The following is a 57671-nucleotide window of genomic DNA, read 5'->3' as shown; positions in this document are numbered from 1 at the left end:
CTGCCTTTGTTGCGCCGCACCTCACCCGAACGGATGATCCGATAGATGTGAGTCTTGGGAACACCCTTGAGCTCGCGGAACAGGTAGTTGTCCAGCCGTTGCCCGGCCGAATCTTCGTCCACAAGGAGATGTCGCACGGCCCCGGGACCGTCAGAAACTGGAGAATTCAAGGGAAAAACACCATCAGACCTGCGCCATCATCAGGGGCAGCCCCCTATAATGTGTCACGCCAGTCGCGCGTTGTAAGTGATTGATTTTCCTGAGTTTAAGGCAGTCACATCCAGCGACCCGGAACAGCAAGGCTGAAACCGGATGCGATTGGCGACCCGTGCCACCTGTGGCACCCGGCTCGAACCATCCTGCGCACGACGTCCCAGACGTCTCCTTGGCGGGAAACGATCCGGACGGAAGCCGCAGGAGAGCCGACAAAAGAGTAGCGAACCAGATTACGGAATACCCCAATCGGTCAGCCTTTCTTGCAACGCCACAGGCAGGCAGGTGCGGCTGACCGAGGACAAAGTGAAGACAGTGACCGAAACGGCAAGATCCATGTCAACGACATCCGTCATGCCCTGCCTGCTCACCCACATCCACGCGCCTACGCCCTGACCCGGCCGCAGGGCCTTGGCGCGCCACTGTGCGCACAACCCCTGCCGACAGACCGCCCGATGCAGTCGGGACATCACCGGGTCATCGGCTCTCCGGCAATTCCTCCCGTTCGCGTTCTTTCGCTGGCTCACGGCATCCTGGTGTGCGGCCTGTCCGCGCGCCTTGTCAGCGACAGTGAAAAGGAAACGCAACATGAAGCGCATGCTGATCAACGCCACGCAGGCCGAAGAGCGCCGCCTGGCGATCGTGGACGGGCAGAAACTGCTCGACTACGAAATCGAAATCGAAGGGCGCGAACAGCGCAAGGGCAACATCTACAAGGCCGTCGTCACCCGCGTCGAGCCCTCGCTCGAAGCCTGCTTCGTCGACTACGGCGAAGACCGCCACGGCTTCTTGCCGTTCAAGGAAATCTCCAAGCAGTACTTCCAGGGCAATGCCTCGCCCTCCCAGGCCCGCATCAACGACGTGATCAAGGAAGGCCAGGAACTGCTGGTCCAGGTCGAGAAGGAAGAACGCGGCAACAAGGGCGCAGCCCTCACCACCTTCGTGAGCCTGGCCGGCCGCTATGTGGTGCTGATGCCCAACAACCCGCGCGGCGGTGGCGTCAGCCGCCGCATCGAGGGCGAAGACCGCCAGGAACTCAAGCAGGCACTGGACCAGCTGGAGTATCCCAACGGCATGAGCATCATCGCCCGTACCGCCGGCATCGGCCGTGAGGCGGCCGAACTGCAGTGGGACCTGAACTACCTGCTCAAGCTGTGGAACGCCATCGACGGCGCGGCCAAGGGTGGCAAGGGCGCCTTCTTGATCTACCAGGAATCGAGCCTGGTGATCCGCGCGATCCGCGACTACTTCAACAGCGACATCGGCGAGATCCTGATCGACACCGACGACATCTACGAGCAGGCTCACCAGTTCATGAGCCACGTGATGCCCGAGCACGGTCACCGCGTCAAGCGCTACCGCGACGACGCGCCGCTGTTCAGCCGCTTCCAGATCGAGCACCAGATCGAGACCGCCTACAGCCGCATCGTGCAGCTGCCCAGCGGCGGCGCCATCGTGATCGACCAGACCGAAGCGCTGGTGGCGGTGGACGTGAACTCGGCGCGCGCCATCAAGGGCGGTGACATCGAGGAAACCGCGACCCGCACCAACCTGGAAGCCGCCGACGAGGTGGCGCGCCAGGCCCGCCTGCGCGACCTGGGTGGCCTGATCGTGATCGACTTCATCGACATGGAAGAGTCGAAGAACCGCCGCGAGGTCGAGAACCGCCTGCGCGACGCGCTGCGCCAGGACCGCGCCCGCGTGCAGTTCGGCTCCATCAGCAAGTTCGGCCTGCTCGAAATGAGCCGACAGCGCCTGAAGCCCACGCTCAGCGAAGGTTCGTCCATCCCCTGCCCGCGCTGCGGTGGCTCCGGCCACATCCGCGACACCGAAAGCTCGGCGCTGCAGATCCTGCGCGTGATCCAGGAGGAGTCGCTCAAGGACAGCACGGCCGCCGTACTGGTGCAGGTGCCTGTTGAAGTGGCCAGCTTCCTGCTCAACGAGAAGCGCACCGAGATCACCAAGATCGAACTCAAGCAGCGCATCAACGTGCTGTTGGTGCCCAACAAGTCGCTGGACACGCCGAACTACAAGCTCGAGCGTCTCAAGCACGACGATCCGCGCCTGGACAACCTCGACTCCAGCTACAAGCTGGCCGAGGAAGTGGACGATGTGGCCAGCTTCACGCGCCGCAGCCAGGAGCGCACCAACAAGCAGGAGCCGGTGATCAAGGGCGTGCTGCCCGACGGCCCGGCACCAGTGGCTGCGCCCAAGCCCGAGGTGGCTGCGCCCGCACCGGTGGTCGCGTCCCCTGCGGTGGTGGTCGAGCCCGCGCCAGCGCGTGCCGCCGCCCCTGCCGAAAAAGGCTTCTTTGGCTGGCTCAAGAGCCTGTTCGGCATGGCACCCGCTGCAGCACCAGTGACGCCTGCTCCGGCACCGGCCGCTGCTGAAGCGCCGAAGACCGATCGCGGCGAAGGCAAGTCGTCCAGGGACGGCCGCGGTCGTGGTGGCCGCAATGGCGAAGGTCGCGGTGACCGCGGCGAGCGCCAGGGCAACCGCCCGCCCCGCAGCGAAAACCGGGGAGAGCGCACCGAGATCCAGGGCCGCGGCAATGGTGAAGGCCGCCGTGGTGACCACCGCGCCGAGGGTCGCAGCGGCGAACCTCGGGGTGAACGCGCCGAGGGACAGGGTCGCAACGGTGGGCGCCGCGACAGCCGCCGAGACAACCGCCAGGACCAGGTCGCCGACAGCACCGCGCTGGAAGGACAGATCTCCACCACGCCGGCAGGTGAAGCACCCGAGGCCGCCGCCGAAGGCGCCCGCCGCGAACGCCGTGGTGGCCGTGGTGACAACCGCCGACGCCAGGGGCAGGAGCCCGGCGACAACGCATCACAAGGCGTGGTGGACACCGCGCTGCTCAACGCAGCCCCTGCAGACGCGATGACCTCGGAGCCGTCCGAGGCAGCGCCCTCCGAGGTGGTGGAAGACGATGCCGCCGCACCCCGCGCGCCGCGCGAGCGCCGCAGTCGCGACCGCTATGGCCGTGACCGCCGTGAGCGCGCGCCGCGTGACGGTGAAAACAGGGAAGAAGCCCCTGCAGGTGCGGAGCCTGCGGCCCCGGTGACTGCCGACGTGCAGGACGAGCAGCGCCCGGTGCGCAGCTACTTCACCCAGCCTGCCAGCGCAGCGCCGACACAGGTCGAGCCGGCACCCGTGGTGGCGGCCGAGCCGGTGGCGGTGATTCCCGATATCGTGGCCCCTGCCACCCCCGCACCTTCGGTCGCGGCGGCAACCGCCGGCATGCCCAAGGTCGTGCCGTACACGTTGTCGATGGACGACCTGCACCGCGTGGCACAGGCCAGCGGGCTCGAATGGGTCAATTCGGATGCAGCAAAGGTCGCCGAGATCCAGGCCGCCATCGCTGCCGAGCCCAAGCCGATCCATGTGCCCCGCGAACCCAGGCCGGTGGTGCTGGTCGATGAAGGCCCGCTGGTGCTGGTGGAGACCCGCAAGGACCTGCGCGATGTGAGCCTCCCGTTCGAGAATCGCTGATTCCGGACCCAGGTTCCCAGCAAACAAAAAGCCGACCCTTGGGTCGGCTTTTTCTTTGTGTCAGTGGCTGCAAGGCAGCGGGCAAACCAGCCCGCCAGCTTCAGTCGCCCAGCAGCGCCGCCCGCTTCCACGCGGCCTGGGCACCCGCCTGGTCCTGGCGCTCCTCCGCCAGCAACGCCAGGGCACACCACGTACGGCGCAGCAGGGCCGGCTCGTGCAGGCTGTGGCTGGCCTGGCCCAGCAACTGGGACGCCTTGCCCCAGAGCTGGCGCTGCCGGCAGGCCTGACCGGTGAGGTACTGCAGGTAGGCGTTGTTGGGCCACTGCCGCTGGCTCTGTTCGAGACGCGCCAGCCCCGTGGCGTCCAGCCGCATCAGCCCGGGTTCCATTGCCAGCGCCAGCTTGTGCTGCAAGCCCTCATCCAGTGCAGCAAATCCCTGCCAGACGGGTTCCAGCCAGCCACCGGTCAATTCGTGGGCCTGTGCTGCCATGTCTTCGTCAGGCGCCAGGGCCACCAGCCGATGGGCACGCTCCACTGCCGCCAGGATCAGCTCGGGCATGGCGCGCTCGGACGCATCCAGGCGCGACCACACGGATTGCAGCTGGGCTAGGTCGTGCGCCTCGCGCAGCGCATCCAGCGCCAGACCGCGCACGATGCTGCGCGAGGCCTCTGGCGAAAAGGCGCGGTGCTTGGCGAGCAGACGCGCTGTTTCCAGTGCCTCGGCGGTCGCTCCCCCCAGACGCGCCACCCGCAGCTTCAGGCGCAGCGTCTGGATGCGGCGAGACGCCCCCTGGGGAAGCTCGTCCAGGTGGCTGCGGGCCGCCTGAAGGTCTCGGTCCTCAACCGCCCAGCGGACCGCCCGCATCAGGGCACCCTCACGGGCCTCGGTCGACTCCTTGGCCAGTTTCGGATGCAGCGCCGCCTGCAGGTGCTCGTCGCGGGCGCTGCGGTTCTGCAGCGATTGAGCCGCTTCGGCCACCAGCAGGTGGGCCAGTTGCTGGAGTTGTCCACGCCGTGGCCACTGGGCCGCCGGGTGGCTGTTGAGCTGTTCCAGCGCCGCAAGCCCGGCCGCCTGCGCACGGACGAAGCGGCCAGCGATCTGGTTGGACAAGGCGTCCATCAGCGCGCCGACCGCCGCCCGCTCCATCTGCTGGCTGCGCCAGCGCTGCGCCTGACGGGGCAGCTCGCGGAACATGCTCAATGCCCGCAGGGCCAGGTACAGCAGCACGAAACCCGCTACCAGGCAGAACAGGACAAAGTTGAACGAGACATCGAACCGGTAGGGCGGCCAGAACAGGCTCACCATGGCCTGGTTCTGTCCGGTCAGCAGGGCCAGCGCCACCGCCAGTGCGGCCAGACCCAGCAACCAGAAGACATTGCGCATCGCACCCCGCTGGCGCCGCGGCCCGTTCATCAGCGTCCTCCCGCGGCCACCGCGAGCGCCGCCAGACTCTCTTCGGGCCGGGGCCATTCCGTGAGCACCAGTTCGGCGCGCAGCTGCGTCACTGCGGCCTGGGCCGCCGCGACGTCGGGAGCGGTGGTGTCGAAGTGACGAGCGAGTGCCGCATCGATGGTCTTGAGGTCGTCCTGCACCGCGTCCATCTGGCGGGCCAGCAGGCCCAGCCGCGCGTTGAGCAGCCGCAGCTTGAGGTTCTCCCGGAGGAAGAACGCCTGCTCCGGCGCCAGCAGCACCGCTTCGGGCCGGTCGATGCGGCTCACCCGCACCAGCTCCCGTCCGCTGCGGGTGGTTTCCTCCCACACGCGCGACCAGAAGCCGGACCAGGTCTGCACCGCGCGGTCCCAGCCGCCGGCCGCGGGCGCGGCAGGTTCGGCAGGGTTCGCGGATGCTGTCGAGGCGCTGCCGGAGCCAGACGCCTTGCGTGCCGCCGGTGAACGGGGGCCGACGTCGTTGGGCACCGGCCACTGGTCCACCCGTTGCACCAGCTCGTCCAGCCGCTGTACCAGCGAGGGCACATCGGCCACCGAGGTGCTGCGGATGCGCTGCACATCGCGCGCAATGGCGCGCTGGACCGGGTTCAGCCGCGGCTGCGCGGCACGGGCGATGCGCTCATCGGCCGACTGCAGGGCCGCGAGCAACGGCTGCACGCTGCCAGTGAGCTGAGACTGTTGCTGGGCCAGGCGCAGGGAGGACTCCAGATCCTGCACCAGGTTGTCGTCCCGGGACCGGGACAGCGCCAGCATCAGCTCTTCGAGCTGGGAGCGCTGCAGACTGACCTCGGACAGGCGGACCTCGGCCACCGCCAGACGCGCCTGCAGTTCCTTGACCTGGGCCTCGGCCTGCGCTGCCACCGTCCGTGTTTCCGACGACTGGGTTTCGCTGACCTGGGTGCGGCGCGCCAGTTCCTTCTGGGTGAAATCCACCTTCTGCCACAGCAGGCCGGCCATCATCAGCGTCAGCACTGCCAGCAGCAGCGCCAGCGCGCCCAGCCAGACCCCACCGCGCCGGGCAGGTGCAGGGGAGCCTGAGCCGGTGGTCACCACGGGAAGAACCGGGGTCGGCGCAGCGGGGGAAGGTTCGGGAGTGTCGTTGCTCATATCGGGCTCCGCACCGATTCTAGGGCGACCAACACATCGGGCAATGACGGGCGGCTGGTGTACACGTGTACAAAGCCCGTCGCCCGCGCCGCCGCCGCGATCCGTTCGTGGGTGCACAAGGCCCCGGCGCGGGACCAGTCGGCCGCTGGCATCGCCGTCCGCAGATGGGCCACAGCCTCTGAACTGCTGAAGAACCAGAGGGCATCCTGCTCTGCCAGGGCCCGGTCGGACGGGGTCCACCGGGGAGCATGCCGTTCGTAGGCGGCGCAGGCCTCAACCGCGGCCCCGCGCGCGCGGCACTGCTCCATCAGCCACTCGCGCCCACTGCCCTCGGTCCCACCCATGGGCACGCCGTCGGCCGAGGTGGACACGCCCCGCACCACCAGCAAACGTGCACCAGCCCTCGCCTGAGACGACACCACAGGCCACAGATGCTCGGAATCGAACTGCAGTGCATCGGCCGGTGGCTGGTCGATCCGCTCGGGCCCCAGGCCGAGACGCTGCAAGGCCACCGAGAGCGTTCGCGCCGTGCCCGGCCCCGGCGCCCAGAACCGTGTGCCTGTCCGATGCGCTCCGCCGTCCGGAAGCACACCGTCGAAAAAGTGCTGCACCGCCGCGGTGCTCACGAACATCAGGGCGTCCCAGTGGCTCCAGCGGGCCTGGACATCGCGCAGCCGCGCGAGGACCTGCGGATCGCGCGGCGCACCGATGTCGATCAGGGGCAGGCTGTGCGCCTCCCATCCCCGGGCCTGCAGCGCCGCCACCCATGCACCGGCTTCGCCGGCGGGCCGCGTCACGATCACCCGGGACCAGCGGGACGGCACGGCCGCGTGCCCGGCCAAGGCTCAGCCTCCCGCTGCGCGGGCACCACCGGCGCGCAGGGCCTGCGCCACCCGGTGACCCAGGGACTCCGCCTGTTCGAGCGTCTCGACGCGCGCCTGCTCCTGCACCCTCACCACCGCCAAGCGCCCCTCGGGATCGCCCCAGGCGGCGTCCAGGCGCAGGGTCTGCGGCGCCTCGGCGTCCCAGCGGGCATAGGCGGCCAGCGGCATCGAGCAGCTGCCGCCCATGGCGCGGGAAACCGTGCGTTCGGCCGCCACGCGCAACCAAGTGGGCATATGCACCAGCGGCGCAAGGGCCTGCATCAGATCGGTGCGGTCGCTGCGAATCTCGATGCCCAGCGCGCCCTGCCCGGCGGCGGGCAGCGACTGTTCGGGGTCGAAGATGCCGCGGATGCGCGAAGACAGGCCCAGACGCTTGAGACCAGCGGCCGCCAGCACAATGGCGTGGTACTGGCCTTCGTCGAGTTTGCGCAGGCGGGTGTCGAGGTTGCCGCGCAGCGGTTCGATGCGCACGTCCTGCCGGCCCAGACGGTCCAGCGCCTCGCGCAGCAACACCAGACGGCGCAGGCTGGACGTACCGACCACCCCGTCCCTGGGCAGGTCGGCCAGCGAGGCACAGGTGGCGGACACCCAGGCATCGCGCGGGTCTTCGCGCTCCATCACACAGGCCAGGGCGAACCCGTCGGGCAGGTCCATCGGCACGTCCTTGAGCGAGTGCACGGCGATGTCGGCCCGCCGCTCTTGCAGCGCCACCTCCAGCTCCTTCACGAACAAACCCTTGCCACCCACCTTGGACAGGCTGCGATCCAGGATCTGGTCGCCCTGGGTCGTCATGCCTAGCAGCGTCACGCGGTGGCCCAGAGATTGCAAGAGCGCCTTGACGTGCTCGGCCTGCCACAGCGCCAGACGGCTCTCCCGCGTGGCGATCGTGATGTCAAGCGGGGCGGGCGGGATTGAAATGGACACGGTGCACTATCAAAAAAAGATCAGGCCGGAACCGGCGTTTTCGTACCCCGTTGGTAACGGTGCGGGGAACTTTGGATGCTAGCATGCCCCCTGCCCAAATTTTCAGCAATACCTCTCTCGGCATCCCCTCGCCACCACCCCGCATGAGCCCCTCCCCCGCCCGCAAAGCCGCCCCCGCATCCCGCAGCCGTGCCAGCGCCGACAAGGACCTGCCCCTGGTCGAAGACATTCGCCTGCTGGGCCGCATCCTGGGTGATGTGATCCGGGAGCAGGAGGGCAAGGCGATGTTCGAACTGATCGAGCTGATCCGCCAGCTCTCGGTGGCGTTTCGCCGGCACGCCGACGAATCGGCCGACAAGACGCTCAAGAAGCTGCTCAAGGGGCTGTCGGGCCAGCAGACGGTCAGCGTGATCCGCGCCTTCACCTATTTCAGCCACCTGGCCAACCTGGCCGAAGACCGCCACCACATCCGCCGCCGCGCCATCCACGAGCGCGCGGGTGATGTGCAGCCCGGTAGCCTGGCCATGACGCTGCAACGCCTGCACAAGGCCGGCATCGCGCCCGCACAGATCGTGCAGAGCCTGGCCGAAGCGCACATCTCCCCGGTGCTCACTGCCCACCCCACCGAGGTGCAGCGCAAGAGCATCCTGGACGCCGAGCGCGACATCGCCCGCCTGCTGGCCGAGCGCGACCACCTGCTGCCGCGCGAGCTGGCCGACAACGAACTGCAGCTGCGCGCCCGCGTCACCCAGCTGTGGCAGACCCGCCTGTTGCGCTACACCAAGCTCACCGTGGCCGACGAGATCGAGAACGCGCTCAGCTACTACCAGGCCACCTTCCTGAGCGAGATCCCGCGCCTGTACCGCGAGCTCGAAGAGGGGCTCGGCGAGGCCGCGGCCGAGGGTCTGGCGCCCTTCCTGCGCATGGGTCAGTGGATCGGCGGTGACCGCGATGGCAACCCCAACGTCACCGCCCCCACACTGGACCTCGCCCTGCGCAGCCAGTGCGAGATGGTGCTGCGCCACCACCTGACCCAGATCCACCTGCTCGGCGCCGAACTGTCTGTGTCGGCCATCCTCACCCAGGTCTCGCCCGCGATGCAGGCGCTGGCCGAGCGCTCGCCCGACCGCAACGCCCACCGCCAGGACGAACCCTACCGCCGAGCCCTCACCGGCATGTACGCCCGTCTGGCCGCCACCCTGCAGACGCTCACCGGCGGCGAAGCGGCACGGCATGCCATCGCACCGCAGGACCCCTACAGCGGCCCCGAAGAGCTGCTGGCCGACCTGCACACCATCGAAGCCTCGCTGCTGGCGCACCACGGCGCCCACCTGGTGCGCGGCCGCCTGCGGCCGCTGATCCGTGCGGTGGAGGTGTTCGGTTTTCACCTCGCCACGGTGGACCTCCGCCAGAGCTCGGACAAACACGAAGAGGTGGTGGCCGAACTGCTGGCCACGGCCCGCATCGAGCCGGACTACAGCGCCCTCGACGAAAACGCCAAACGCACCCTGCTGCTGAAACAGCTCAACGACGCGCGGCCGCTGCGGGTGCCTGGCGTCGACTACTCGGCCCACGCGCAGAGCGAGCTGGCCATCTTCGAAACCGCGCGCCTGGCACGACAGCGCTACGGCAATGCGGCGATCCGACATGCCATCATCAGCCACACCGAAACAGTCAGCGACCTGCTCGAAGTCCTGCTGCTGCAGAAGGAAGTGGGATTGGTCCACGGGTTGCTTGGCGAGGACGCCGTGGCCGACCTGATCGTGGTACCGCTGTTCGAGACCATCGAAGACCTGCGCAACGCCGCACCCATCATGCGCGAGTACTACGCACTGCCGGGCGTGCGCGAGATGGTGCTGCGCGGCGCGGCCGACGGCTATGGCGAGCAGGACATCATGCTCGGCTACTCCGACAGCAACAAGGACGGCGGCATCTTCACCAGCAACTGGGAGCTCTACCGCGCCGAGATCGCGCTGGTCGAGCTGTTCGACCACCTCAACGCGGGGGCCGAGAAGACCATCGGTCTGCGCATGTTCCACGGCCGCGGCGGCACCGTCGGTCGCGGCGGTGGCCCGAGCTACCAGGCCATCCTGGCCCAGCCGCCGGGCACGGTGCGCGGCCAGATCCGGCTGACCGAACAGGGCGAGGTGATCGGCTCGAAATATGCCAACCCCGAGATCGGTCGGCGCAACCTCGAAACCTTGGTCGCTGCCACGCTGGAGGCCACGCTGCTGCAGCCCACGCGCAACGCGCCCAAGGCCTTCCTGGACGCCGCCGCCGAGCTGTCCATCGCCAGCATGAAGGCCTACCGCGCGCTGGTTTACGACACGCCGCGCTTCCCCGAGTACTTCTTCGCCGCGACACCGATCCGCGAAATCGCCGAACTCAACATCGGCTCGCGCCCCGCTTCGCGCAAGGCGACGCAGAAGATCGAAGACCTGCGGGCCATCCCCTGGGGCTTCAGCTGGGGCCAGTGCCGCCTGACGCTGCCTGGCTGGTACGGTTTCGGCTCGGCGGTCCAGGCTTTCCTCAAGGGCGGCGGCGCCAAGGGCCAGACCCAGCGCAAGGAGCTGCTGCAGAAGATGTTCAAGCAATGGCCCTTCTTCAGCACCCTGCTGTCCAACATGGACATGGTGATGGCCAAGAGCGACCTGGCCCTGGCCACCCGCTACGCCGAACTGGTCGAGGACAAGAAGCTGCGCAAGAAGGTGTTCGACGCCATTGAGGCCGAATGGCACCGCACGGCCGAAGCCCTGACCCTGATCACCGGCGAGAAGCAGCGGCTGGCCAACAACGAGGCCCTGCAGCGCTCGGTGCGCCACCGCTTCCCCTACATCGACCCGCTGCACCACCTGCAGGTCGAACTGGTGCAACGCCACCGGTCGGGTGATCTGGACAACGAGGATGAGAAGGTGCGCCGGGGCATCCACCTCTCGATCAACGGCATCGCAGCCGGTCTGCGGAACACCGGCTGAGGCCATCCCCGCGACGACAGCGGGGGCAGAGGGCGGCCACTAAAATGAACAGGTGACCCATTTGACCAACGCCGACCTGCACTGCCACTCCGTCGTCTCGGATGGCACGCTCACGCCCGAGGAGCTCGCGCCCCGGGCCAAGACCAATGGCGTCGAACTCTGGGCGCTGACCGACCACGACGAGGTCGGCGGTCAGGAGCGCGCGGCAGCGGCGGCCCGGCAGGTGGGTCTGCCCTACCTCACCGGCACCGAAATCTCGGTCACGTTCGCCAACGTCACGGTGCACATCGTCGGGCTGGGCTTCGATCCCACCGATCGGGCGCTGGTCAACGGGCTGCGCCAGACCCGTGGCGGTCGCGAGGAACGCGCCCGGCAGATGGGTGTGGAGCTGGCGCGCGCGGGCATTCCCGGCGCCTTCGAAGGCGCGATGAAATACGTCGGCAACCCCGATCTGATCTCGCGCAGCCACTTCGCGCGCTACATCGTCGAATCGGGCCACTGCCCCGACACCAACGCCGTGTTCCGCAAGTACCTGGCAGAGGGCAAGCCCGGGTTCGTGCCGCACCGTTGGGCCAACCTGGGTGATGCGGTGAAGTGGATCACCGGCGCCGGTGGTGTCGCGGTGATCGCGCACCCGGCCCGCTACAAGTTCACCGCCAACGAAGAATTCGCGCTGTTCAACGAGTTCCGCACGCACGGGGGCCGTGGTGTCGAGGTGGTCACTGGCGCCCACAGCCAGGCCGACTATGTGAAATACGCCGAGTTCTGCAGCGAGTTCGATCTGCTGGCCTCGCGCGGCAGCGACTTCCACAGCCCCGACGAAAGCCACACCGACCTGGGCAAGCTGCCCGACCTGCCGGGCGGCGTCACGCCGGTCTGGTCCCTGCTCGAATCGCGCATCCAGTGACGGCTGCGCTTCCGGTTGCCCACGGCCATCGCGCCGTTGTGGGCTTGGCCTGGCTGCCACCGCAAGGCTGAAACCGCGCTCTGTCCAGCGCACAATCGCGTCATGTCCCAGTTCTTTGAAGTCCACCCCGACAACCCACAGCCGCGACTGCTCAAGCAGGCGGTGCAATTGCTTGAACGGGGCGGCGTGCTCGCCGTGCCGACCGACTCCAGCTACGCCTTGGCCTGCCACCTGGACGACAAGGCCGCGGCCGACCGGCTGCGCCGCATCCGCCAGGTCGACGACAAGCACCACCTGACCCTGCTCTGCCGCGACCTGAGCCAGCTCTCCAGCTACGCCAAGGTTGACAACCGGCAGTACCGGCTGCTGAAGCTGGCCACGCCGGGGCCCTACACCTTCATCCTCGAAGCCAGCAAGGAGGTGCCCCGGCGGGTGAGCCACCCCTCGCGCAAGACCATCGGGCTGCGTGTGCCGCAGCACGCTGCCCTGCTGGCGCTGCTGGACCTGCACAACGCCCCGCTGCTGGCCACCACGCTGATCGCACCGGGCGAAAGCGACCCGATGAACGACGCCAGCGAGATCCGCGAGCGCTTTGAACGCGAGGTCGACGGCGTGATCGATGCGGGCGCTTGCGCTCTGGAACCCACCACCGTGATCGACCTGACCGCGATGGGCGCCGGTGGCGAGCCCGAGGTGGTGCGCGAGGGCCGCGGGGAGCTGCAAATCCTGGGTCTGGGACAATAGGCCGATGGATTTCGCCCAGATCGTTCAAACCGTCGCCATCTACGCCCTGCCCGTGCTGTTCGCCATCACGGTGCACGAGGCGGCCCACGGCTACGCCGCCCGGCACTTCGGCGATGACACCGCCTGGAAGCTGGGCCGCATCACGCTCAACCCGATCAAACACATCGACCCGATCGGCACGATCCTCATGCCACTGGTGCTGTATTTCGCGACGTCCGGGGCCTTCCTGTTCGGCTACGCCAAGCCGGTGCCGGTGCAGTTCGGGCGTCTGAGGAACCCCAAGCGGGACATGGTCTGGGTGGCGCTGGCCGGGCCAGGCGCCAACCTGGCGCAGGCCATCGGCTGGACCCTGGCGCTGTACCTGATGATCTTCTTAGGTGTGGACGAGCGGTTTTTTCTGGAAATGGGCCGCGCTGGCGTGCTGGTGAACCTAGTGATGTTCGCCTTCAACCTGTTTCCAGTGCCTCCCCTGGATGGTGGCCGCATCCTGGTCGGCCTGCTGCCCTGGAAGCAGGCCGTGATGGTCTCGCGCATCGAACCCTGGGGATTCTTCATCGTGATGGGTCTGGTCATCATGGGCGTGATCGGCTCGCTCTGGATGTACCCGCTGATGGGTTTGACCAACTCGCTGATTGAGCTGCTGCTGACACCCGTGCGCGCCCTGCTGTTCTGATTTTTTCCCCGACTGTCCATGAGCCTCCAACGCGTCCTGACCGGCATCACCACGTCCGGCACCCCCCATCTGGGCAACTACGTCGGCGCCGTGCGCCCCACCGTGCGCGCCAGCCGCCTGCCCGACACCCAGAATTTCTACTTCCTGGCCGACTACCACGCGCTCATCAAGACTGGCGGCGACCCGGAACGCGTGCAGCGCTCCACGCTGGAGATCGCGGCTACCTGGCTGGCCTGCGGCCTGGACCCCGAGAAGGTGACCTTTTACCGCCAGTCCGACATCCCCGAGATTCCGGAGCTGACCTGGCTGCTGACCTGTGTCACGGGCAAGGGTCTGCTCAACCGCGCCCATGCCTACAAGGCTTCGGTCGACAAGAACCACGCCGCCGGCGAGGACCCGGATGCGGGCGTGACCGCCGGCCTGTTCATGTACCCGGTGCTGATGGCGGCCGACATCCTGATGTTCAACGCCCACCAGGTGCCGGTGGGCCGCGACCAGATCCAGCACATCGAGATGGCGCGCGACATCGCCTCCAGCTTCAACCACCTCTATGGCGAGCACTTCACGCTGCCAGAAGCGGTGACCGAGGACCATGTGGCCCTGCTGCCCGGCCTGGACGGCCGCAAGATGAGCAAGAGCTACGACAACACGATTCCGCTGTTCGCCCCGAAGGAGCAGTTGCGCAAGCTCATCATGGGCATCCTGACCGACTCGCGGGCGCCGGGCGAGCCCAAGGACACAGCAGGCTCGGCCCTGTTCCAGCTCTACCAGGCCTTCGCCAGCGCCGAAGAAACCGCAGCCCTCGCCCAGGCCTACGCCGACGGCATCGCCTGGGGGGAAGCCAAGCAGGTGCTGTTCGACCGGCTGGAGCGCGAGATCGCGCCGATGCGCGAGGTCTACGACGCCCTCATCCAGAACCCGGCACAGATTGAGAAGACCCTCAAGGCGGGTGCCGAGAAGGCCCGTGCCATTGCGACGCCATTCACCGCCCGGCTGCGCCACGCGGTGGGCCTGCGCTCGCTGGCTGATCTGCCCAGCGAATCGACCACCAAGGCGACCAAGGCGGCTGCGCCAGCCTTCAAGCAGTACCGCGAAAAAGACGGACAGTTCTATTTCAAGCTGGTCGACGCACAAGGCAAACTGCTGATCCAGAGCGCCGGGTTCCCGGCTCCGCGGGACGCGGCGGACGCCATCCGGCAGTTGCAATCGCAGGGAGAGGCCGCACTTGGGGCTCTTCAGGACCGGCTGTCGGTGACCGGGAGTTCCTCCGAGGTCGCCTCGGCCCTGCAGTATTTCGCGGCAACCGTGACCTGAGTCCGGGTTTGGCCGCCCATCCAACCCTCATCTTTCCCCATGAAATGACCCCGGTGAGACAATGCAAGATGAGGACTGGAGTTCCACGCACGGCGCCTTGAGCCTGGGAAAACTAAAAACAAGGACTGCAACGGGGCGCAAATTGGTATCGCCAAGTACCGTCGATATCTATATGCTGGACCCTCGAAGCACCTATTCCTACAGCATTTGCCATGAGTATCTTTGTCATTGACGACCATCCCCTGATGCGCGAGGCCGTCGTCATGCTGCTTCGCCGCCTGCGGACCTCGACCCAGGTGATTGAACTGGAGCGTCTGGCGACCGTCAGCCGTGCCATCGCCGAACACGGCGAGCCCGAACTGGTGTGCCTGGACCTCAAGCTGCCCGACACCCATGGTGTGTCGGGTGTGCGGGAAATCCGCCAGATGCTGCCCGACACCTCGCTCATCGTGCTGTCGGCTTCCCCGGCTTCCGACTACGAGGACCTGGCCCGCGAAGCCGGCGCCGACGCCTATGTGGAAAAGTCGGCCGGAGCGGCGCAGATCGGCCGCGTGCTGCGCGAATTTCTGGCCGATGAGCCGGAAGACGAGAACGCCCCGACGATTCCCGAGAAGCTATCCAAGCGCCAGAAACAGTTGCTGGTCATGCTCGACCGGGGTCTGTCCAACCGCGACATCGCCGAGCAGCTGCAGATCAGCGAGCACACGGTCAAGGTGCACCTGTGGCGCCTGTTCCGCCGCCTGAACGTCAAGAGCCGCTCGCAGGCCAGCCACCTCGCCCGCACCGCGGGCCTCCTTGACATGTGATTCAGGTCGGCACGTCCGGCACACCCTGCTGCTGGGTGTAGAGCGGGATCATCACCCGGAACACGCTGCCTCGGTTGGCCTCGGAGGAAAGGGCCAACTGGTAACCCATCATCGTCGCCAGCTTGGAGACGATGGTGAGCCCCAGGCCCAGGCTGTCCTCGGTGCCATGGTGCTGCGAAACCCGGAAGAACTCCTGGAAGATGGCCTGCTGGTGCTCGCGGGCGATGCCCACACCGGTGTCCCACACCTCGAACAGCAGCATGTCCTCGCGGTAGCGCAGGCCCAGCAACACGCCCCCCTTGCTCGTGTGCTTGAGGGCATTCGACAGCAGGTTGCCCAGGATGCGCCGCAGCACCACAGGATCGGCCCAGATCACGGCAGGACGGGTGTGGGTGCGCAACCGGATCGACTTGCCCGCAGCAACCGGTGCGAATTGCAGCGACAGATCGGCGAACAATTGCTGGACATTCACGTGCTGGAGCCGCACCTTGTAGTTGCCCGCGTCGATGCGCGTGAGGTCGAACAGCGAGTCGAACAGCTCGTTGATCGCCCGGGTGGACTGCAGGATGCGCGGTGAGATGTCGCGCGCCATCTCCGGCTCGGTGGCCAGCCAGTCGGCGTACAGGCTGAGCGCATGCACCGGCTGGCGCAGGTCGTGTGCGGCAGAGGCCAGAAAGCGGTTCTTGGTTGCCACGGCGCGCAGGGAAGCCCGGGTTTGCTGCGTCAGGGAGTCGATCAGCTCCTGGTTTGAAAACTGGAGCTCGAAGCTGGAACGGTAAACCTCGTTGAGGCGTTTGCCGGCAGACATCAGCAACCACCAGAACAGCACCAGCAAGACCAGCAGACCCGCGCTGGTGTCAATGGGCATCGCATTGGGCGACTGCTGGGACACCGTGAAAGGCGCCGCGACCAGAGCGCCCGCAACCACCAGCACCACGGTGTTGGCGTAGACGCGGAACACGGGCAGATAGGGGCTGAACGAAACCAGCGAAATCAGTCCCTGGCCCATCACCAGCATCCCGCAAATGAACTGCACCCCGACACCCGATCGTCCGTAGCTCATTGGCACGACACTGGCCCAGAGGAAGGCGATGGCCACCCAGGACCACTGGTAGCGCCTGATGAAGGTCTTGCGCCGCGAGCCTTCCTGAATGTCGAACTTGAGGCGGTAGACGCCCAGCATGCGGTAGCGGAACCCGATCATGAAGAGCAGCGCGATCACCCAGCCCAGGAGCACGAACAGGTTGACCTCGTTCCACAGCATGAAGACCACCAGGGGAATGGCCATGAGGGCGGCCCCGAGGGTGGGCATCACGTTGTCCATGAGCACGGCAATCAACCGTGAATTCACCCACTGGTCTCGCACCTCGGCGGTGGCCGGTACGTGCTGGTAGGTGGCGGGCTGGGTGTCGACAAGCATGTGATGCGCTCTGGGTGGGTGGCATTGTCGCACCGCGCCCGGGTCGGTGAGTCGCGGAAAAAGCGACACCCAAGCTGCTGCTAGAATGCAGGGCTTGACCGCGGAGAGGTGGCAGAGTGGTCGAATGCACCGGATTCGAAATCCGGCGTACAGGTTCTCCTGTACCGAGGGTTCGAATCCCTCCTTCTCCGCCAGGAATTCGTTCCACTTCAGCGCCCACTTCCGAGTGGGCGTTGTCGTTTCTGAGCGTTGTTCAGTCCCCCAGCAGGGCCGCCAGACCGCCCTCTGGCTCGAAGCGCCGGTTGCGGTAGCGCAGCCGTGTCGGCCCGATCCATGCGGGCTCGCGCACCGGGTGCGCGGGATCACCCGGGTAGCAGATCACGCGCCCGCCGTGGTCGTCGAACGGCTGCGGCTCGATCAGGGCCGGCGGGCGCTGGCGAGCCAGGTCGAGCGCCCCGACCACATCCCGGATGCGCGCCAGCTGCACCAGGCTCATGATCTGAGGCGGCGCCAGGTCGATCTCGCCAGCCCAGTAGCGCCGCAAGCCTTCGGCCGGAGGCACCCACACCACCTCGGTGGCCTCGAAGTCGTCGTGCACCGCCTCCTGGTCCGGCGGCGCGACGGCAACGAAGAAGCGGGTGTCGAAGCGCTTGCGGGTCACCGACGGCTTGCGTGGCGTGATCCACCGTGACCAGGGCCACAACGAATCCGCTGGCAGCGCCAGCGCGCATTCCTCGCGGGTCTCGCGCAGCGCCGAGGCGAACAGGCCGCGCGCCACCACCGGCGCCAGACCGGGCTCGGCCAGCGCCTGTGCAAACCAGCCGGCGTCGTGGTCCAGGCCCGGCAGCGCCGCCTCGCTGTCCTGCGCGTCCAGCTTGCCACCCGGGAACACGTGCACGCCACCCAGCACGCCCGAATCCCCGTGGCGGCGCACCATCAGCACCTCCAGGCCGCGCGCGCCATCGCGCAGCACCATCACGGTGGCGGAGTCGATTGGCGCGCAGTCGACCGCGTCGAAGTGGATCTCGATGGCCATGCGGATCAGCCGGCGGCTTTCGGTGGTGGCTGCCAGCGGAAGAACATGGGGTAGACCTTCTCGACCACCGGTCCATCGAAGGCCCAGGCCTTGCACTGGCCCAGGTGCATGGGCGGACGTCCGTCGCCTGCAGGCGCAAACGAGGACGAGCGGGTCTGGAAGGCCGCAGTGGCCAGATTGAACAGCAGCTCGCGCAGGTGGGTGCAGCCGACGGTGCCGCCCAAGTGGCGTTCGATGGTCTTGCGCCAGCCCTTGCCCAGCGTCTCGCCGATCAGGCCCTGCATCGGCGGCATGGCCTGCGGGCAGGGGTCGTGCGGGTGGGCATCCATGCAGACCTGCACATCACGGATCACCATGGCCTCGTCGACCGTGACCCGGATGCTCATGTGGTGGATCGGCTCGTGGGGTGCCCATTCCCCCTCGCCCTCGATCTCGAAGGCGTGCGGCTTGGTGTCGAGCATCTCGCCCTCGATGTCCCACAGGCCGTCGTCGCGGCAGAAGCCGCGGTACTCGACGCGGCGGGTGTGCATGGGGGTGCGGGCAACGGGCGGCGGCAGGGGCAAGGCAGAAGCTCCATCGGGGAACAGACAAACAGACGCCATTGTCTCCGCAGCGCCGGCCCGGTCATGTCACCCGAGGCGCTGCGGAGGTGGCGGCTGCTGGCCGCGGTGCAGGCGCCACTGCGCGGCGGCACCGCACAGCGCCAGGCCCAGCATCAGCCAGCCCAGGTTGACCGCGCCCTCGTGGTGGAACAGGCCGACGGCAAACCCACCGACCGCGCCCATGAGCTGCTGCGACAGGCCGGCCACGGCGGCGGCCGACCCTGCCAGCGCCGGCAGCAAGCCCACCGTGCCGGCCAGCGCCGGCGGCACCAGCAGGCCGTGGCCGATGCCCAGCAGCACCAGCGGCAGCGCAAACGCCAGCGGTGTGTTCAGCCCCATCAGCGCCAGCAGCAGCATCAGCGCCACTCCGCCGACCGTGAGGATCTGTCCAAGCCGCATGATGCGGCGTTCGCTGATACGGTGCGATAGGTGCGTGGTCAGGTAGTTGCCCAGGATGTAGGAACCCGGGATTGCCATGATGTAGAAGCCGATGCCGTCGGGCTTGACGCCATAGCTGCCCAGCACGATGGGCGCGCCACCGAGGAAGGCGTAAAAGGTGGCGGTGGTCATGGCCAGCAGCAACACGTGCAGCCCGAACGAAGGTTCGCGCGCCAGCTGTGCGTAGGACGAGAGCATGGCCTTGAGCCAGTGCGGCTGCACGCCGGTGCCGCTCTGGTGCTCGGGCAGGCCGCGCCAGGCCGCAATGAACAGCAGCACGGCGAGCACCGCCATGACGACGAAGTTCGACTGCCAGCCCAGGCGCACATGCAGTTGCCCGCCGATGATGGTGGCCAGCGGGGGACACAGGCCCATGGCCATGCCCACGTAGGCCATCACGCGCGTGCGCTCGGGCCCGGCGAACAGGTCCTGCACCAGCGCCCGGCCAATCACCATGCAGGCCGCACTGCCCGCGCCCTGCAGCAGCCGCGCCAGCACCAGGGTCGGCAGGTCGGGCGCGAAGACCGCCATCACCGAGCCGGCGAAGGCGATGACCAGGCCGATCATCAGGATGCGCTTGCGGCCCAGCCGATCCGACAGCGGGCCGTAGACCAGCTGCAGCGAGCCGTAGGTGACGACGTAGCCGCTGAAGGTCAGCTGCACCGCCGCCTGGCTGGAGCCGAAAATCGCACCCCATTCCTGCATCGACGGCAGGCAGATGGTCATGGCCAACAGGCCGAAGGCAAGCTGAGCCAGCAGGTTGGCGATCAGCAGGCGGTGGGGAGCGGTGGGAGTGGCGGATGCGGTCATGAAGCCCCCGAGGCTACCGTGATTTGCACGCAAGTCGCGTCCGCTGCGAGATACCCCCCGCTAACATGGCGCCATGAACACCCAGTACTGGCTGATGAAGTCCGAGCCCGAGGAGTGCTCGATCGACGACGCCCTGGCCGCGCCCGGCGCCTCCGTGCCCTGGACCGGCGTGCGCAACTACCAGGCGCGCAACTTCATGCGCGACGCGATGCAGGTGGGCGACGGCGTGCTGTTCTACCACTCCAGCTGCGCCGAACCGGGCATCGTGGGCCTGGCGCGTGTGGCGTCCGAGATCCGTCCCGACCCGACACAGTTCGACCCGGCCTCACCCTACTTCGACCCCAAGTCCTCACCCGACAAACCGCGCTGGCTGCTGCGGGATGTGCAGGCGCTGAAGAAGACCCGGCTGATCGGTCTGCCCGAGCTGCGCGCCACGCCCGAGCTGGCCGAGATGGTGGTGCTGCAGCGCGGCAGCCGGCTCTCGATCACGCCGGTGAGCGAGGCGCACTGGACCTTCATCACTCGGCGGCTGTTGGGCGATTGACAACGCGCATCGGGCCGGCGCCGGCGATCACCGCCGCGCGCACGTCGCGCTGCAAACCCACCGCCATCTGCACCTCGGCCACCAGGAACATCGGGCCCACGAGCAGGCCGCGCAGGTCGTCGAAAAAGGCCGGTTTGCGGCCTTCCCACACATGCCCGACCGCCTGGAACACCCAGCCGACCACAAAGCTGCCCAGCCCCCAGGCGAGCCAGGAGGGCATGTCCGCCTCAGCGAGGGGATCGGCCAGCGCCACCATCGCCCCCAGCACCGCGAGGGTGGGCACCGTCAGCGACCAGCGCCCTTGCCTCAAGTACCAGACGCCTGTCAGCGCCCAGACCAGCCAGTGCGCGCCCGGCAGCAGTGCATCGGCCCCGCCCAGCGGCACGCGCGCCAGCATCACCGCGATGCCGAAGGCGATCAGCGGGATGCCGACAAAGTGGGTCGCGATGTTGCGCGGGTCTCGGTGGTAGCGCGCGTACTCGATCAGCTGGCGGGTGGCGGTTTCCATGCGTGTCTCCTTGTGGTGGCGGCCGGAAAGGTGGCAAGGATGGCTGCGGCGCAGCGAGGCGTCTGTCAAAATTTCGACAAACCCCGCCGGCACCGCACCGTCTTGCGGGCAAACCCCTAGCCGCCATGCCCGCATCCACCCCGGCCCCGCCCGGCCTGCACACCGCCCTGGCCAGCGATGAATGGTTCAGCGCCTGCGACCCGGTGCTGCAGACCGAGCTGCTGCGCCTGGCCCGCATGCGCCACCTGGTGCCCGGTGAATCGCTGTTCGCGCGTGGCGGCGAAGCCGACGGCCTGTGTGCCGTGGTCGCGGGCGCGCTGCGCATTGGCGCCCTCAACGCCGAGGGCCACAGCGCCTTGCTCGCCTACCTGGAGCCCTACCAATGGTTCGGCGAGATCTCGCTCATCGACGGTCGCCCGCGCACCCACGACGCCGTGGCCGACGGTCCCACCCAGGTGCTGGTGGTGCCGCGCGAGGCGCTGCTGGCCTGGCTGGACACCCACCCTGCGATGTGGCGCGAACTGGCCCGGCTGGCCTGCCGCAAGCTGCGTGTGCTGTTCATCGCGGTGGAAGAGCTGGCCCAGCTGCCGCTGGAAGAGCGCGTGTGGCGCCGGCTGCAGCTGGTGGCCCGCGGCTACGGCAGCCGCGACGCGCCGCGCCGGCGCATCCGCCTGTCGCAGGAACTGCTGGCCCAGATGCTGGGCGTGAGCCGCCAGAGCATCAACAAGGCGCTCAAGGCGCTGGAAGCCGGCGGGCGGCTGCGGCTGCACTATGGGGAGATCGAACTGCCGGCTCCTAGTGAAAATCCCGGCTCCCCGGCGCCAGCCGGCCCAGCAGCGGGTTGAGGTTTTCCAGCCGGCCGGCGATCAGGTTGCAGACCTCCCCTTCGCGCTGCCAGACGCCGTGCACAGCCAGCAGGCGTGAGCCGGTGAGCTCGGCGCGCTGGCGCTCGCGCAGCGCGCGCCAGACGATGACCTGCACCGTGCCGGTCTCGTCCTCCAGCGTCACGAAGACCACACCTTGCGAGGTGCCCGGCTGCTGGCGACAGGTGACGATGCCGCAGGCGCGCACCAGGCGGCCGTCGGGCGCGGCCTTCAGTTGTTCGGCGGTCATGAAGCGGCGCTTTTGCAGCCGCTCGCGCAGCAGGGCCAGCGGGTGCCGGCGCAGGGTCAGGCTGGTGCTCGCGTAGTCCCAGACGATGGCCTCGCCTTCGGGCGCTTCGTCGAGTGCAAGCGTGGCCTCGTTGACCGGCGCGCGGCGCAGGATGGCGGGCGCCGCCTGCAGCGCGGAGGCGTCCCAGACCTGCTGGCGGCGGTGGCCGGCCAGGCTCTGCAGCGCGTCGGCGGCGGCCAGTTGCTGCAGGGTCTGGCGGTCGAGTTGCGCGCGCAGGGCCAGATCCTCGGTGCTGGTGAAGGGCCGTTCGGCGCGGGCGGCGCTGATGCGCAAGGCCTCTTCTTTGGACAGTCCGCTCACCAGCCGAAGCCCCAGCCGCACCACCGGGTGGCCCGGTGCCTCGGGCGCGGGCATGTCTTCGAGCGTGCAGTCCCAGTCGCTGTGGCCCACGTCCACCGGTCGCACCACCACGCCGTGGCGCTGCGCGTCCTGCACCAGCTGGCTGGGGGTGTAGAAGCCCAGCGGCTGGCTGTTGAGCATGGCGGCCAGGAACTCGGCCGGGTGGTGGCGCTTGATCCAGCAGCTGTCGTAGACCAGCAGCGCAAAGCTGACCGCGTGGCTTTCTGGGAAGCCGTAGCTGGAGAAGCCCTTGACCTGTTCGACCACGCGCTGCGCGAATTCGAGCGGGTAGTCGTTGCGCGTCATGCCGTCGATCAGCCGGTGTTCGTAGGCCCCCAGGCCGCCGGTGCGCCGCCAGGCGCCCATGGCGCGGCGCAGGCCGTCGGCCTCGCCGGGGGTGAAGTCGGCCGCGATCATGGCGATCTGCATGCACTGCTCCTGGAACACCGGCACGCCCAGCGTGCGTTCCAGCGCGGCCTCCAGGCCCTTGGGGTAATCGACGTCTTCCTTGCCCTGGCGGCGCCGCAGATACGGATGCACCGCCCCGCCCTGGATCGGGCCGGGCCGCACCAGCGCGACCTCGACCACCAGGTCGTAGAAGGTGCGCGGCCGCAGGCGCGGCAGCATTGCCATCTGCGCGCGGCTTTCGATCTGGAACACGCCCACGGTGTCGGCGGCGCAGATCATGTCGTAGGTGGCCACGTCCTTGTCGGGAATGGTGTGGATGGGCATGGGCCGGCCACGGCGCTGGCCGATGAAGTCGAGCGACTTGCGGATGGCGGTGAGCATGCCCAGCGCCAGCACGTCGACCTTGAGCAGACCCATGGCATCGAGGTCGTCCTTGTCCCACTGGATCACCGTGCGGTCGGGCATGGACGCGTTCTCGATCGGCACCAGCCGCGCCAGCGGCCCGCTGGTGAGCACGAAACCGCCGGTGTGCTGCGACAGGTGGCGCGGAAAGCCCAGCAGCTGTTTGACCAGCGTGACGAACTGGCGCGCGGCCAGACTGTCCGGGTCCAGGCCGGCCTCGCGCAAGCGGGTGTCGACCAGACCGTCTTCGTCCCACCAGCGGTGGTCGCGCGCCAGCCGCTCCAGCAGCTCGTCGTCAAAGCCCAGGGCCTTGCCCACGTCGCGCACCGTGCTGCGCGGGCGGTAGCTGATGACGGTGGCGGTGAGCGCGGCGCGATCACGGCCGTACTTGCGGTAGAGGTACTGGATGACCTCTTCGCGCCGCTCGTGTTCGAAGTCCACGTCGATGTCGGGCGGCTCGTTGCGCTCTTTCGAGAGGAAGCGCTCGAACAGCAGCGAGGAGCGCGCCGGGTCCACCGCCGTCACGCCCAGGCAATAGCAGACCGCGCTGTTGGCGGCCGAGCCACGGCCCTGGCAGAGGATGCCTTCGCCACGCGCGAAGGCCACGATGTCGTGCACGGTGAGGAAGTAGTGCTCGTAGCCCAGCTCGGTGATGAGGGCGAGTTCGTGTTCGATCTGGTCGCGCACTTTGCCCGGCACACCCGCCGGCCAGTGCGCGGCGGCGCCGGCTTCGGTGAGCGCACGCAGATGCTGCGCCGGCGTCCGGCCTTCGGGCACCACCTCGGCCGGGTACTGGTAGCGCAGCTCGTCCAGCGACCACTTCGTGCAGCGGCCGGCAATGTGCAGAGTTTCGGCCAGCAGATCGGGCGGAAAGCTCTGTGCCAGCCGCACGCGGGTGCGCAGGTGCTGCTCGGCGTTGGGCGCGAGCGCGAAGCCGCACTCTGTCAGCGGCCGGCCGATGCGGATGGCGGTCAGCACATCCTGCAGCGGTTTGCGCGAGCGCACGTGCATGTGCACATCGCCCACCGCCACCAGCGGCACGGCCGTGAGAGCGCCGGCCTCGCGCAGGCGGTGCAGGTGGATGGCGTCGTCCAGCCGGCCCAGCTGCGTCACGCCCAGCCAGCAGCGCCCCAGGAAGGTGCCGAGCAACCAGCGCGCGGTGGCGTTGCACTGGTCTTGTGTGGTGCCGCGCGGCGGCACGGCGATGGCCAGGCAGTCGGTCAGGATCTCGGGGTTCACATCGCCGAGGCGCAGCCGGTACGTGCCTTTGTCGGCCGAGCGCCGCAGCCGCGTGATGAGCTCGCAGAGATTGCCGTAACCGTTGAGATTCGTGGCCAGCAGCAGCAGGGTGAAGTCACCGCTGGGGTCACCGTCGGCCCGCACGAGGAACTGGCTGCCCACGATGAGCGGCAGGCCGTGCTTTTTCGCGGCCACGTGTGCCCGCGCGATGCCGGCCATGGAGCATTCGTCGGTGACGGCCAGTACGGTGTAGCCCATGGCCTGGGCGCGCAGCACCAGCTCCTCGGCGTGGCTGGCGCCACGCAGGAACGTGAAGTTGGAGCAGCACAACAACTCGGCGTAATCGGGCAGGGACATGGCAACTCTTCAGGCAAACACACCGTGGAGATACCAGGCCGGTTCGTCGGCCAGCCGTGTCTGGAACACCCACAGCACCCCCGCCAGCGGCGACCGGGCGACCCAGTAGTCGCGCACCGCGTGACGGGTGTGGCCGTTGGCCTCGTCGCGGTCCCACCAGCCGCCCTCCACGCGCTGCGGGCCGAGCAGCAGCTGCAACTCGCCCTGGTAGAGCGGCCGGTGCTGGCGCACCAACAGCTTCAGCGGCCGGTCCAGCAGCAGGGTCGGCTGCGGGCCGGCGGGCGCCACCGGCCAGGTCTCGCGCGGCAGCGACTGCGCGGCCGGCTGCCAGCGGCCCATCGCCTCGGGCCGGTGGTCCTCACACAGCCGCGGCCGGACCACCCGGTCCTCGCCCAGCCGCGCCGCCAGCCGCTCCAGCACCTGGGCCATCGGCTCCCGGCCACGGGCGTCGTCGGGCAGCCACGACGCGCTCTGCGGCGCCAGCGGCACCACGCCTTCGGCCGTCAGCCGCAGATCACCCACCGGGGCGGCCAGCGCGACATGCGAGAGGTGCTCGGCCAGCAGCCGCGCGAGGTGCCCGGCCTCGCGCGTGGGCTCGGCCGTGCGCACGGTCAGCTGCCCGCCCTCGCTCACCCCGCGCGAGCGCATCGCGTCGTGCGCCCAGTGCAGGGTGAACGCCGTCACGCCGCTGTGCCGCGCCGACAGCCAGGCCGCAAGCTGCAGCAGCAGGCGGCGCGCGCCGAAGACCAGGGCTTCCGCGCTGTCTACCCGGTGCGGCAGCTCCAGCCGCGCATCGAACACCGCCGGCAGCGTGACCCAGACGTGCGTCTCGGGGGCGCGGCCGTAGGCCTGGTCCAGCGCCGCCAGCAGCGCCGCATCGAACCGCCGCGCCAGCCCCGCGCGCGGCAGCCGCCGCAGATCGCCCAGCGTGCGGCAGCCGATGCGCGCCAGGGTCGGCTGGTGCGGCCGCACGGCGCTCAGGGTCGCCATCGGCAGCGCGTCCAGCGCGCGCGCCAGCGGCGGCGACACCCCGTCCTCCACCTCCGCGCGCGCCAGCGCCAGCGCGGCCAGGGCGTTGGGTGCCCAGGCCAGGGCCACCGCCCCCAGTTCCTGCGCCCCGCCCCAGAGCCGTTCGCGCAGCGCCGCCCGCCCGCCGAACAGGCGCAGGCTGGCCGCCACCTCCAGCAACACGGCCTCTTCGGCGATGGCGACACGGGGCGTGAATTGCAGCGCCCAGACCGCCAGCGCCTGCAGCGCCGCGTCAGTGGGGGACGGCGGGTCGTCGGTGCTCGGCAGTCGGAGTGCGGACCACAGCATGGTCGGCCTCGCGAGGAACAGGGAAACGGTCGGCGGCTCCATGGCCCAGGTCCAGGTCCAGCAGCCGGGGCGGCAGCGCCGCCGACAGCCCGGCCGGCAGCGCCGGCAGCTGCAGCGTGTGCGCCAGTGGTGGGCCCTTGCGCTTGATCACGTCGACCGCCAGGGCCCAGCCGGCACCCGGACGCACCAGCAGGCGCAGGGGCGCCGCCGACGATTCGCGCGCTGAGACTGCCGGCCGGCACAGCCACACCGGGCCTTCGTGCTCACTGGCCAGCACCTGCAGGCGCCGCAGCTGCGCCGGCCGTGCCTGGGGCAGCCAGGCCAGCACCGCCCCGCAGCTGCCGGCCTTGACCAGCTGTTCGGTGGCCCAGAGGCGCTCGGCCGGGGTATCGGCCTGCAACCAGACCAGCTGCCGGGCTGTGACGCCGTGCGGCATCAGACCCGGCAGGTGCGGTGGCTGCGGCGGCCCGACCAGCGCCACCTCCCGCCCGGCGGCACAGACCCGGCCCAGCGCCGGCCCCAGCAGGCGGAACTCCAGGGCACCCGCTGGGCTCGACAACAGTTCGGTCAGCCCGAATCCGGGCCAGCCCCCGCCCGGCAAGGCTGCGTCAAGCGCCCCGAACCCGCTGGCGCAGCTGGCCGTGACCGGCCGGCCCAGCGCATCGCCGCGCCAGACGAGGGCGGACAGGCTGGCCGGCAGATCGCCGGACGGGCGGATGAACGGGGTGGGCATGGTGGCAGCAAGGATTCAAATACTGTTTTTATGTACAGTAAAAGAAATCGAACCGATTGTCCACCCCCGGATATCACGGTCATGGAACCATTCAATTAGCACTCACTCATAGAGAGTGCTAACATTTCTGCAAGACCACTGAGGAGGTTCTTCACATGTCCACCACCCTGCTCGCCCCCGCCGCCCTGCCGACCACCACGCTGGCCGTCGCCAGCCCGTGGAACCGTTCGCTGACGCTGCCGCCGCTGGGCAATCTGGATGCGTACATCTCCGCCGTCAACCGCATGCCGCTGCTGACGCTCGAAGAAGAGCAGTCGGCCGCCCGCCGCCTGCGCGACCACAACGACCTGGAAGCCGCCGGCCAGCTGGTGATGTCGCACCTGCGTCTGGTGGTGTCCATCGCCCGCCAGTACCTGGGCTACGGCCTGCCGCACGGCGACCTGATCCAGGAAGGCAACGTGGGCCTGATGAAGGCCGTCAAGCGCTTCGACCCCGACCAGGGCGTGCGCCTGGTGAGCTACGCCATCCACTGGATCAAGGCCGAGATCCACGAATACATCCTGAAGAACTGGCGCATGGTCAAGGTCGCCACGACCAAGGCCCAGCGCAAGCTGTTTTTCAACCTGCGCTCGATGAAGCAGGGCTTTCGCGCCGAGGCCGCCGAGGGCGACACCCACCGCGAAGCCCTGTCGGACAGCGAGATCGACGTGGTCGCGCGCGACCTCAAGGTCAAGCCCGAGGAAGTGCGCGAGATGGAAACCCGCCTGTCCGGCGGCGACGTGGTGCTCGACCCCTCGCCGGCCGACGATGGCGAAGAAACCTACGGCCCGATCGCCTGGCTGGCCGACGCCAACCACGAACCGACCGCGATGATCGAATCGGCCCAGCGCGACGTGCTGGCCACCGAAGGCATCGCGCAGGCCATGGGTGAGCTCGACGACCGCTCGCGCCGCATCGTGACCGAGCGCTGGCTCAAGGTGAACGACGACGGCTCGGGCGGCATGACGCTGCACGAACTGGCGGCCGAATACGGCGTGAGCGCCGAGCGCATCCGCCAGATCGAGGTCGCGGCCATGAAGAAGATGCGCAAGACCCTGGCCGAATTCGCCTGAGCCTGCGGGCTCAGCGCACGAGATCGATGCGGTCGATGGTCGGCCGCACCCCCAGCCGCGCCGGCAGGCCGATGGTGCCCACACCGGGCGTCACCAGCAGCTGCCCGGCCCTTGTGCCGTACAGCCCGTTCCACCAGGGCTGCAGGGAATTGGTCTTGCGCAGGAACCAGGGCGAAAAACCGGGAATCCAGATCTGCCCACCATGGGTGTGCCCGGCCATGGACAGGAACGCCGCGCCCTTCGGCAGCAGGGCCACGGTGTCGGGCTGGTGCACCACCACCAGCCGCCGCGTGGAGTCGTTGCTGAGGCCGCCTGGCCAGAGGCGCTCAATCTGAGGCTGTGGTCGCCCGCCCCACTGGTCGTCCAGGCCCACCAGCTCCCAGCCCTTCCAGGGTACGGCCTGCCCTTCGATCAGGCGAACACCGTGCTGCGTCAGCGCTTCGCGCAGCGGCGCGGTGAGGTCCGGCCCCGGCGCCTGCACATCGTGGTTGCCCAGCACGCCCCAGACCGGATGACGCAGACGCGCCAGCGGTGCGAAGCCCGCACGCAGGTCCTGCGTCGGCTCGTGCGTCCAGTCGCCCGCGACGATCACCGCGTCCACATCCATGGCGTTGAGGCGGTTCACCAGATCGTCCAGCTGCCGGTCGCGGAAGAACAGGCCCCAGTGGATGTCGGCGACCAGCGCCAACTTCAGCGGCTGTGCTTCGGCCGGAATGCCGGACAGGCTGGTGTGGCGCACGCGGATCCAGTAAGGCTCGATCCACGACGACCACAGGCCCACCAGCACCAAAGCCGCATAGACCGGGTGGCGCCAGCGGCGCGCGCCACGCTCGATGCGCCAGCGCAGCCACAGGCCCACCAGCAGCGGCAGCCCCGCCAGGCGCGGCGCCCAGTAGAGCCAGAGCATGACGAAGTTGCGCACTTCCAGGCGCGGGGTGTGCCAGCGCCCCCAGTGGTCCCAGGCCGTGATGGCCAGCGACAGCAGCAGCGCCCCGCCCAACAGCCACCAGACGCGGCGGTCCAGGCGCTGCAGGTCGCTCACGGGGGTGTCAGTGTTCGCGGCGCAGTGCCGGGAACAGGATCACGTCGCGGATGCTGGGCGAGTCGGTCAGCAGCATCATCAGGCGGTCGATGCCGATGCCGCAACCACCGGCCGGCGGCATGCCGTATTCGAGCGCGCGGATGAAGTCGGCGTCGTAGTACATCGCCTCTTCGTCGCCGCCGTCCTTTGCCGCGACCTGCGCGTGGAAGCGCGCGGCCTGGTCCTCGGCGTCGTTCAGCTCGGAGAAGGCGTTGCCGAACTCGCGGCCGGTGATGTAGAGCTCGAAGCGCTCGGTCACCTCGGGCCGGTCGTCGTTGGCGCGGGCCAGCGGCGAAATCTCGGTCGGGTGCTCCATGATGAAGGTCGGGTTCCAGAGCTTCTCTTCCACCGTCTCCTCGAAATACAGCACCTGCAGGCTGGCGAGCGAGCGGGTCGAGAGCTGGTGCTTCTCTTCACTCATGCCCAGCTTGCGCAGGGCCGGGATCAGCCAGGCCGGGTCGTCCACGCCATTGCCGGCGTCGGTGTACTTGAGGATGGCTTCGCGGATGGTCAGGCGCTCGAAGGGCGAGAACACGTCCACCGGCTGGCCGTTGTAGGTCAGTGGCGTGTCGCCATGCACTTGCTTCACGACATGACGGATCAGCTGCTCGTTGAAGTCCATCAGGTCCTGGTAGTTCCAGTACGCCGCGTAGAACTCCATCATGGTGAATTCGGGGTTGTGGCGGACCGAGATGCCTTCGTTGCGGAAGTTGCGGTTGATCTCGAACACGCGCTCGAAGCCGCCGACCAGCAGGCGCTTGAGGTAGAGCTCGGGCGCGATGCGCAGGAACATCTCCTGGTCCAGCGCGTTGTGGTGGGTCTTGAACGGCTTGGCGTTGGCGCCGCCGGGGATGGGGTGCAGCATGGGTGTTTCGACTTCGAGGAAGCCGTGACCGACCATGTATTCGCGGATGCTGGCCAGGGCCTTGCTGCGCGTGACGAAGCGCTTGCGGGCGCCTTCGTCGGTCATCAGGTCCACATAGCGCTGGCGGTACTTGATTTCCTGGTCGGCCACGCCGTGGAACTTGTCGGGCAGCGGGCGCAGGCTCTTGGTGATCAGGCGGATCTGGTCGGCGTGGATGGACAGCTCGCCGGTGCGGGTGCGCATCAGCACACCTTCGGCCGCCACGATGTCGCCCAGGTCCCAGTGCTTGAAGGCGGCCAGCTTCTCTTCACCCACGCTGTCGGTGTTCAGGTAGAGCTGGATGCGGCCGCCGCTGGGGCCGAACGACGAATCCTGGATGGTCGCGAAACAGGCCTTGCCCATTACGCGCTTGAGCATCATGCGGCCCGAGACACAGGCGCGCACCGGGTTCGCCTCCAGCGCTTCCTTGCTCGATTCGCCGTGCGCGGCGAACAGCGCCTCGGCCGTGTCGCGCGGTTTGAAATCGTTGGGAAACGCCACGCCCTCGCCGCGCTGCTGCGCCTCGCGCAGGCCTTTGAGTTTCTCGCGCCGCTCCGCAATCAGCTGGTTGTCGTCGGCGGCGGGGATGGCGTGGGCGTGTTCGGTGGTCATGGTGTTGGACAAATAAAAACGGGTTGCGCCACAAAAGCGCAACCCGTCATTGTAGTTTTCCGCGAAACGGTCAGTGGCCGAGGTAGGCCTCTCGCACCTTCGGATCCACCAGCAGGTCCTTGCCGGCGCCCGTCATGGTGATCAGACCGGAGTCCATCACATAGCCGCGGTCGGCGATCTGCAGCGCGCGCTGGGCGTTCTGCTCCACCAGCACGATGGTCACGCCCTGGGCGGAGACGTCGCGCACCACCTCGAAGATCTTGTCGACCATGATCGGCGACAGGCCCATCGATGGCTCGTCCAGCAGCAGCACCTTGGGCTGGCTCATCAGCGCGCGGGCCATCGCCAGCATCTGCTGCTCGCCGCCCGACATCGTGCCGGCCAGCTGGTCCTTGCGCTCTTTCAGGCGCGGGAAAATGCCGAACATGCGCTCGATGTCGGCCTCGATGCCGGCCTTGTCGGTGCGGATGTAGGCGCCCATCAGCAGGTTCTCGGTGATGGTCATGCGGGTGAAGACGCCGCGGCCTTCCGGCACCATCGCCAGGCCCTGCTTGACCAGATCCCAGGCGCCACGGCCCTTGATGCTCTGGCCCAGGTACTCGATGTCGCCGCCTTCGAAGCCCAGAGAGCCGGTGATGGCCTTCATGGTGGTGGTCTTGCCGGCGCCGTTTGAGCCGATCAGGGAAATCAGTTCGCCTTCGCGCACTTCCAGGTCGACGCCTTTGACGGCCTTGATGCCGCCATACGCCACCTTCAGGCCGCTGACTTTGAGGAGTGTGTTTGCCATGTTGTTCTCGCTCTCTCTTTCAGTGGCCGCCCGTGCCCAGATACGCCTCGATCACCTTGGGATCGCTCTGCACCTCGGCCGGCGTGCCGGACGAGAGCTGCTTGCCGTAGTCGAGCACGGTCACGCGGTCGCACAGGCCCATCACCAGCTTCACGTCGTGTTCGATCAGCAGGATGGTGCGGTTGTCGTTGCGGATGCGGTCAATCAGCTCGCGCAGCTGCACCTTTTCAGTGGCGTTCATGCCGGCGGCCGGCTCGTCCAGCGCGATCAGCTGCGGGTCGGTCGCCAGCGCGCGCGCAATCTCCAGCCGGCGCTGGTCGCCGTAGCTCAGGGTGCGCGACTTGTAGTCGGCCAGCTTGCCGATGCCCACGTAGTCGAGCAGTTCCTTTGCACGGGCGGCGATTTCTGCCTCTTCCTTCTTGAAGCCAGGGGTGCGCAGCACGGCCCCCAGGATGCCCGAGTGGGTGCGCACGTGGCGCCCGACCATCACGTTCTCCAGCGCCGTCATTTCTGCGAACAGGCGGATGTTCTGGAAGGTGCGGGCAATGCCGGCCTTGGCCACTTCGTGCACGGCCGTCGGCGTGTAGGGCTTGCCGGCCAGCTCGAAGGTGCCGCTGTCGGGCGTGTAGAGGCCGGTCAGCACGTTGAAAAAGGTGGTCTTGCCGGCGCCGTTGGGGCCGATCAGGCCATAGACCTGGCCACGCTGGATGGTGATGCCCACATCGCTGAGGGCCTGCAGACCGCCAAAGCGCTTGGAGACGTTGGCGACTTTGAGAATGGTTTCGCTCATGTTCGTGTCCTCTCGCTCACTTGGCCAACGACTTGCCGTGTTCGGGCGCGGGCCAGAGTCCCTTCGGACGCAACAGCATCACCACCACCATCGCCAGGGCGATCAGGAGTTGGCGCAGGATTTCAGGGCCGAGGCGGCCACCGGTCAGTTCGGTCAGCGGGCCGGCCACGTGGCGCAGCACCTCGGGCAGACCAGCCAGCAGCAGCGCCCCCAGGATCACGCCCGGGATGTGGCCGATGCCGCCCACCACCACCATCGCCACCACCATCACCGACTCCATCAGCGAGAAGGATTCGGGCGACACGAAACGCTGGAACGAGGCAAACAGCACGCCCGACATGCCGCCGAAGGTGGCGCCCATGCCGAAGGCCAGCAGCTTGAGGTTGCGCGTGTTCAGGCCCATGGCCTTGGCGGCGATCTCGTCTTCGCGGATGGCCATCCAGGCGCGGCCGACGCGGGAGTCCTGCAGGCGGTAGGACAGGACGATCGACAGGATCACGAAGAACAGGAACAGGTAGTAATAGAGCGTCACCGGCTGGATGGTGTAGCTCCAGTCGCCAATGGTCATCGTGTGGCGCTGACCCATGTTGAAACCGAACACGGTGAGCGGATCGATCTGCGCGATGCCCTTGGGTCCGTTGGTGATGTTCACCGGGCGGTCCAGGTTGAGCATGAAGATGCGGATGATTTCACCGAAACCCAGCGTGATGATGGCCAGGTAGTCGCCGCGCAGCTTCAGCGTCGGTGCACCGAGCAGCATGCCGACCACGCCGGCCACGACGGCCGCCAGGAGCATGACCAGCCAGATGTTGACGTGCAGCCCGTTGGGGAACATCGCCTGGATGGCAGGGAAGGTATCGGCCAGGTGCGGCGACGCCAGCAGGCCGTAGATATAGGCGCCGACCGCGAAGAACGCGATGTAGCCCAGGTCCAGCAGGCCGGCATAACCAACCACGATGTTCAGGCCCAGGGCCAGCAGCACATAGAGCAGTGCCAGGTCCACGATGCGGACCCAGGAATTGCTGCCTGTGGCCTGCAGCAGCAGCGGCAGCATGAACAGCGCGATGGCGGCCAGGGCCCAGACCGCAAGTTTGCCGGGAGTGGTCTTCGTCATGATGGTTCTCCCGGGGTCAGGCGCGGTCGGCCACACGCTCGCCCAGCAGGCCCGAGGGGCGCAGCGTGAGCACCAGGGCCAGCACGATGAAGGCAAAGATGTCGACGTACTGGCTGCCCAGCACGCCACCGGTGAGCTGGCCCAGGTAACCGGCGCCCAGCGACTCGATCAGGCCCAGCGCGACGCCGCCCACCACGGCACCGGCCAGGTTGCCGATGCCGCCCATCACCGCGGCCACGAAGGCCTTGAGGCCGGGCATGAAGCCCATGGCGTGCTGCACCGTGCCGTAGTTGGAAGCCCACATCACGCCGGCGATGGCGGCCAGCATGGCACCGATGATGAAGGTGGCGGAGATGACCACGTCGGGCTTGATGCCCATCAGCGCGGCGACCCGGGGGTTCTCGGCGGTGGCCCGCATGGCACGGCCCAGGTTGGTCTTGTTCACCAGCCACATCAGGAAGGCCAGCGTGATGGCCGTCGCGGCCAGGATGACGATCTGCGTCACCGAGATCACGGCGCCGGCAAACTCGATCGGCTCACGCGACAGGGTCGCGGGATAGGCCTTGGGATTGGGTTCCCAGATGATCATCGCGAAGGTCTGCAGCAGCAGCGACATGCCGATGGCGGTGATCAGCGGCGCCAGCCGGGGCGAGTTGCGAAGCGGCCGGTAGGCCAGCTTCTCGATCGTGTAGTTCAGCGCACCGCACACCACCATCGCAATGACCGTGGCCAGCAGCAGCACCATCCAGCCGGGCAGGCCGGGCGAGGCGTTGCTCATCCAGCCGATGATGGTCCAGCTGGTCAGCGCGCCGACCATGAGCACATCACCGTGCGCGAAGTTGATGAGACCGATGATGCCGTACACCATCGTGTACCCAAGCGCCACCAGCGCATACATACTGCCCAGGACCAGACCGTTGATGATCTGCTGCAGCAAGACGTCCATGAAGTTTTCTCCGTGTTTTTGACAGGCCGGGACACCAGACCGGGAAATCCGATCCCGCGCCGTTGTGCAGCGCGGGGTCCCGTGTTCAGACCCGCTTCAACTTAGCAAAAAACCCGCCAGGCCAGACCCTGAAACAGGGCAGACTGCGGGTTGGAGGCGGATTGTAGCCAAGGGTCGGCACACACCTGATGCGGGCGAGCCCTGATTCCGCGCGGGTTTTCCCTCGGTTTTGGCGCTCCAAAAGTGCTGCATCAGCGCGTCAGGCTCTTCATTAGTCTTTTTGATTGTTGAGCCGCTTGAGCTCCCGCAACTTATCACCGATGCGGATCTCCAGTCCCCGGTCGACGGGTCGGTAGAACTGCGTGCCTGCCATGCCGTCGGGCAGATAGGTCTCGCCTGCCGCAAAACCTCCTGCCTCGTCGTGCGCATAGCGGTAGCCCTTGCCGTAGTCGAGATCCTTCATCAGTTTCGTGGGGGCATTGCGCAGATGCATGGGCACCGGGCGGCTGCCGTCTTTCTTGACAAAGGCCTTGGCCTCGTTGAAAGCCTTGTAGACCGCGTTGGACTTGGGTGCCACCGCCAGGTAGACCACACATTCGGCCAGCGCCAGTTCGCCCTCCGGCGACCCCAGGCGTTCGTAGACCTCGGCCGAGTCCAGTGCCAGGCGCAGGGCCCGAGGATCGGCCAGGCCGATGTCCTCGGCCGCCATGCGGATCAGCCGTCGCGCCATGTAGCGCGGGTCCGCACCACCATCGAGCATGCGCACGAACCAGTACAGCGACGCGTCCGGATCAGAGCCGCGCACGCTTTTGTGCAGCGCGCTGATGGTGTCGTAGAACTGCTCGCCGCCCTTGTCGTAGCGGCGCATGCGCTCACCCAGCACGCGCAGCAGCCACACGTCCGTCACCTGCTCCAGCTTTTCACGCTGGGCGGCGACCGCCAGGGTTTCCAGGGTGTTCAGAAGACGCCGTGCATCGCCATCGGCGTAAGCGATCAGACGGTCCTCGGCCGCCTTTTCAATGGCCGGCACGGCACCGATGCCCTGCGCACGTGTCACCAATTGGCGCAGATCGTCCTCACCCAGCGGCTGCAACACATAGACCACTGCCCGCGACAGCAGCGCTGAATTGACCTCGAACGAGGGGTTCTCGGTGGTGGCACCGATGAAAGTGAACAGGCCGCTCTCGACATGCGGCAGGAACGCATCCTGCTGACTCTTGTTGAAGCGGTGCACCTCGTCGACGAAGACGATGGTGCGCTGGGCGTGCAGACCATCGCGGGCCGCCTCCGCGCGCTCCACCGCCTCCCGGATGTCCTTCACGCCGCCCAGCACCGCGCTGATGGTGATGAACTGGGCGTCGAAGGCATCGGCCATGAGCCGCGCGATGGTGGTTTTGCCCACCCCTGGCGGCCCCCAGAGGATGCAGCTGTGCGGCTGACCGGACTCGAAGGCCAGGCGCAGCGCCATGCCCTCCCCCAGCAGGTGCTGCTGGCCGATCACCTCACCCAGCGAGCGCGGGCGCAGGCGCTCGGCCAGCGGTTGGTGGGCGGCAGCGGTGGCCACGCGACTCCGTTCAGGGGCGGATGACGTCGGCACCGGCCGGCGGCTGGAAGCGGAAACGCTCGGGTTTGACCGCCACATTGCCTTGCCATTGCGCAAAGCTCAGCACCGAGCGCTGGCCGAGTCCGTCGACGATCTCCAGCACCGCCAGCTGCCCCTGGCGGAATCCGACCTTCACGCTCTGCAGTTGCCCGTCCTTCGCCTTGGGCTGGGCGTCGACCCACTCCATCCCGTCCCGGGCTGCTCCGGCCTTGAGATCGAACGCCTCGGACAGACCCTTGATGTCGGTGCCCGAGGCGATCAGCGCGGCGGGCGTGCTGCCCAACGCATCCTGCTGCTTGCGCGCCGTGACCTGGTTGAGGTCCACGTCGTACAGCCACAGGGTCTGGCCGTCGGCCACGATGGTCTGCTCGAACGGCTTGGTGTACTCGAAGCGGAAGCGCCCCGGGCGCTGGAACTCGAACCGGCCGCTGGACGTCTTGCTGCGCGCGGTGGCTTCGCCCTCTCGCTTGGGCGAGGTCACGACCTGGGTGAAGCTGGCCTGCGCACTCTTCACTTCGCGCAGGAAGGTTTCGAGATCCTGCAGCCCGTCGGCACGGGCAAGCGACGCCGCCAGGGACAGCACGATGGCAAAAATAGTTCTGTGGTTCATGAGCGTATGGGAGCCGCAGGCCCCGCAAAGGTTTCCGTGCGAGCGTCAGTCGCCGCGCGGCGCCACCAGGATGTCGCGCTGGCCGCTGCTGGTGAGCGCACTCACCAGCCCGGCGTTTTCCATGTCTTCGAGCAGGCGGGCGGCCCGGTTGTAGCCGATCTTGAGCTTGCGCTGGACGTAGGAAATGCTGGCCTTGCGGTCCTGCAGCACGATGGCCACCGCCTGGTCGTACAGCGGGTCCTTCTCGCCGCCCTCGCCGCCACCTTCACCAAACATGTCGCCACCCTCGCCATCACCCGCAGCCGACTCCAGCACGCCGTCGATGTAGTTGGGCTCGCCATACTGCTCCTTGAGGTAAGAAGCCACCCGGTGCACCTCGTCGTCGCTGACGAAGGCGCCGTGCACGCGGATCGGGAAGCCGGTGCCCGAAGGCATGTAGAGCATGTCGCCCATGCCCAGCAGGCTCTCGGCGCCCATCTGGTCAAGGATGGTGCGGCTGTCGATCTTGCTGCTGACCTGGAAGGAGATGCGGGTCGGGATGTTGGCCTTGATCAGGCCGGTGATCACGTCCACGCTGGGCCGCTGCGTCGCCAGAATCAGGTGTATCCCGGCGGCGCGCGCCTTCTGCGCCAGGCGCGCGATCAGCTCCTCGATCTTCTTGCCCACCACCATCATCAGGTCGGCCAGTTCGTCGATCACCACCACGATGTGCGGCAGGCGCTCCAGTGGCTCGGGCTGTTCGGGCGTGAGGCTGAAGGGGTTGCCGATGTGCTCGCCGCGCGCCTTGGCCTCGTCGATCTTGGCATTGAAGCCGGCCAGGTTGCGCACACCCATCTTGCTCATGAGCTTGTAACGCTTCTCCATCTCGGCCACGCACCAGTTCAGGCCGTTGGCCGCCTGCTTCATGTCGGTCACCACCGGGCACAGCAGGTGTGGAATGCCTTCGTAGACACTCAGTTCCAGCATCTTCGGGTCGATCAGCAGCAGCCGCACGTCCTTGGCGTCGGCCTTGTAGAGCAGCGACAGGATCATGGCGTTGATGCCCACCGACTTGCCCGAACCGGTAGTACCAGCTACCAGACAGTGAGGCATCTTGGCCAGGTCGGCCACCACCGGCAGGCCGGCGATGTCCTTGCCCAGGCCCATGGTCAGCAGGCTCCTGGCGTCGTTGTAGACCTGCGAACCCAGGATCTCGCTGAGCTTGATGGTCTGGCGCTTGGCGTTGGGCAGCTCCAGCGCCATCAGGTTCTTGCCCGGTATGGTCTCGATCACGCGGATCGACACCAGCGACAGCGAACGCGCCAGGTCGCGGCTCAGGTTGACAATCTGCGAGCCTTTGACACCCGTGGCCGGCTCGATTTCGTAGCGCGTGATCACCGGGCCCGGCGCAGCCGCCACCACCCGCACCTCGACGCCAAAGTCCTTGAGCTTCTTTTCGATCAGGCGGCTGGTCATCTCCAGCGTCTGAGCGTCCACCCCTTGCTGATGGGACGGCGCGCTGTCCAGCAGGTCCACCTGCGGCAGCTTGCTGTCGGGCATTTCGGTGAACAACGGCTTCTGGCGCTCCTTGGCCACGCGCTCGCTCTTGGGTACCTCGACCCGCGCAGGTTCGATCACCACCGGGGTCGGGTGCTGCTCCTCGATCACGTCGCGCTCCACCTGGACCACCACCTCGCGTTCGCGCGCAGCCTGCTCGCCGATGCGCTGGTCCTCCACGGCCTCTCGCTTTTCCCTCCGTGACTGAAACCACTCGTCGAACTGGGCACCCAGGCGCTCTGCCCAGTGGCCCCACGAAAACTGGAACACTCTGGGCGCACTCACGACCATCAAGGCCAGAGCGACCAGTGCCGAGCCGGTGAACCCCAGCCAGCGCACACCCCATGGCCCCAAAAGATGTCCCAGCACGCCCCCACCGTGTCCAGGCAGCAGGGATTCAAACCGGTACAGACGACTCCATTCCAACACCACGCTGCCGACCATCAGCGTCACCAGCGCAAGCCCGTAGAGCGTGCGCTGAACGGCGGGGTTGCGCCAGAAAGAGGGCTCGTCGGCGTCGACCGGTTCCACTCGCTCCGCATCCTGCCCCCGCAAACGATCGGCCAGAGCCGACAGCCACACGCGCCAGCCTGCCAGCAACAGCCACCAGACGGAGAAGCCAAACAGGTAGTAGCTGGCATCGGACAGCCAGGCACCCAGCTGCCCTCCCCAGTTGCGAACATCGCCCTCATTGCCCGTGGTGCTCCAGGCTGGATCGTTCAGGCTGTGGCTGAGCAGAGCGATCAGCCAGAACCCGAGCAGTGCGGCCCCCAGCACAAGGGCCAGCTCATGGGCGAACCGGGACACGCCACTCGCAGGCAGATTCGCCCGGTCGGCGTTGAGCGTGTTGATGGAATACGTCATAAACCTCGACAGATTGCGGCAACGAGCTTACCGCACGGGATTGCCCGATCCGCGTGGCCACAGACCGGCAATGTGACCAGTCGTGAGTCGACGAAACGTATGGGCGATGGAAGGATCAGCCCAGCGACGTCAGCCGGTCCTTGATGATGGTGCTGCCGTCCTCACCCACCTCGATGAAGCCCCGGTCCTCAAGATCCTTCATCACCCTGCTGACCATTTCGCGCGATGCGCCGATCATCTTGGCCACATCCTGGCGCGAGACCCGCTCGCGGATCACCAGACGACCATCCTTGTCCGGAGCCGCAAATTCGAGCAGTGCCCTGGCCACGCGCCCGTACACATCCATCAGCGCCAGGGACTCGATCTTGCGGTCGGCGTGCCGCAGCCGGAGCACCAGCCCCTTCATGACCGCATAGGCCATCGACGTGTTCTCGGGCAGGCAACGCGCAAACTCCACCCGCCCCAGAATCAGCACATCGGTCTGCACTTCGGCGCGCACCGTGGCCGAATGGGGCTGGTTGTCGATCAGGCTCATCTCGCCCACGTAGTCGCCTGGGTTCATGGTTGCCAGGATCACCTCCCGCCCCCTCGAATCGGTGGTGACCACCCGGGCACGCCCCGTGAGCACGATGGCGAGGAAGTTCGATTTCTTGCCCTGCTCCACGATCACCTCTCCGCGCTTGTAGCGCCGCTTGACCACGGCTTCGGCGACAGATTCGGCCTGGGCCTGCGTGAGCGTCGAAAACAGGGGAACCCGACGGATCAGATCCAGATTGGACAGGATGGCCATGTCTAAAACCTTTGTGTCGAATGCGCCCAAGGCGCGTTTCATACAATGCCGATCAATCCTCAGCGCTGCGATGTGACCACCGGACATCACGACTCTGAGCACACCCACCGACTCTAAACCACTTGCCCTGAAGATCGATGGGGCCTCCGAAATGAAGCATACGAAAGTTCTTATTCTTGGATCCGGCCCTGCCGGATACACGGCCGCGGTCTATGCTGCCCGCGCCAACCTGTCCCCCGTTCTGATCACCGGCATTGCGCAAGGTGGTCAACTCATGACCACCACCGAGGTCGACAACTGGCCCGCGGACGTGCACGGGGTGCAGGGACCGGATCTGATGCAGCGTTTTCTGGAGCATGCCGAGCGCTTCAAGACCGAAATCGTGTTCGATCACATCAACGCCGTGGACCTGTCCAAGCGTCCGTTCGTCCTCACGGGTGACAGTAGCCAATACAGCTGCGACACACTGATCATCGCCACCGGCGCATCGGCCCGTTACCTGGGCCTGCCCTCCGAAGAGACCTTCATGGGCAAAGGGGTGAGTGCCTGCGCCACCTGCGACGGGTTCTTCTACCGTGACCAGGAGGTGGCCGTGGTCGGCGGCGGCAACACCGCTGTCGAAGAAGCGCTGTACCTGTCCAACATCGCCAGCAAGGTCACTCTGGTGCACCGGCGCGACAGCTTCCGGGCCGAGGCCATCATGATCGACAAGCTGATGGACAAGGTGAAGGAAGGCAAGATCGAGCTCAAGCTGCACAGCGTGCTCGACGAGGTGCTTGGCGACGCCAGCGGAGTGACCGGGGTGCGTCTGAAAAACGTGCAGGACGGAACCACCGAGGATGTGACCGTCAAGGGGTGCTTCATTGCCATCGGGCACAGCCCGAACACCGGGATCTTCAAAGACCAGTTGGCCATGAAGGATGGCTACCTCATCACCCAGTCGGGCAACAACGGCATGGCTACCATGACCAGCGTCCCCGGGGTGTTCGCTGCCGGTGACGTGCAGGACCATGTCTATCGCCAGGCCATCACCAGTGCGGGCACCGGGTGCATGGCGGCGCTGGACGCGCAGCGATTCCTGGAACAGAACCCGGCCTGAAACACCAGACCTCGCCCCCGCAAGCCGACTGGCGGTCGACCGCCATCCATCGGTCGAGCTATAATGTGCGGCTTTGCTGAGTGGACCGAGTCTGTTTGACTTGGTTTGAAGCAATTCCCCGGGTTACCGCCACCCTTTCCTGGCGAGGTGAGGCTCAACCGCCAGTCGGTCGTTTCTGACGCATCAGATCGGTCGGCCCGCTGCGGCAGCTGTATAAAAGTATCGGAGTGTCCTCATGGCACGCGTCTGCGACGTCACGGGCAAGAAGCCCATGGTCGGGAACAACGTTTCCCACGCCAACAACAAAACCAAGCGCCGGTTCCTGCCGAACCTGCAATACCGCCGTTTCTGGGTCGAGAGCGAGAACCGCTGGGTTCGTCTGCGCGTGTCGGGCGCTGCCCTGCGCCTGATCGACAAGAACGGTATCGACGCTGTGCTCGCCGACCTGCGCGCACGTGGCCAGGCTTAAGGAGTCACGACATGGCAACCAAAGGCGCACGCGAGAAGATCAAGCTGGAATCCACCGCAGGAACCGGCCACTTCTACACCACAACCAAGAACAAGAAGACCACACCCGAGAAGATGCTGATCAAGAAATTTGATCCCAAGGCTCGCAAGCACGTGGACTACAAGGAAATCAAGCTGAAGTGATTCGGCCCTGATTCCGGTTCGACCCAACAAAAAAGCCGCTGTTTCCACAGCGGCTTTTTTGTTGCCCGCACCACGCCGTGGTACGGGCTGCTCGATTCCGTCAGGCGCGCGCGGAGCGCAGCTGGATCGAAAAATCGCGCAGGGCGGCGATGCCGCTCTCTTCGGCACGGCGGCACCAGGCCTGCAGATCGGCGGCCAGCTGTTCACGTGTGGCGTTCGTCCCGGTCCAGAGCGAGCGCAACTCTTCCCGCATGGTGACCATCTTGTCCAGCACAGGGTGCTCGGCACGGGCCTGTGCCAGCTGGGGCTTCACCGCCGCCGGCACTTTGTCTTCATCTCGGTGCAGCCAGCGGCGGGCCGCTTCCAGCGCGGACACATCGCCACTGCGGCTCTTGAGTGCCTCGACCTCGCGCTGACAGGCCACACGCAGTTCACGGGCATAGCCGGCCATGACCTCATAGCGGTTGGCGATGATTGCTTCCAGGGTCTTTTCATCCGCCACCGGCTTGACGGCACCGAAGGCCATCTTGGGCGGCAGCTTCTTCACCGAGGCCAGCCCGAAAGTCTTCAGGATGGTGATGTACATCCAGCCGATGTCGAACTCGTAGGGCTTGACCGAAAGCTTGGCGGACGTCGGGTAGGTGTGGTGGTTGTTGTGCAGCTCTTCACCACCAATGATGATGCCCCAGGGCGACACGTTGGTGCTGGCATCCGCCGCCTCGAAGTTTCGATAGCCCCACCAGTGACCGATGCCGTTGATGATGCCGGCGGCGGTGATGGGGATCCACGCCATCTGAATCGCCCAGACCGTCAGCCCGAGTGCACCGAACAGCGCCACGTCGATGATCAGCATCAGGCTCACGCCCAGTCGTGAACGACCCGTGTAGAGGTTTCGCTCGATCCAGTCGTCCGGGGTGTTGTGGCCATAGCGGGCCAGGGTCTCCTGGTTCTTGGCCTCGGCGCGATACAGCTCGCTGCCTTCGAAAAACACCTTCTTGATGCCGAACACAACCGGGCTGTGCGGATCGCCCTCATGTTCACATTTCGCGTGATGCTTGCGGTGGATCGCGGTCCACTCCTTGGTGACCATGCCCGTGGTCATCCACAGCCAGAAGCGGAAGAAGTGGGAGGCGATCGGGTGCAGGTCCAGCGAGCGGTGCGCCGAGTGGCGGTGCAGGTAGATCGTGACACTGGCGATGGTGATGTGCGTCATCACCAGCGCCGCAATGATGGCTTGCCACCAGGTGGCCTGGGTAAGGCCGTCGGCCAGAAACTGAATCAGCCCGTCCCAGAGATAGGACAGGAGGCCGTAATCGGAAGAAAACATTGATTTCCTATGTGCGCGCCCGGCGTAACAACATGAAGATCCCGCTGCGGGCGCCTGGCGGGATAGCCTTCAATTTTACTGGTGGGGGTGAAATTCCCCAAGCCGCACACCACAATATGAAATCAATGCGGTCGTGTCAGCCTTTTTTCTGCCAAGCGGCGGCGAAGAAGCCGTCCGTGCCGTGCCGGTGCGGCCACAACCTCATGTGCAGCCCATCCGGACTGCACAGGGACGCGGCCTCTCCGACCTGGGCCACGGCGAGCAGATCGGCCACCGACAGAGGCTCGAATTCGGGATGCGCCAACTCGAAAGCCCTCGCCACGGCTTCGTTCTCCTGAGGCAGCAGGCTGCAGGTCGCGTAGACCAGCCGTCCACCGGGTTTGAGCAGACGGGCCGCGCTGAGCAGAATGCGCTGCTGCAGCTCGGCCTGCGCCGCCACGGTTTCAGGCGTCTGGCGCCATTTCAGGTCCGGGCTGCGGCGCAGCGTCCCCAGACCGGAACACGGAGCGTCGACCAGCACCCGGTCCATCTTCCCGGCCAACCGCTTGATGCGCTCATCCCGTTCATGGGCAATCGCCACCGGGTGCACGTTCGACAGACCGCTGCGCGCCAGCCGGGGCTTGATGGCATCGAGTCGGTGGGCCGAGGTGTCGAAAGCATAAAGGCGGCCTGTGTTCTTCATGGACGACCCGATCGCCAGCGTCTTGCCCCCTGCGCCAGCGCAGAAGTCGGCCACCATCTCCCCGCGCTTGGCCCCGAGCAACAGGGCCAGAAGTTGCGAGCCCTCGTCCTGCACCTCCACCTCGCCCGCAGTGAACAGAGGCAGCTTGGACAGATTGGGCTTGCCCTCCAGCCGAATGCCCAGCGGTGAGTACGGCGTCGGCTCGGCAGGCCATCCGGCACTGCGCACACCCGCCAATGCAGCGTCGCGCTTTTGTTTGAGCGCATTCACCCGCAGGTCCAGCGGTGCCGGACGCAGCAGGCTTGCGGCCAGGGCATCGAACTCGTCTCCCAACTGCTCTCGAAGCGCCTGCGCCAGCCACTCGGGCAAGTTGTGGCGATGCGGAACCAGCAACTGCGCATCGCCCACTTTCCCGCAGGCGTTCCACCATTCCTTCTCTGCATCCGTCAGCGCGCTCTTGAGGTAGTCGTGCTCCCCGGGAAACCCCAGAATGGCCAGTCGACGCCATTTGGACCCGCTGCCGGAACGGGCCAGCCACTCGAACTTCAGGCGTTCGCGCAGCACGGCAAACACGGTGTCCGACAGAGTGGCCCGCTCGCGCGGGCCGAGCGACCTGTTCTCGCGGAAATGGCGCGCCACGATGGCATCGGCCGGGTGGTCGAACTTGAAGACTTTCTCGATCAGGCTGGCGCTTTCGTCCAGAAGGGCTTTCGGGTGCATGCCGGTATTGTCCCACCGGGGATAATCGAGGGTTATGTCCGACATCGCCCAACAGGTGCAGCGCCGCCGCACCTTCGCCATCATTTCGCACCCCGACGCGGGTAAGACCACCCTGACCGAGAAGCTGCTGCTGTTCTCGGGCGCCATCAACATCGCCGGCTCGGTCAAGGCGCGCAAGGCCGCGCGCCACGCCACCTCCGACTGGATGGAGATCGAAAAGCAGCGGGGTATTTCCGTCGCGTCGTCCGTGATGCAGATGGAGTACCGCGACTGCGTCATCAACCTGCTGGACACCCCGGGCCACCAGGACTTCTCGGAAGACACCTACCGCGTGCTCACCGCGGTGGACGCCGCGCTGATGGTGATCGACGCCGGCAACGGCGTGGAACCGCAGACCCGCCGCCTGCTGCAGGTCTGCCGTGCGCGCAACACGCCCATCCTCACCTTCGTCAACAAGATGGACCGCGAGGTCAAGGCCCCGCTGGACCTGATGGATGAGATCGAACGCGAGCTGGGCATGACGGTCGTGCCCTTCACCTGGCCGGTCGGCATGGGCAAGACCTTCCGCGGCGTGTACGACCGCCGCGAAGACCAGATGCGCGTGTTCGCCGCCGGTGAAGACCGCCGCGGCGGCGACGAGGAAGTGCTGGCCGGCCTGGACAACGCCGAGAGCGCCCGCCGCTTTGGCATGGAATGGAGCGCCGCCAAGGATGAGCTAGAGCTGGTCGAGGGCGCCTCACCCGCCTTCGACAAGCAGGCCTTTCTCGACGGTCATCAGACGCCCATGCTGTTCGGCTCGGCCGTCAACAACTTCGGTGTGCGCGAGGTGCTGGATGCGCTGGTCGACCTGGCCCCGTCCCCGGGCGCCAAGGCCGCGATCCAGCGCACGGTGGAGCCGACCGAGCCCAAGTTCACCGGCGTGGTGTTCAAGATCCAGGCCAACATGGACCCGGCGCATCGTGACCGCATCGCCTTCGTGCGCTGCGCCAGCGGCCACTTCGAGCGTGGCATGCGCCTGAAGGTGGTGCGCAGCGGCAAGGAGCTGCGGCCCAACACCGTGGTCAGCTTCCTGTCGCAGCGCCGCGAGCTGCTGGACGAGGCCTTTGCCGGCGACATCATCGGCATACCGAACCACGGCGTGCTGCAGCTGGGCGACACCCTGACTGAGGGAGAGGCCCTGCAGTTCACCGGCCTGCCCTTCTTCGCGCCGGAAATCATCCGCAGCGTGGAAGTGGCCGACCCGCTCAAGACCAAGCAGCTGCGCGCCGGCCTGACCCAGCTGGGCGAAGAAGGCGCGATCCAGGTGTTCCGGCCGATCGCCGGCACGGTGCTGCTGCTGGGCGCCGTCGGCCAGCTGCAGTTCGAAGTGGTGGCCCACCGGCTGGAGCACGAGTACGGCGTCAAGGCCCGCATCACGGGCAGCAACTACAACGTGACGCGCTGGGTGACCTGTGCACCCGAGGACGGCGGCGAACAGGAGCTCAAGCGCTTCATGGACGCCAACGCCCACCGCGTGGCGCTGGACGCCGTGGATGCCCCCACCGTGCTGCTGGACCACATGGCAACGCTGCGCGCGGTCGAGGCCAACTGGCCCAAGATCAGGTTCCACGCCATGCGCGAGCACGCAGGCCTGGTGTTCCACAAGTCGATGTGATCAGCTGATCAGCCGCTCGACCACCCGCGGATAGATCAGGTGTTCCTGCGTGAGCACGCGGGCGGCGAGGGTCTGGGCGGTGTCGCCCGGCAGGATGGGCACCACCGCCTGGTCCAGGTACTCACCGTGGTCCAGCTCGGCCGTCACGCGGTGCACGGTGCAGCCGCCGAACCGGCAGCCGGCGTCGATGGCGCGCTGGTGGGTGTGCAGGCCAGGGAAAGCCGGCAGCAGGCTGGGGTGGATGTTGATCAGCCGGCCGTCATAGTGCTGCACAAAACCGGGCGTGAGGATGCGCATGAAGCCAGCCAGCACAACCAGCGCCGGCTGGTGGCGGTCGATTTCGGTCATCAGGGCCGCATCGAAGGCCTCGCGCGAGGCGTAGGCCTTGTGGTCGAAACTGGCCGTCGGGATGTGGTGTTCGCGGGCCCAGGCCAGCCCACCGGCCTCGGCCTTGTTGCTGATGACGGCCGCCACCTGGGCACCAAAGCGCTCGCGCCAGCGGCATTTTTGGGCCGCCTGAACGATAGCGGCCATGTTGGAGCCGCTGCCTGAGATGAGAATGACGATGTTCTTGTTCACGACCCGATGTACCGACCGATTCAGCGCCCGCTGGGGCCGCCAAGTGTAATGAACCACGATTTCCGCACCCGCCCCCTGTCGCCAGTCGAAGCCCGCGTGTTGGCCACCCTGATGGAAAAGGCCCGCACCGTGCCCGACAGCTACCCGCTCTCGCTCAACAGCCTGCACGGCGGCTGCAACCAGAAGACCGCACGGGAACCGGTGATGAGCCTCAGCGAGGCCCAGATCAGCGACGCCATCGATGTGCTGCGCGACTACAGCATGGTCATCGAGTCCAGCGGCTCGCGCGTGCCGCGCTATGAACACAACCTCCCGCGCGCGGCCGGCGTGCCAGACCAGTCGGCCACCTTGCTGGGCCTGCTGATGCTGCGCGGCCCGCAGACGGCGGGCGAACTGCGCATCAACGCCGACCGCTGGTACAAGTTTCTGGACATCGCCTCGGTGGAGGGCTTCCTGGAAGAAATGCAGGACCGCAGCGACGAGAAGGGTGGCCCGCTGGTCGTCAAGCTGCCGCGCGCGCCCGGTGCCCGCGAGCAACGCTGGACGCACCTGCTGTGTGGCCCGGTGGACATGTCGGCCCCGGCGGTACCCGAAAGCTCACCCGGCGACAGTGCCCTGGTGGAGCGCGTCGCCACTCTGGAAGCCACGGTGGCGACCCTCCAGGCCCAGCTGGCCGACCTTCGGGACCAGCTGGGTTTGTCGCAGCCCGGACAGCCATAAAACGAACGGTCGTGCGAAACTTCGTGGATCGGGCCGCCGCCCCCGGCGACCAACGATCACCCGACCACGGAGACAAGCATGGATTTGGCATTCACGCCGCAAGAGCTGGCGTTCCGCGACGAGATTCGCGGCTGGGTCAAGGACAACCTGCCCGCCGACATCGCCCACAAGGTCCACAACGCGCTGCGCCTCTCGCGCGACGACATGCAGCGCTGGGCCAAGATCCTCGGCAAGAAGGGCTGGCTGGGCTACGGCTGGCCCAAGGAGTTCGGCGGCCCGGGCTGGACAGCCGTGCAGAAGCACCTGTTCGAAGAAGAATGCGCCCTGGCCGGCGCGCCGCGCATCGTGCCCTTCGGCCCAGTGATGGTCGCTCCAGTGATCATGGCGTTCGGCAACAAAGAGCAGCAGGAACGCTTCCTGCCCGGCATTGCCAGCGGTGAAGTGTGGTGGAGCCAGGGCTACAGCGAACCCGGCTCGGGCTCGGACCTGGCCTCGGTCAAGACCCGCGCCGAGCGCCAGGGTGACCACTACCTGGTCAACGGCCAGAAGACCTGGACCACGCTGGGCCAATACGGCGAGTGGATCTTCTGCCTCGTGCGCACCAGCACCGAAGGCAAACCGCAGACCGGCATCAGTTTCCTGCTGGTTGACATGAAGTCGCCCGGCGTGACGGTGCGCCCGATCAAGCTGCTGGATGGTGAGTGCGAGGTCAACGAGGTTTTCTTCGACAACGTCAAGGTGCCGGTGGAGAACCTGATCGGCGAAGAGAACAAGGGCTGGACCTACGCCAAGCACCTGCTCTCGCACGAACGCACCAACATCGCCGACGTCAACCGCGCCAAACGCGAGCTGGAACGGCTCAAGCGCATCGCCAAGGCCGAAGGCGTCTGGGACGACCTGCGCTTCCGCGACCAGATCGCGCTGCTGGAAGTGGACATCGTGGCGCTGGAGATGCTGGTGCTGCGGGTGCTCTCGGCCGAGAAATCGGGCAAGCAGTCGCTGGACATCGCCGGCCTGCTCAAGATCAAGGGCAGCGAGATCCAGCAGCGCTACGCCGAACTGATGATGCTGGCCGCCGGTCCCTTCAGCCTGCCCTTCATCGAAGAAGCGATGGAAGCCGGCTGGCAGGGCGACTTCCCGGGCGGCGTGGTGGCCAACGCGCCGCTCGCGTCGACCTACTTCAACATGCGCAAGACCACCATCTACGGTGGCTCCAACGAAGTGCAGCGCAACATCGTCGCCCAGACGGTACTGGGATGATTTTCCGCCGGGCCGCCCCAAGGAAAATCGCGCCCCCTTGGGGGGCAGCGAGCCTGGGGTGAGCGTGGGGGCTCAACTTTCTGGAGACACAACATGGATTTTGATTTTTCCGACGACCAGGAACAGCTGCGCGACGCGGTGCGCAAGTGGGTCGACAAGGGCTACGACTTCGAGCGCCGGCGGGCCATCGTGAAGGCCGGCGGCTTTGACCGCGCGGCCTACCGCGAACTGGCCGAACTCGGGCTGGGCGGTCTGTACATCAGCGAAGCCGACGGAGGCCTGGGCATGGGACCGGTCGAAGGCATGGTGGTTATGGAGGAGCTGGGCCGCGGCATCGTGCTTGAACCGTTGGCGCAGACCTTGGTCACCAGCGGCGTGATCGGCGCCTACGGTGGCGCCGAGGTGAAGGCGGCCTGGCTGCCGAAGATCGCAGCGGGCGAGGCCCTGGTGGTGCTGGCGCAGCAGGAGCGCGGTGCGCGCTACCAGCTCGACCTCTGCAAGACCACCGCCGCGCAGGCGGGCAGCGGCTGGACCCTCAGCGGCACCAAAAGCGTGGTGCCCGCGGGCGACCACGCCGACGCCTTCCTCGTGCCGGCCATGGCCAACGGCCAGATCGCCCTCTTCCTGGTCGAGCGCAACGCCGATGGCGTGTCCACTCAAGGGTATGGCACCCAGGATGGCGGCCGTGCGGCCGAGGTGAGCTTGCAGAACGCCGCGGCCACGCTGGTCACGGCGGATGGCCTGACCGCCTTGGAACACGCGGTGGACATCGGCATCGCCTGCGTCTGCGCCGAGGCGGTGGGCGTGATGGACAAGACGGTGGCCGTGACGGCCGAGTACCTGAACACGCGCAAGCAGTTCGGCGTGGCCATCAGCAGCTTCCAGGCCCTGCGCCACCGCATGGCCGACATGAAGATGCAGCTGGAGCTGGCGCGTTCGATGAGCTACTACGCCAGCCTCAAGCTCAACGCCCCGGCGGACGAGCGCCGCCGCGCGCTCTCGCGTGCCAAGGTGCAGCTGGGCCAATCGATGCGCTTTGTGGGCCAGCAGGCGGTGCAGCTGCATGGCGGCATCGGCGTGACCGACGAGTACATCGTCAGCCACTATTTCAAGAAACTCACGCAGCTGGAAATGACCTACGGCGACACACTGCACCACCTGGGCGAGGTGTCGGCGCGGATGGAGGATTCGGCGGGCGTGTTCGCCTGATCGCCAAGTACACCTCACCGAAAGCCCCGCCTGGCAGGGCTTTTTCGTTCCATTCAGGCGTGCAGCCGGGAAGTCTTGGGCAAGTGCGACATCAGGAACTCCATCTGGTCCGCCAGGATGCGGCGGTTGCGCAGGATGAAGTCCTCCCAGAGGCTGGGCACGTAGGGGGCGTACAGCAGCGGCATGTTCGCCTGCTCGGGGGTGCGGTTGCCCTTGCGGTGGTTGCAGGACCTGCAGGCCGTGACCACGTTCATCCAGATGTCGCGGCCGTTCTGGGCCATGGGCAGGATGTGCTCGCGCGTCAGTTCGTCCTCGTGGAACTGGTGGCCACAGTAGCCGCAGAGGCAGCGGTCGCGGGCGAACAGCTTGGCATTGGTCAGGGTGGGACGCAGCTCGAAGGGGTTGATGTTGGGAACACCCTTGGTGCCGATGATCGAGTTGACAGTGATGATCGACTGGCGCCCGGTGACCGCGTTGTGCCCGCCATGGAACACCGCGACCTCGGCGCCCATTTCCCAGCGCACCTCGTCCGCGGCGTAGTGCAGCACGGCTTCTTCCAGGCTGATCCACGATTGCGGCAGCCCCTGGGCAGACAGCTTCAAGACCTTCAAGACCTGGCTCCTTCAACGGAAACTGAAGAGGCCAGCCGCACCGTCACCTGCGGCTGGTGCGCCCGCAGGCCGGTGCCCGCGGGGCTGTGTCAATATAGCGTGCTTTTGTGACGCCCTCGCGAACCCCGCGCAATCCCTCATGAAAATCCTCCGCGGCCTCTGGAACCGCCCTCTGCCCGCGACCCAGGGCTGCGCACTCACCATCGGCAATTTCGACGGCGTGCACCGTGGCCACCAGGCCATGCTGGCGCTGCTGCAGAACGAGGCGCGCCACCGGGGCGTGCCCACCTGCGCGATGACCTTCGAGCCCCACCCGCGCGACTTCTTCGCCGCGGTGCACCGCAAACCCGAGCTGGCGCCCGCCCGCATCGCCACGCTGCGAGACAAACTCGAGGAACTGGAACGCTGTGGTGTGGACCAGTGCGTGGTGCTGCCGTTCAACCAGCGCCTGGCTTCGCTGCCGCCACAGGCCTTCATCGAGGACATCCTGGTGCGCGCGCTGGGGGTCAAGTACGTGCTGGTGGGCGACGATTTCCGCTTCGGCGCCCAGCGGGCCGGTGACTATCGCCTCCTCGACGCCGCCGGGTCGGCCATGGGTTTCGATGTGGCGCGCATGCAGAGCTACGAGGTGCACGGCACCCGTGTCAGCAGTTCGGCGGTGCGCGAGGCCCTGGCGGCCGGCGACATGGAGCGCACCGCCGCCCTGCTGGGCCGACCCTACGCCATCAGCGGCCACGTGGTCCATGGGCGCAAGCTGGGCCGCCAGCTGGCCGAGTCGGCCCCTGGGCGCAGCGACGGCTTCCGCACGCTGAACCTGCGCTTCTCGCACTGGAAGCCCGCCGCCAGCGGCATCTTCGCGGTCCATGTGCACGGCCTCACCGCCTCCGGGGAACCCTTGGAAGGCGTTGCCAACCTGGGCGTGCGCCCCTCGCTGGACCCGAACGACGTCAACGGCGGCCGCGTGCTGCTGGAAACCCATTGCCTGGACTGGCCCGCCGGGCTCTCGGCCACCCTGCCCGGCGGAGAGGCCTACGGTAAAATCATCCGGGTGGAACTGCTGCACAAACTGCACGACGAGTTGAAATACGACAGCCTGGACGCCCTGACCCAAGGGATCGCCAAGGACTGCGACGACGCTCGCGCGTTTTTTGCTTCGCTGCACGCCCAGACGCGCCGCCAGACCACGCGCGACCGAATTCAAGGCTGACCGCCCCCGGTCGCCGCCCCTGCACAGGCTCGGGGCGCCCTGCCCCACCCCCTGCGGCCACCGTGCCGCCCACCGAGCCTGCAAGCCCCACCCACCGAAAGCCGAACACCATGGCTGAAAAGAACGAGAACGCCAGCGGCGGCGCCTACCGCGCCACGTTGAACATGCCCGACACGCCCTTCCCGATGCGCGGCGACCTGCCCAAGCGCGAGCCGGGCTGGGTGGCCGACTGGAACAGCGGCGGCCTGTACAAACGCCTGCGCGACGCCCGCCAGGGCGCGCCGCTGTTCGTGCTGCACGACGGCCCGCCCTACGCCAACGGCAAGCTGCACATCGGCCACGCGCTGAACAAGGTGCTCAAGGACATGATCGTCAAGAGCCGCCAACTGGCCGGCTTCGACGCGCAGTACATCCCCGGCTGGGACTGCCACGGCCTGCCGATCGAGAACGCGATCGAAAAACTGCACGGCCGCAACCTCAGCCGCGACGACATGCAGGCCAAGAGCCGTGCCTACGCCACCGAGCAGATCAACCAGCAGCGCGAGGACTTCAAGCGCCTGGGTGTGCTGGGCGACTGGGAGCGCCCCTACCGCACCATGGACCCGGCCAACGAGGCCGGCCAGATCCGCGCCTTCAAGCGCGTGATCGAGCGCGGCTTCGTCTACCGCGGCCTCAAGCCCGTGTACTGGTGCTTCGACTGCGGCAGCTCGCTGGCCGAGTTCGAGATCGAATACGCCGACAAGAAGAGCGACACGCTGGACGTGGCCTTCGAGTCCAACGACGCGGCGGGCCTGGCCCAGGCCTTCGGCCTGAGCGCCCTGCCAGACGGCAAGCAGGCCTTCGCCGTCATCTGGACCACCACCGCCTGGACCATCCCGGCCAACCAGGCGCTCAACGCCCACCCCGAGCTGGAGTACGCCCTGGTCGACACGCCCAAGGGCGTATTGCTGCTGGGCGCAAGCCTGGTCGAGAAGTGCCTGGAGCGATTCGGCCTCACCGGAAACGTGCTGGCCACGGCCAAGGGCGAGGCCCTGCGCGGCCAGGTGTTCCGTCACCCGCTGTATGACCTACCGGATGACATCAACGTCCCTGGCAACGAATACAGCTACAAGCGCCTCTCGCCGCTGTACCTGGCCGACTACGTCAGCGACGGCGACGGCACCGGCATCGTGCACTCGGCCCCTGCCTACGGCGTGGACGACTTCAACAGCTGTGTCGCGCACGGCCTGCGCTACGACCAGATCCTCAACCCGGTGCTGGGCAACGGCGTCTACGCCGACGAGCTGCCGCTGTTCGGCGGCCAGCACATCTGGAAGGCCTGCCCGGTCATCATCGACACCCTGCGCGAACACGGCCGCCTGATGGCCACGCAAGGCATCACCCACAGCTACCCGCACTGCTGGCGCCACAAGACGCCCGTCATCTACCGCGCCGCCGCCCAGTGGTTCGTGCGTATGGACGAGGGCGAAGGCGTGTTCACCAAGGACAAGGCGCCCAAGACGCTGCGCCAGCTGGCCCTGGACGCTATCGACCACACCAGCTTCTACCCCGAGAATGGCAAGGCCCGCCTGCGCGACATGATCGCCAACCGGCCCGACTGGTGCATCTCGCGCCAGCGGTCGTGGGGCGTGCCGGTGCCCTTCTTCCTGCACAAGGATTCGGGCGAACTGCACCCCAACACCATGGCCATCCTCGACCAGGCCGCCGACATCGTCGAGAAGGGCGGCATCGAGGCCTGGAGCCGTGTGACGGCCGAAGAGATCCTGGGCGCCGAAGACGCGGCCAAGTACACCAAGAGCACCGACATCCTCGAAGTCTGGTTCGACTCGGGCTCGACCTTCTGGCACGTGCTGCGCGGCAGCCACGCCAAGGCCTACCCGAACGGCGCCAGCCACGCGCAAGGCCCCGAGGCCGACCTGTACCTGGAAGGCCACGACCAGCACCGCGGCTGGTTCCACAGCTCGCTGCTGCTGGGCTGCGCGATCTACGACCGCGCGCCCTATCGTGGCCTGCTGACCCACGGTTTCGCCACCGACGGCCAGGGCCGCAAGATGAGCAAGTCGCTGGGCAACACGGTCGAGCCGCAATCGGTCACCACCAAGCTCGGCGCCGAGATCGTGCGCCTGTGGGTGGGTGCGACCGACTACTCTGGCGACCTGAACATCGACGACAAGATCCTGGCCCGCGTGGTGGACGCGTACCGCCGCATCCGCAACACGCTGCGCTTCCTGATGGCCAACACGGTCGATTTCGACCCGACCACCGACGCCGTGCCGCTGGACCAGATGCTGGAGATCGACCGCTACGCGCTGGCCCGCGCCAGCGAACTGCAGGCCGAGATCCTGAAGCACTTCGACGTCTACGAGTTCCACCCCGTGGTCGCCAAGCTGCAGGTCTATTGCTCGGAAGACCTGGGTGCGTTCTACCTCGACGTGCTCAAGGACCGGCTCTACACCACCGCCCCCAAGAGCCTGGCGCGCCGCTCGGCCCAGACCGCCCTGCACCAGATCACGCACGCCATGCTGCGCTGGATGGCGCCCATCCTCAGCTTCACCGCCGAAGAAGCCTGGGCCGTGTTCGCCAAGGACTCGACGCAGGGCTCGATCTTCTTCGAGACCTTCAGCGCCCTGCCCTCAGCCAACGAAGCGTTGCTGGCCAAGTGGGCCCGCATCCGCGAGATCCGCGACGTGGCCAACAAGGCGATCGAAGACCTGCGCACCGAAGGCAAGGTGGGCGCGTCGCTGCAGGCGACGCTGACCATCACCGCCGGTGCGGACGATGCGGCCCTGCTGCGCGCGCTGGGCGCGGACCTGAAGTTCGTGACCATCACCTCTGCCGTGACCGTGGTGGACGGCGCCGAACTGGCGGTGACCGTGACCCCCAGCACCGCCACCAAATGCGAGCGCTGCTGGCACTACGCCGACGATGTGGGCGCACACGCCGAGCACCCCACGCTGTGCGGCCGCTGCGTGGGCAACCTGGCCGAAGCAGCCGGCACCGGCACTGGTGAAACGAGGAGCATCGCCTGATGGCCAAAACCAAGGCAAGCCTCTGGCCATGGCTCGGCCTGGCCGCGGTCGTCTTCCTGCTGGACCAGTTCACCAAGACCCTGATCCTGGGCTACTACCAGCTGGGCGACAGCACCTACGTCACCAGCTTCTTCAACATCGTGCGGGTGCACAACACCGGCGCCGCCTTCTCGTTCCTGGCCTCCGCTGGTGGCTGGCAGCGCTGGCTGTTCACCGGCATCGGCATCGCGGCGGCCGTATTCATTGTGTGGATGTTGCGCTCTCACCCCGGACAGAAGCTGTTCGCCTTCGCGCTGTCCTGCATCCTGGGCGGCGCCATCGGCAACGTGGTGGATCGCGTGCTGCACGGCTACGTGGTCGACATGCTGGATTTCCACTGGTCCTTCCTGTCGGGCCTGTTCCCGGGTGGCCATTTCCCGGCGTTCAACCTGGCCGATGCGGGCATCACCGTCGGCGCCATCGCCCTGATCCTCGACGAGATCCTGCGGGTGAAGAAGAGCCGTTAAACCGTCGGCACTCCGGGTATAGTTTTCCCGGACATGAAACATCTGCTGAATCTGCTGGCGGCCATCGCGCTGCTGGTCTGGGGGACCCATCTGGTGCGCACCGGCGTGCTGCGCGTGCTGGGCAGCAAGCTGCGCCAGGTGCTCGCGGCCAGCATGGGCAACCGCCTCACCGCGGCGCTGTCGGGACTGGGCGTCACCGCCCTGGTGCAGTCCAGCACCGCCACCGCCCTCATCACCGCGTCCTTCGTCGGCCGCGGCCTGATCACCCTGCCCGCGGCCCTGGCCGTGATGCTGGGCGCCGACATCGGCACCAGCGTGATGGCGGTGGTGTTCTCCTTCGACCTGTCCTGGCTCTCGCCGCTGTTCATCTTTGTGGGCGTTACGCTGTTCATCCTGCGCCAGGGCACCCAGGTCGGTGACGTGGGGCGCGTGCTGATCGGCCTGGGCCTGATGCTGCTGGCCCTGCAGCTGGTGAGCCAGGCCACGCACGTGCTGACCGCCAACCCCGCGGTGCAGCTGATGCTGGAATCGCTGACCAGCGACCGCATGCTGGAGATCCTGGTCGGCGCCACGCTGGCAGTGCTGTCGTACTCCAGCCTGGCCGTGGTGCTGCTGACCGCGACGCTGGCCATCAATGTGGTGGGCATCGACGTGGCGCTGGGCCTGGTGCTGGGAGCCAACCTGGGCAGCGGCCTGCTGGCGGTGCTGACCACGGCCAAAGCCAACCGCGCCACGCGCCAGGTGCCGCTGGGCAACCTGCTTTTCAAGCTGATGGGCGTGGCCATCGCGCCGGCGCTCATTCCGTTCTGGCTGCGCTGGGTGCCGCCCTGGGTACCGGACCCGGCAGCGCAGACCGTGCTGTTCCACCTGTGCTTCAACCTGATGGTCGGCCTGGTCTTCATCGGCCTGACCGGCACCGTGGCCCACTGGGTGGAGAAGCTGCTGCCGCTGCAGAAAGCCGGCAGCGCGCTCGAACGCCCCAATCACCTCGACCCCTCCGCCCTGGCCACGCCATCGCTGGCGATCTCGTGTGCGGCGCGCGAGGCCCTGCACCAGGCCGATGTGGTGGAAACCATGCTGCGTGGCGTGATGACTGTCATCCGGACCAACGACCTGCAGCTGTCGCAGGACCTGCGCAAGATGGACGACACGGTGGACGACCTGTATTCGGCCATCAAGTACTACCTGACCAAGATCTCGCGCGAGCAGCTCAACGAGAAGGAAGGCCGGCGCTGGACCGACATCATCAGCTTCACCATCAACATGGAGCAGATCGGCGACACCGTCGAGCGCGTGCTGCTGGACATCGAGGACAAGAAGATCCGCAAGGGCCGCGAGTTCTCCGAAGCCGGCATGACCGAGATCAGCGCGATGCACGCGCGGCTGCTGGACAACCTGCGCCTGGGCATGAGCGTCTTCCTTGACGGCGACGTGCGGGACGCGCAGCGCCTGCTGGAAGAAAAGGTGCGCTTTCGCGAGATGGAGCGCGAATACGCCAGCAGCCACCTTGAGCGCCTGACCGAACGCGCGGCCCCCAGCATGGAAAGCAGCTCGCTGCACATCGACCTGATCAGCGACCTCAAGCGCATCAACTCGCACATCTGTTCGATCGCCTATCCCATCCTCGACTCGGCCGGCGCGCTGGCGCCCAGCCGCCTGCGCGAAAGCCGGTTGCAGAGCCTGGAGACACCGCACGGCCGGCACTGAACATCCGCCCCACGCTCCGCCGCCACGCGGGTCGCTGCCCCCAAGGGGCTACTTTCATCTTGGGGCGGCCCTGCGATGAAAGTGCTGGGTGGTGTGCTAATCTGGCCGGCACACCTGTTGACGGAGACACCCTCATGCCCGGACTGCTGCCCCACATCGATCCCGACGGACTGCTGGAATTTTCGGTGGTCTACACCGACCGCGCGCTCAACCACATGTCGCGGCGCTTCCAAGGTGTGATGACCGACATCTCGGCCATGCTCAAGCAGGTCTATGGCGCGCACTCGGCGGTGCTGGTGCCCGGCAGCGGCACCTTCGGCATGGAGTCCGTCGCGCGCCAGTTCGCGCACGGAAAGCACGTCATGGTGATCCGCAACGGCTGGTTCAGCTACCGCTGGACGCAGATCTTCGACATGGGTTCGATCCCCTCCAGCCACACCGTGCTCAAGGCGCGCAAGACCGCTGACGGTGCGCAGTCTCCCTGGACGCCCAGCCCGATCGAGGAGGTGAAGGCGGCCATCGCCAAAGAGAAGCCGGCGCTGGTGTTCGCACCGCACGTCGAGACGGCCGCCGGCATGATGCTGCCCGACGACTACCTGCAGGCGGTGGCCGAGGCCGTACACGCCGTGGGCGGCCTGTTCGTGCTGGACTGCATCGCCTCCGGCGCCATGTGGGTCGACATGAAGACCACCGGCGTCGACATCCTGATCTCCGCACCGCAGAAGGGCTGGAGCAGCTCGCCCTGCTGCGCCATGGTGATGCTCAGCGAGCGCGCCCGACAGGCCATCGACGCCACGCAGAGCACCACCTTTGCCATGGATCTGAAGAAGTGGCTGCAGATCATGGAGACATACGAAGGCGGCGGCCACGCGTACCACACCACCCTGCCGACCGATGCGCTGCAACGCCTGCGCGACACCATGAAAGAGACCGAGGCCTACGGCTTTGCCAAGGTGCGCGATGAACAGGTCGCTCTGGGCCGCGAGGTGCGTGCGCTGCTGGAATCGAACGGTTTTGCCAGCGTGGCCGCACCCGGCTTCCAGGCACCCGGCGTGGTGGTCAGCTACACCAGCGACCCCGACATCCAGAACAGCAAGAAATTCCTCGCCGCCGGTCTGCAGACCGCCGCCGGCGTGCCGCTGCAGTG

Annotated in this window: 50 protein-coding genes and 1 tRNA gene (2 of these 51 cut by a window edge); 23 read left to right on the top strand and 28 right to left on the bottom strand. The window is 67.1% G+C overall.

What is annotated here, in order from left to right:
- Positions 1-170 carry the 5' end (the start) of an RluA family pseudouridine synthase gene (locus tag DD542_RS09510; RefSeq protein WP_127805345.1) on the bottom strand. Its footprint begins 817 nt before the window's first position, so the window shows 170 of its 987 coding nt (coding positions 1-170); its start codon is at positions 168-170; its stop codon lies off the left edge, out of view.
- A 276-nt stretch (positions 171-446) separates the two neighbouring features.
- Positions 447-803: a hypothetical protein gene (locus tag DD542_RS09505; protein ID WP_127805342.1), complete on the bottom strand. Its 357-nt coding sequence runs from the start codon at positions 801-803 to the stop codon at positions 447-449.
- Here DD542_RS09505 and DD542_RS09500 point away from each other — a divergent pair.
- Positions 802-3705: an Rne/Rng family ribonuclease gene (locus DD542_RS09500; RefSeq protein ID WP_127805340.1), complete on the top strand. Its 2904-nt coding sequence runs from the start codon at positions 802-804 to the stop codon at positions 3703-3705. The genes DD542_RS09505 and DD542_RS09500 overlap by 2 nt on opposite strands.
- Positions 3706-3805: 100 nt before the next feature.
- On the opposite strand, the gene DD542_RS09495 is transcribed toward DD542_RS09500, so the two are convergent.
- The 4 genes from DD542_RS09495 to hemC are packed head-to-tail and all read right to left on the bottom strand — an operon-like array spanning position 3806 to position 8063.
- Entirely contained in the window at positions 3806-5119 is a 1314-nt protein-coding gene (locus DD542_RS09495; RefSeq protein ID WP_347232070.1) for a heme biosynthesis HemY N-terminal domain-containing protein, read from the bottom strand.
- Complete coding sequence (locus tag DD542_RS09490) at positions 5119-6261, bottom strand: uroporphyrinogen-III C-methyltransferase (RefSeq protein ID WP_066153311.1); 1143 nt, start codon at positions 6259-6261, stop codon at positions 5119-5121. The genes DD542_RS09495 and DD542_RS09490 overlap by 1 nt, the downstream gene beginning before the upstream one ends.
- Complete coding sequence (locus DD542_RS09485) at positions 6258-7103, bottom strand: uroporphyrinogen-III synthase (RefSeq protein ID WP_241559735.1); 846 nt, start codon at positions 7101-7103, stop codon at positions 6258-6260. The genes DD542_RS09490 and DD542_RS09485 overlap by 4 nt, the downstream gene beginning before the upstream one ends.
- Before the next feature lie 3 nt (positions 7104-7106).
- Positions 7107-8063, bottom strand: coding sequence for a hydroxymethylbilane synthase (gene hemC, locus DD542_RS09480; protein WP_127807342.1), 957 nt, complete (start codon positions 8061-8063; stop codon positions 7107-7109).
- A 149-nt stretch (positions 8064-8212) separates the two neighbouring features.
- Between hemC and ppc the strand changes: the two genes are divergently transcribed.
- From ppc to DD542_RS09450, 6 genes are all read left to right on the top strand, one after another.
- Positions 8213-11044, top strand: coding sequence for a phosphoenolpyruvate carboxylase (gene ppc / locus DD542_RS09475; RefSeq protein WP_127805338.1), 2832 nt, complete (start codon positions 8213-8215; stop codon positions 11042-11044).
- A 52-nt stretch (positions 11045-11096) separates the two neighbouring features.
- On the top strand, positions 11097-11951 hold the full coding sequence (locus DD542_RS09470) for a 3',5'-nucleoside bisphosphate phosphatase (RefSeq protein WP_127805336.1): 855 nt from the start codon (positions 11097-11099) through the stop codon (positions 11949-11951).
- Positions 11952-12053: 102 nt separating this feature from the next.
- Positions 12054-12695, top strand: a complete 642-nt coding sequence (locus DD542_RS09465; RefSeq protein WP_066153299.1) for an L-threonylcarbamoyladenylate synthase — start codon at positions 12054-12056, stop codon at positions 12693-12695.
- 4 nt (positions 12696-12699) lie between these two features.
- Positions 12700-13368 (top strand): site-2 protease family protein, encoded by a 669-nt coding sequence (locus tag DD542_RS09460; RefSeq protein ID WP_066153294.1) that lies wholly within the window; start codon positions 12700-12702, stop codon positions 13366-13368.
- A gap of 18 nt (positions 13369-13386) precedes the next feature.
- On the top strand, positions 13387-14682 hold the full coding sequence (locus DD542_RS09455) for a tryptophan--tRNA ligase (RefSeq protein ID WP_127805334.1): 1296 nt from the start codon (positions 13387-13389) through the stop codon (positions 14680-14682).
- Positions 14683-14894: 212 nt separating this feature from the next.
- A complete protein-coding gene (locus tag DD542_RS09450; protein ID WP_079365478.1) occupies positions 14895-15488 on the top strand; it encodes a response regulator transcription factor in 594 nt (197 codons plus the stop codon).
- 1 nt (position 15489) lies between these two features.
- Here the strand turns inward: DD542_RS09450 and DD542_RS09445 are convergent, their stop codons facing one another.
- On the bottom strand, positions 15490-16908 hold the full coding sequence (locus DD542_RS09445; RefSeq protein WP_127805332.1) for a HAMP domain-containing sensor histidine kinase: 1419 nt from the start codon (positions 16906-16908) through the stop codon (positions 15490-15492).
- 102 nt (positions 16909-17010) lie between these two features.
- On the opposite strand from DD542_RS09445, the gene DD542_RS09440 reads away from it, so the two are divergent.
- Positions 17011-17102: transfer RNA gene (locus DD542_RS09440), tRNA-Ser, on the top strand.
- Positions 17103-17161: 59 nt separating this feature from the next.
- Here DD542_RS09440 and DD542_RS09435 read toward each other — a convergent pair.
- The 3 genes from DD542_RS09435 to DD542_RS09425 all read right to left on the bottom strand — a co-directional run bounded on the left by DD542_RS09435 (position 17162) and on the right by DD542_RS09425 (position 19794).
- Positions 17162-17944: an NUDIX hydrolase gene (locus DD542_RS09435; RefSeq protein WP_127805330.1), complete on the bottom strand. Its 783-nt coding sequence runs from the start codon at positions 17942-17944 to the stop codon at positions 17162-17164.
- A gap of 5 nt (positions 17945-17949) precedes the next feature.
- Positions 17950-18474 carry a DUF2889 domain-containing protein gene (locus DD542_RS09430; RefSeq protein ID WP_241559734.1) on the bottom strand — a complete coding sequence of 175 codons (525 nt, stop codon included), beginning with the start codon at positions 18472-18474 and terminating at the stop codon, positions 17950-17952.
- A 99-nt stretch (positions 18475-18573) separates the two neighbouring features.
- Positions 18574-19794, bottom strand: a complete 1221-nt coding sequence (locus tag DD542_RS09425; protein ID WP_079365482.1) for a multidrug effflux MFS transporter — start codon at positions 19792-19794, stop codon at positions 18574-18576.
- Positions 19795-19867: 73 nt separating this feature from the next.
- Between DD542_RS09425 and DD542_RS09420 the strand changes: the two genes are divergently transcribed.
- Entirely contained in the window at positions 19868-20338 is a 471-nt protein-coding gene (locus tag DD542_RS09420; protein WP_066153277.1) for an EVE domain-containing protein, read from the top strand.
- Here DD542_RS09420 and DD542_RS09415 read toward each other — a convergent pair.
- Positions 20313-20846: an Mpo1-like protein gene (locus DD542_RS09415; RefSeq protein ID WP_127805326.1), complete on the bottom strand. Its 534-nt coding sequence runs from the start codon at positions 20844-20846 to the stop codon at positions 20313-20315. The genes DD542_RS09420 and DD542_RS09415 overlap by 26 nt on opposite strands.
- A gap of 125 nt (positions 20847-20971) precedes the next feature.
- On the opposite strand from DD542_RS09415, the gene DD542_RS09410 reads away from it, so the two are divergent.
- Entirely contained in the window at positions 20972-21691 is a 720-nt protein-coding gene (locus DD542_RS09410; RefSeq protein WP_127805324.1) for a Crp/Fnr family transcriptional regulator, read from the top strand.
- Here DD542_RS09410 and DD542_RS09405 read toward each other — a convergent pair.
- From DD542_RS09405 to imuA, 3 genes are read right to left on the bottom strand one after another with little or no spacing between them, the layout of a single operon-like run.
- The gene (locus tag DD542_RS09405; protein ID WP_127805322.1) at positions 21642-24764 is read right to left on the bottom strand and encodes an error-prone DNA polymerase; all 3123 of its coding nucleotides are present in this window, start codon (positions 24762-24764) and stop codon (positions 21642-21644) included. The two genes, DD542_RS09410 and DD542_RS09405, sit on opposite strands and share 50 nt — an antisense overlap.
- Positions 24765-24773: 9 nt before the next feature.
- The gene (locus DD542_RS09400) at positions 24774-26081 is read right to left on the bottom strand and encodes a DNA polymerase Y family protein (RefSeq protein ID WP_127805320.1); all 1308 of its coding nucleotides are present in this window, start codon (positions 26079-26081) and stop codon (positions 24774-24776) included.
- Positions 26026-26814, bottom strand: a complete 789-nt coding sequence (gene imuA / locus DD542_RS09395; RefSeq protein ID WP_127805318.1) for a translesion DNA synthesis-associated protein ImuA — start codon at positions 26812-26814, stop codon at positions 26026-26028. The genes DD542_RS09400 and imuA overlap by 56 nt, the downstream gene beginning before the upstream one ends.
- A 155-nt stretch (positions 26815-26969) precedes the next feature.
- Here imuA and rpoH point away from each other — a divergent pair, with 155 nt between their 5' ends.
- Entirely contained in the window at positions 26970-27926 is a 957-nt protein-coding gene (gene rpoH, locus DD542_RS09390) for an RNA polymerase sigma factor RpoH (protein ID WP_127805316.1), read from the top strand.
- A gap of 10 nt (positions 27927-27936) precedes the next feature.
- Here the strand turns inward: rpoH and DD542_RS09385 are convergent, their stop codons facing one another.
- The 10 genes from DD542_RS09385 to DD542_RS09340 form a co-directional block, all read right to left on the bottom strand.
- The gene (locus tag DD542_RS09385; protein WP_127805314.1) at positions 27937-28968 is read right to left on the bottom strand and encodes a metallophosphoesterase; all 1032 of its coding nucleotides are present in this window, start codon (positions 28966-28968) and stop codon (positions 27937-27939) included.
- A gap of 7 nt (positions 28969-28975) precedes the next feature.
- Entirely contained in the window at positions 28976-30523 is a 1548-nt protein-coding gene (gene lysS, locus DD542_RS09380; RefSeq protein ID WP_079365489.1) for a lysine--tRNA ligase, read from the bottom strand.
- Between the two features lie 70 nt (positions 30524-30593).
- The gene (locus DD542_RS09375; RefSeq protein WP_066153253.1) at positions 30594-31310 is read right to left on the bottom strand and encodes an ABC transporter ATP-binding protein; all 717 of its coding nucleotides are present in this window, start codon (positions 31308-31310) and stop codon (positions 30594-30596) included.
- Between the two features lie 19 nt (positions 31311-31329).
- On the bottom strand, positions 31330-32100 hold the full coding sequence (locus DD542_RS09370; RefSeq protein ID WP_066153250.1) for an ABC transporter ATP-binding protein: 771 nt from the start codon (positions 32098-32100) through the stop codon (positions 31330-31332).
- Positions 32101-32116: 16 nt separating this feature from the next.
- Positions 32117-33214 (bottom strand): ABC transporter ATP-binding protein, encoded by a 1098-nt coding sequence (locus tag DD542_RS09365; protein WP_127805312.1) that lies wholly within the window; start codon positions 33212-33214, stop codon positions 32117-32119.
- 16 nt (positions 33215-33230) lie between these two features.
- Entirely contained in the window at positions 33231-34160 is a 930-nt protein-coding gene (locus DD542_RS09360) for a branched-chain amino acid ABC transporter permease (RefSeq protein ID WP_066153243.1), read from the bottom strand.
- A gap of 271 nt (positions 34161-34431) precedes the next feature.
- On the bottom strand, positions 34432-35724 hold the full coding sequence (locus tag DD542_RS09355) for a replication-associated recombination protein A (protein ID WP_066153240.1): 1293 nt from the start codon (positions 35722-35724) through the stop codon (positions 34432-34434).
- Between the two features lie 10 nt (positions 35725-35734).
- Positions 35735-36373 (bottom strand): outer membrane lipoprotein chaperone LolA, encoded by a 639-nt coding sequence (gene lolA / locus DD542_RS09350; RefSeq protein WP_127805310.1) that lies wholly within the window; start codon positions 36371-36373, stop codon positions 35735-35737.
- 45 nt (positions 36374-36418) lie between these two features.
- Positions 36419-38773, bottom strand: a complete 2355-nt coding sequence (locus DD542_RS09345; RefSeq protein ID WP_127805308.1) for a DNA translocase FtsK — start codon at positions 38771-38773, stop codon at positions 36419-36421.
- A gap of 115 nt (positions 38774-38888) precedes the next feature.
- Positions 38889-39563 carry a Crp/Fnr family transcriptional regulator gene (locus DD542_RS09340; protein WP_066260605.1) on the bottom strand — a complete coding sequence of 225 codons (675 nt, stop codon included), beginning with the start codon at positions 39561-39563 and terminating at the stop codon, positions 38889-38891.
- 151 nt (positions 39564-39714) lie between these two features.
- Between DD542_RS09340 and trxB the strand changes: the two genes are divergently transcribed.
- The 3 genes from trxB to rpmG all read left to right on the top strand — a co-directional run bounded on the left by trxB (position 39715) and on the right by rpmG (position 41313).
- Positions 39715-40662 carry a thioredoxin-disulfide reductase gene (trxB, locus tag DD542_RS09335; RefSeq protein WP_127805306.1) on the top strand — a complete coding sequence of 316 codons (948 nt, stop codon included), beginning with the start codon at positions 39715-39717 and terminating at the stop codon, positions 40660-40662.
- Positions 40663-40897: 235 nt separating this feature from the next.
- The gene (gene rpmB / locus DD542_RS09330; RefSeq protein ID WP_056269541.1) at positions 40898-41131 is read left to right on the top strand and encodes a 50S ribosomal protein L28; all 234 of its coding nucleotides are present in this window, start codon (positions 40898-40900) and stop codon (positions 41129-41131) included.
- An 11-nt stretch (positions 41132-41142) separates the two neighbouring features.
- Entirely contained in the window at positions 41143-41313 is a 171-nt protein-coding gene (rpmG, locus tag DD542_RS09325) for a 50S ribosomal protein L33 (RefSeq protein WP_056269543.1), read from the top strand.
- 100 nt (positions 41314-41413) lie between these two features.
- Here rpmG and DD542_RS09320 read toward each other — a convergent pair whose 3' ends face one another.
- Both DD542_RS09320 and DD542_RS09315 read right to left on the bottom strand, forming a co-directional pair.
- A complete protein-coding gene (locus DD542_RS09320; RefSeq protein WP_066153224.1) occupies positions 41414-42640 on the bottom strand; it encodes a fatty acid desaturase in 1227 nt (408 codons plus the stop codon).
- Positions 42641-42776: 136 nt separating this feature from the next.
- Positions 42777-44042: an RsmB/NOP family class I SAM-dependent RNA methyltransferase gene (locus tag DD542_RS09315; protein ID WP_127805304.1), complete on the bottom strand. Its 1266-nt coding sequence runs from the start codon at positions 44040-44042 to the stop codon at positions 42777-42779.
- Between the two features lie 34 nt (positions 44043-44076).
- Between DD542_RS09315 and DD542_RS09310 the strand changes: the two genes are divergently transcribed.
- Positions 44077-45696: a peptide chain release factor 3 gene (locus tag DD542_RS09310; RefSeq protein ID WP_066153220.1), complete on the top strand. Its 1620-nt coding sequence runs from the start codon at positions 44077-44079 to the stop codon at positions 45694-45696.
- Here DD542_RS09310 and purN read toward each other — a convergent pair whose 3' ends face one another.
- The gene (purN, locus tag DD542_RS09305; RefSeq protein ID WP_127805302.1) at positions 45697-46275 is read right to left on the bottom strand and encodes a phosphoribosylglycinamide formyltransferase; all 579 of its coding nucleotides are present in this window, start codon (positions 46273-46275) and stop codon (positions 45697-45699) included.
- 48 nt (positions 46276-46323) lie between these two features.
- Here purN and DD542_RS09300 point away from each other — a divergent pair, with 48 nt between their 5' ends.
- The 3 genes from DD542_RS09300 to DD542_RS09290 all read left to right on the top strand — a co-directional run bounded on the left by DD542_RS09300 (position 46324) and on the right by DD542_RS09290 (position 49464).
- Complete coding sequence (locus DD542_RS09300; protein ID WP_066153218.1) at positions 46324-46995, top strand: YceH family protein; 672 nt, start codon at positions 46324-46326, stop codon at positions 46993-46995.
- Between the two features lie 78 nt (positions 46996-47073).
- On the top strand, positions 47074-48255 hold the full coding sequence (locus DD542_RS09295; RefSeq protein WP_127805300.1) for an acyl-CoA dehydrogenase family protein: 1182 nt from the start codon (positions 47074-47076) through the stop codon (positions 48253-48255).
- Between the two features lie 93 nt (positions 48256-48348).
- Entirely contained in the window at positions 48349-49464 is a 1116-nt protein-coding gene (locus tag DD542_RS09290; RefSeq protein ID WP_127805298.1) for an acyl-CoA dehydrogenase family protein, read from the top strand.
- Positions 49465-49517: 53 nt separating this feature from the next.
- Here DD542_RS09290 and DD542_RS09285 read toward each other — a convergent pair whose 3' ends face one another.
- Positions 49518-50075 carry an HNH endonuclease gene (locus DD542_RS09285; protein ID WP_079365528.1) on the bottom strand — a complete coding sequence of 186 codons (558 nt, stop codon included), beginning with the start codon at positions 50073-50075 and terminating at the stop codon, positions 49518-49520.
- A gap of 139 nt (positions 50076-50214) precedes the next feature.
- Between DD542_RS09285 and DD542_RS09280 the strand changes: the two genes are divergently transcribed.
- From DD542_RS09280 to DD542_RS09260, 5 genes are all read left to right on the top strand, one after another.
- Entirely contained in the window at positions 50215-51282 is a 1068-nt protein-coding gene (locus DD542_RS09280) for a bifunctional riboflavin kinase/FAD synthetase (protein WP_127805296.1), read from the top strand.
- A 110-nt stretch (positions 51283-51392) separates the two neighbouring features.
- Positions 51393-54311, top strand: a complete 2919-nt coding sequence (gene ileS, locus DD542_RS09275) for an isoleucine--tRNA ligase (RefSeq protein WP_127805294.1) — start codon at positions 51393-51395, stop codon at positions 54309-54311.
- Complete coding sequence (gene lspA / locus DD542_RS09270; protein ID WP_066260455.1) at positions 54311-54817, top strand: signal peptidase II; 507 nt, start codon at positions 54311-54313, stop codon at positions 54815-54817. Before ileS ends, lspA begins: the two co-directional genes overlap by 1 nt.
- Positions 54818-54850: 33 nt before the next feature.
- Entirely contained in the window at positions 54851-56524 is a 1674-nt protein-coding gene (locus DD542_RS09265) for a Na/Pi cotransporter family protein (protein ID WP_066153192.1), read from the top strand.
- 134 nt (positions 56525-56658) lie between these two features.
- Positions 56659-57671, top strand: the 5' portion of a protein-coding gene (locus DD542_RS09260) for an aminotransferase class V-fold PLP-dependent enzyme (RefSeq protein WP_127805292.1). Its footprint extends 124 nt past the window's final position; 1013 of the gene's 1137 nt are visible here — the first part of the coding sequence; its start codon is at positions 56659-56661; its stop codon lies beyond the right edge, outside the window.

This window comes from Hydrogenophaga sp. NH-16 (assembly GCF_004006415.1).
Classification (GTDB): Bacteria; Pseudomonadota; Gammaproteobacteria; order Burkholderiales; family Burkholderiaceae_C; genus Hydrogenophaga; species Hydrogenophaga pseudoflava.
This window is presented reverse-complemented; position numbering and strand designations above follow the sequence as displayed.

Bases quoted from the DNA above. Each gene is read 5' to 3' on its own strand.
- lysS (WP_079365489.1), bottom strand. From the start codon at position 30,523: ATGACCACCGAACACGCCCACGCCATCCCCGCCGCCGACGACAACCAG.
- imuA (WP_127805318.1), bottom strand. From the start codon at position 26,814: ATGCCCACCCCGTTCATCCGCCCGTCCGGCGATCTGCCGGCCAGCCTG.
- DD542_RS09360 (WP_066153243.1), bottom strand. From the start codon at position 34,160: ATGGACGTCTTGCTGCAGCAGATCATCAACGGTCTGGTCCTGGGCAGT.
- DD542_RS09405 (WP_127805322.1), bottom strand. From the start codon at position 24,764: ATGTCCCTGCCCGATTACGCCGAGTTGTTGTGCTGCTCCAACTTCACG.
- DD542_RS09310 (WP_066153220.1), top strand. From the start codon at position 44,077: ATGTCCGACATCGCCCAACAGGTGCAGCGCCGCCGCACCTTCGCCATC.
- ppc (WP_127805338.1), top strand. From the start codon at position 8,213: ATGAGCCCCTCCCCCGCCCGCAAAGCCGCCCCCGCATCCCGCAGCCGT.
- rpoH (WP_127805316.1), top strand. From the start codon at position 26,970: ATGTCCACCACCCTGCTCGCCCCCGCCGCCCTGCCGACCACCACGCTG.
- DD542_RS09445 (WP_127805332.1), bottom strand. From the start codon at position 16,908: ATGCTTGTCGACACCCAGCCCGCCACCTACCAGCACGTACCGGCCACC.
- DD542_RS09320 (WP_066153224.1), bottom strand. From the start codon at position 42,640: ATGTTTTCTTCCGATTACGGCCTCCTGTCCTATCTCTGGGACGGGCTG.
- DD542_RS09400 (WP_127805320.1), bottom strand. From the start codon at position 26,081: ATGCTGTGGTCCGCACTCCGACTGCCGAGCACCGACGACCCGCCGTCC.
- DD542_RS09290 (WP_127805298.1), top strand. From the start codon at position 48,349: ATGGATTTTGATTTTTCCGACGACCAGGAACAGCTGCGCGACGCGGTG.
- DD542_RS09500 (WP_127805340.1), top strand. From the start codon at position 802: ATGAAGCGCATGCTGATCAACGCCACGCAGGCCGAAGAGCGCCGCCTG.
- DD542_RS09370 (WP_066153250.1), bottom strand. From the start codon at position 32,100: ATGAGCGAAACCATTCTCAAAGTCGCCAACGTCTCCAAGCGCTTTGGC.
- DD542_RS09365 (WP_127805312.1), bottom strand. From the start codon at position 33,214: ATGACGAAGACCACTCCCGGCAAACTTGCGGTCTGGGCCCTGGCCGCC.
- DD542_RS09430 (WP_241559734.1), bottom strand. From the start codon at position 18,474: ATGCACACCCGCCGCGTCGAGTACCGCGGCTTCTGCCGCGACGACGGC.
- DD542_RS09460 (WP_066153294.1), top strand. From the start codon at position 12,700: ATGGATTTCGCCCAGATCGTTCAAACCGTCGCCATCTACGCCCTGCCC.
- DD542_RS09490 (WP_066153311.1), bottom strand. From the start codon at position 6,261: ATGAGCAACGACACTCCCGAACCTTCCCCCGCTGCGCCGACCCCGGTT.
- rpmB (WP_056269541.1), top strand. From the start codon at position 40,898: ATGGCACGCGTCTGCGACGTCACGGGCAAGAAGCCCATGGTCGGGAAC.
- DD542_RS09505 (WP_127805342.1), bottom strand. From the start codon at position 803: ATGTTGCGTTTCCTTTTCACTGTCGCTGACAAGGCGCGCGGACAGGCC.
- DD542_RS09280 (WP_127805296.1), top strand. From the start codon at position 50,215: ATGAAAATCCTCCGCGGCCTCTGGAACCGCCCTCTGCCCGCGACCCAG.
- ileS (WP_127805294.1), top strand. From the start codon at position 51,393: ATGGCTGAAAAGAACGAGAACGCCAGCGGCGGCGCCTACCGCGCCACG.
- DD542_RS09375 (WP_066153253.1), bottom strand. From the start codon at position 31,310: ATGGCAAACACACTCCTCAAAGTCAGCGGCCTGAAGGTGGCGTATGGC.
- DD542_RS09315 (WP_127805304.1), bottom strand. From the start codon at position 44,042: ATGCACCCGAAAGCCCTTCTGGACGAAAGCGCCAGCCTGATCGAGAAA.
- DD542_RS09300 (WP_066153218.1), top strand. From the start codon at position 46,324: ATGAACCACGATTTCCGCACCCGCCCCCTGTCGCCAGTCGAAGCCCGC.
- DD542_RS09410 (WP_127805324.1), top strand. From the start codon at position 20,972: ATGCCCGCATCCACCCCGGCCCCGCCCGGCCTGCACACCGCCCTGGCC.
- DD542_RS09495 (WP_347232070.1), bottom strand. From the start codon at position 5,119: ATGAACGGGCCGCGGCGCCAGCGGGGTGCGATGCGCAATGTCTTCTGG.
- DD542_RS09295 (WP_127805300.1), top strand. From the start codon at position 47,074: ATGGATTTGGCATTCACGCCGCAAGAGCTGGCGTTCCGCGACGAGATT.
- lolA (WP_127805310.1), bottom strand. From the start codon at position 36,373: ATGAACCACAGAACTATTTTTGCCATCGTGCTGTCCCTGGCGGCGTCG.
- DD542_RS09425 (WP_079365482.1), bottom strand. From the start codon at position 19,794: ATGACCGCATCCGCCACTCCCACCGCTCCCCACCGCCTGCTGATCGCC.
- trxB (WP_127805306.1), top strand. From the start codon at position 39,715: ATGAAGCATACGAAAGTTCTTATTCTTGGATCCGGCCCTGCCGGATAC.
- DD542_RS09465 (WP_066153299.1), top strand. From the start codon at position 12,054: ATGTCCCAGTTCTTTGAAGTCCACCCCGACAACCCACAGCCGCGACTG.
- DD542_RS09450 (WP_079365478.1), top strand. From the start codon at position 14,895: ATGAGTATCTTTGTCATTGACGACCATCCCCTGATGCGCGAGGCCGTC.
- DD542_RS09435 (WP_127805330.1), bottom strand. From the start codon at position 17,944: ATGGCCATCGAGATCCACTTCGACGCGGTCGACTGCGCGCCAATCGAC.
- rpmG (WP_056269543.1), top strand. From the start codon at position 41,143: ATGGCAACCAAAGGCGCACGCGAGAAGATCAAGCTGGAATCCACCGCA.
- DD542_RS09455 (WP_127805334.1), top strand. From the start codon at position 13,387: ATGAGCCTCCAACGCGTCCTGACCGGCATCACCACGTCCGGCACCCCC.
- DD542_RS09420 (WP_066153277.1), top strand. From the start codon at position 19,868: ATGAACACCCAGTACTGGCTGATGAAGTCCGAGCCCGAGGAGTGCTCG.
- DD542_RS09265 (WP_066153192.1), top strand. From the start codon at position 54,851: ATGAAACATCTGCTGAATCTGCTGGCGGCCATCGCGCTGCTGGTCTGG.
- DD542_RS09345 (WP_127805308.1), bottom strand. From the start codon at position 38,773: ATGACGTATTCCATCAACACGCTCAACGCCGACCGGGCGAATCTGCCT.
- lspA (WP_066260455.1), top strand. From the start codon at position 54,311: ATGGCCAAAACCAAGGCAAGCCTCTGGCCATGGCTCGGCCTGGCCGCG.
- DD542_RS09340 (WP_066260605.1), bottom strand. From the start codon at position 39,563: ATGGCCATCCTGTCCAATCTGGATCTGATCCGTCGGGTTCCCCTGTTT.
- DD542_RS09415 (WP_127805326.1), bottom strand. From the start codon at position 20,846: ATGGAAACCGCCACCCGCCAGCTGATCGAGTACGCGCGCTACCACCGA.